The 55,875-nt window shown below is 59.7% G+C and carries 60 protein-coding genes (2 of these 60 cut by a window edge); 12 read left to right on the plus strand and 48 right to left on the minus strand.

Annotated elements, in window-relative coordinates; translation table 11 throughout:
- The 3 genes from ngg to ACYZUD_RS15000 form a co-directional block, all read left to right on the plus strand.
- Positions 1 to 356, plus strand: the final stretch of a protein-coding gene (gene ngg, locus ACYZUD_RS14990) for an N-acetylglutaminylglutamine synthetase (protein ID WP_462024694.1). 1,393 nt of this gene lie to the left of the window's left edge; 356 of the gene's 1,749 nt are visible here — the last part of the coding sequence; its start codon lies off the left edge, out of view; the stop codon is at positions 354 to 356.
- 161 nt (positions 357 to 517) lie between these two features.
- The gene (locus ACYZUD_RS14995; protein ID WP_462024695.1) at positions 518 to 1,708 is read left to right on the plus strand and encodes an osmoprotectant NAGGN system M42 family peptidase; all 1,191 of its coding nucleotides are present in this window, start codon (positions 518 to 520) and stop codon (positions 1,706 to 1,708) included.
- Between the two features lie 187 nt (positions 1,709 to 1,895).
- Positions 1,896 to 2,123, plus strand: a complete 228-nt coding sequence (locus ACYZUD_RS15000) for a YheU family protein (RefSeq protein ID WP_093421735.1) — start codon at positions 1,896 to 1,898, stop codon at positions 2,121 to 2,123.
- A 5-nt stretch (positions 2,124 to 2,128) separates the two neighbouring features.
- On the opposite strand, the gene csrA is transcribed toward ACYZUD_RS15000, so the two are convergent.
- The 3 genes from csrA to ACYZUD_RS15015 form a co-directional block, all read right to left on the minus strand.
- Positions 2,129 to 2,314: a carbon storage regulator CsrA gene (csrA, locus tag ACYZUD_RS15005; RefSeq protein ID WP_462024696.1), complete on the minus strand. Its 186-nt coding sequence runs from the start codon at positions 2,312 to 2,314 to the stop codon at positions 2,129 to 2,131.
- A 154-nt stretch (positions 2,315 to 2,468) separates the two neighbouring features.
- Positions 2,469 to 2,801: a YnfA family protein gene (locus tag ACYZUD_RS15010; RefSeq protein WP_462024697.1), complete on the minus strand. Its 333-nt coding sequence runs from the start codon at positions 2,799 to 2,801 to the stop codon at positions 2,469 to 2,471.
- A 64-nt stretch (positions 2,802 to 2,865) separates the two neighbouring features.
- Positions 2,866 to 3,681, minus strand: a complete 816-nt coding sequence (locus ACYZUD_RS15015; RefSeq protein WP_462024698.1) for an SDR family oxidoreductase — start codon at positions 3,679 to 3,681, stop codon at positions 2,866 to 2,868.
- A 281-nt stretch (positions 3,682 to 3,962) separates the two neighbouring features.
- Here ACYZUD_RS15015 and ACYZUD_RS15020 point away from each other — a divergent pair, with 281 nt between their 5' ends.
- A complete protein-coding gene (locus ACYZUD_RS15020; RefSeq protein ID WP_169858239.1) occupies positions 3,963 to 4,121 on the plus strand; it encodes a DUF3309 family protein in 159 nt (52 codons plus the stop codon).
- Between the two features lie 120 nt (positions 4,122 to 4,241).
- Positions 4,242 to 5,570 (plus strand): IS4 family transposase, encoded by a 1,329-nt coding sequence (locus ACYZUD_RS15025; RefSeq protein ID WP_462024699.1) that lies wholly within the window; start codon positions 4,242 to 4,244, stop codon positions 5,568 to 5,570.
- 48 nt (positions 5,571 to 5,618) lie between these two features.
- On the opposite strand, the gene ACYZUD_RS15030 is transcribed toward ACYZUD_RS15025, so the two are convergent.
- From ACYZUD_RS15030 to ACYZUD_RS15075, 10 genes are all read right to left on the minus strand, one after another.
- A complete protein-coding gene (locus tag ACYZUD_RS15030) occupies positions 5,619 to 7,712 on the minus strand; it encodes an LTA synthase family protein (RefSeq protein ID WP_462024700.1) in 2,094 nt (697 codons plus the stop codon).
- A 649-nt stretch (positions 7,713 to 8,361) separates the two neighbouring features.
- The gene (locus ACYZUD_RS15035; protein WP_462024701.1) at positions 8,362 to 8,967 is read right to left on the minus strand and encodes an START domain-containing protein; all 606 of its coding nucleotides are present in this window, start codon (positions 8,965 to 8,967) and stop codon (positions 8,362 to 8,364) included.
- 40 nt (positions 8,968 to 9,007) lie between these two features.
- Complete coding sequence (locus ACYZUD_RS15040; RefSeq protein ID WP_462024702.1) at positions 9,008 to 9,262, minus strand: YkgJ family cysteine cluster protein; 255 nt, start codon at positions 9,260 to 9,262, stop codon at positions 9,008 to 9,010.
- Between the two features lie 165 nt (positions 9,263 to 9,427).
- Positions 9,428 to 9,913, minus strand: coding sequence for a translation initiation factor 2 (locus tag ACYZUD_RS15045; protein WP_462024703.1), 486 nt, complete (start codon positions 9,911 to 9,913; stop codon positions 9,428 to 9,430).
- Between the two features lie 98 nt (positions 9,914 to 10,011).
- Positions 10,012 to 11,451 carry an aminotransferase-like domain-containing protein gene (locus ACYZUD_RS15050; RefSeq protein ID WP_214377616.1) on the minus strand — a complete coding sequence of 480 codons (1,440 nt, stop codon included), beginning with the start codon at positions 11,449 to 11,451 and terminating at the stop codon, positions 10,012 to 10,014.
- A 237-nt stretch (positions 11,452 to 11,688) separates the two neighbouring features.
- The gene (locus ACYZUD_RS15055) at positions 11,689 to 12,501 is read right to left on the minus strand and encodes an OmpA family protein (RefSeq protein ID WP_462024704.1); all 813 of its coding nucleotides are present in this window, start codon (positions 12,499 to 12,501) and stop codon (positions 11,689 to 11,691) included.
- Entirely contained in the window at positions 12,498 to 12,854 is a 357-nt protein-coding gene (locus ACYZUD_RS15060; protein ID WP_462024705.1) for a DUF4398 domain-containing protein, read from the minus strand. The genes ACYZUD_RS15055 and ACYZUD_RS15060 overlap by 4 nt, the downstream gene beginning before the upstream one ends.
- A 9-nt stretch (positions 12,855 to 12,863) precedes the next feature.
- Positions 12,864 to 13,688: a substrate-binding periplasmic protein gene (locus ACYZUD_RS15065; protein ID WP_462024706.1), complete on the minus strand. Its 825-nt coding sequence runs from the start codon at positions 13,686 to 13,688 to the stop codon at positions 12,864 to 12,866.
- A gap of 196 nt (positions 13,689 to 13,884) precedes the next feature.
- Positions 13,885 to 14,814 carry an electron transfer flavoprotein subunit alpha/FixB family protein gene (locus ACYZUD_RS15070; RefSeq protein WP_462024707.1) on the minus strand — a complete coding sequence of 310 codons (930 nt, stop codon included), beginning with the start codon at positions 14,812 to 14,814 and terminating at the stop codon, positions 13,885 to 13,887.
- Complete coding sequence (locus tag ACYZUD_RS15075) at positions 14,815 to 15,564, minus strand: electron transfer flavoprotein subunit beta/FixA family protein (protein ID WP_007942046.1); 750 nt, start codon at positions 15,562 to 15,564, stop codon at positions 14,815 to 14,817.
- A 546-nt stretch (positions 15,565 to 16,110) separates the two neighbouring features.
- On the opposite strand from ACYZUD_RS15075, the gene ACYZUD_RS15080 reads away from it, so the two are divergent.
- Positions 16,111 to 17,775 carry an electron transfer flavoprotein-ubiquinone oxidoreductase gene (locus ACYZUD_RS15080; RefSeq protein ID WP_462024708.1) on the plus strand — a complete coding sequence of 555 codons (1,665 nt, stop codon included), beginning with the start codon at positions 16,111 to 16,113 and terminating at the stop codon, positions 17,773 to 17,775.
- A gap of 172 nt (positions 17,776 to 17,947) precedes the next feature.
- On the opposite strand, the gene ACYZUD_RS15085 is transcribed toward ACYZUD_RS15080, so the two are convergent.
- On the minus strand, positions 17,948 to 18,838 hold the full coding sequence (locus ACYZUD_RS15085; protein WP_462024709.1) for an AraC family transcriptional regulator: 891 nt from the start codon (positions 18,836 to 18,838) through the stop codon (positions 17,948 to 17,950).
- Positions 18,839 to 19,030: 192 nt separating this feature from the next.
- On the opposite strand from ACYZUD_RS15085, the gene ACYZUD_RS15090 reads away from it, so the two are divergent.
- On the plus strand, positions 19,031 to 20,083 hold the full coding sequence (locus ACYZUD_RS15090; RefSeq protein ID WP_462024710.1) for an NAD(P)-dependent alcohol dehydrogenase: 1,053 nt from the start codon (positions 19,031 to 19,033) through the stop codon (positions 20,081 to 20,083).
- Here the strand turns inward: ACYZUD_RS15090 and ACYZUD_RS15095 are convergent.
- The 5 genes from ACYZUD_RS15095 to ACYZUD_RS15115 form a co-directional block, all read right to left on the minus strand.
- Complete coding sequence (locus ACYZUD_RS15095; protein WP_462024711.1) at positions 20,080 to 20,883, minus strand: IclR family transcriptional regulator; 804 nt, start codon at positions 20,881 to 20,883, stop codon at positions 20,080 to 20,082. The two genes, ACYZUD_RS15090 and ACYZUD_RS15095, sit on opposite strands and share 4 nt — an antisense overlap.
- Before the next feature lie 60 nt (positions 20,884 to 20,943).
- The gene (locus ACYZUD_RS15100) at positions 20,944 to 22,254 is read right to left on the minus strand and encodes an MFS transporter (RefSeq protein WP_462024712.1); all 1,311 of its coding nucleotides are present in this window, start codon (positions 22,252 to 22,254) and stop codon (positions 20,944 to 20,946) included.
- A gap of 187 nt (positions 22,255 to 22,441) precedes the next feature.
- The gene (dgoD, locus tag ACYZUD_RS15105) at positions 22,442 to 23,590 is read right to left on the minus strand and encodes a galactonate dehydratase (RefSeq protein ID WP_045061702.1); all 1,149 of its coding nucleotides are present in this window, start codon (positions 23,588 to 23,590) and stop codon (positions 22,442 to 22,444) included.
- 46 nt (positions 23,591 to 23,636) lie between these two features.
- Complete coding sequence (locus ACYZUD_RS15110; RefSeq protein ID WP_046049101.1) at positions 23,637 to 24,257, minus strand: 2-dehydro-3-deoxy-6-phosphogalactonate aldolase; 621 nt, start codon at positions 24,255 to 24,257, stop codon at positions 23,637 to 23,639.
- A gap of 19 nt (positions 24,258 to 24,276) precedes the next feature.
- A complete protein-coding gene (locus ACYZUD_RS15115; RefSeq protein ID WP_462024713.1) occupies positions 24,277 to 25,269 on the minus strand; it encodes a 2-dehydro-3-deoxygalactonokinase in 993 nt (330 codons plus the stop codon).
- A 371-nt stretch (positions 25,270 to 25,640) separates the two neighbouring features.
- On the opposite strand from ACYZUD_RS15115, the gene ACYZUD_RS15120 reads away from it, so the two are divergent.
- Positions 25,641 to 26,612, plus strand: coding sequence for an IS110 family RNA-guided transposase (locus ACYZUD_RS15120; protein WP_462019512.1), 972 nt, complete (start codon positions 25,641 to 25,643; stop codon positions 26,610 to 26,612).
- A 100-nt stretch (positions 26,613 to 26,712) separates the two neighbouring features.
- On the opposite strand, the gene ACYZUD_RS15125 is transcribed toward ACYZUD_RS15120, so the two are convergent.
- On the minus strand, positions 26,713 to 27,195 hold the full coding sequence (locus ACYZUD_RS15125; protein WP_462024714.1) for a GNAT family N-acetyltransferase: 483 nt from the start codon (positions 27,193 to 27,195) through the stop codon (positions 26,713 to 26,715).
- A gap of 315 nt (positions 27,196 to 27,510) precedes the next feature.
- Here ACYZUD_RS15125 and ACYZUD_RS15130 point away from each other — a divergent pair, with 315 nt between their 5' ends.
- From ACYZUD_RS15130 to ACYZUD_RS15140, 3 genes are all read left to right on the plus strand, one after another.
- Positions 27,511 to 27,849 (plus strand): hypothetical protein, encoded by a 339-nt coding sequence (locus tag ACYZUD_RS15130; protein ID WP_462024715.1) that lies wholly within the window; start codon positions 27,511 to 27,513, stop codon positions 27,847 to 27,849.
- Between the two features lie 46 nt (positions 27,850 to 27,895).
- Complete coding sequence (locus ACYZUD_RS15135) at positions 27,896 to 28,150, plus strand: hypothetical protein (RefSeq protein ID WP_462024716.1); 255 nt, start codon at positions 27,896 to 27,898, stop codon at positions 28,148 to 28,150.
- Between the two features lie 100 nt (positions 28,151 to 28,250).
- Positions 28,251 to 28,631: a Rho termination factor N-terminal domain-containing protein gene (locus tag ACYZUD_RS15140; RefSeq protein WP_462024717.1), complete on the plus strand. Its 381-nt coding sequence runs from the start codon at positions 28,251 to 28,253 to the stop codon at positions 28,629 to 28,631.
- A gap of 115 nt (positions 28,632 to 28,746) precedes the next feature.
- Here the strand turns inward: ACYZUD_RS15140 and ACYZUD_RS15145 are convergent, their stop codons facing one another.
- The 26 genes from ACYZUD_RS15145 to ACYZUD_RS15270 all read right to left on the minus strand — a co-directional run bounded on the left by ACYZUD_RS15145 (position 28,747) and on the right by ACYZUD_RS15270 (position 53,421).
- Positions 28,747 to 29,676 carry a PfkB family carbohydrate kinase gene (locus ACYZUD_RS15145; RefSeq protein WP_462024718.1) on the minus strand — a complete coding sequence of 310 codons (930 nt, stop codon included), beginning with the start codon at positions 29,674 to 29,676 and terminating at the stop codon, positions 28,747 to 28,749.
- The gene (locus tag ACYZUD_RS15150) at positions 29,669 to 31,135 is read right to left on the minus strand and encodes a purine-cytosine permease family protein (protein ID WP_462024719.1); all 1,467 of its coding nucleotides are present in this window, start codon (positions 31,133 to 31,135) and stop codon (positions 29,669 to 29,671) included. Before ACYZUD_RS15150 ends, ACYZUD_RS15145 begins: the two co-directional genes overlap by 8 nt.
- A 221-nt stretch (positions 31,136 to 31,356) precedes the next feature.
- Positions 31,357 to 32,355: an ADP-ribosylglycohydrolase family protein gene (locus tag ACYZUD_RS15155; RefSeq protein WP_462024720.1), complete on the minus strand. Its 999-nt coding sequence runs from the start codon at positions 32,353 to 32,355 to the stop codon at positions 31,357 to 31,359.
- Complete coding sequence (locus ACYZUD_RS15160; RefSeq protein WP_462024721.1) at positions 32,352 to 33,065, minus strand: GntR family transcriptional regulator; 714 nt, start codon at positions 33,063 to 33,065, stop codon at positions 32,352 to 32,354. Before ACYZUD_RS15160 ends, ACYZUD_RS15155 begins: the two co-directional genes overlap by 4 nt.
- 248 nt (positions 33,066 to 33,313) lie before the next feature.
- Positions 33,314 to 34,282: an L-arabinose ABC transporter permease AraH gene (gene araH, locus ACYZUD_RS15165; protein WP_462024722.1), complete on the minus strand. Its 969-nt coding sequence runs from the start codon at positions 34,280 to 34,282 to the stop codon at positions 33,314 to 33,316.
- Positions 34,283 to 34,291: 9 nt separating this feature from the next.
- Complete coding sequence (gene araG / locus ACYZUD_RS15170; RefSeq protein WP_462024723.1) at positions 34,292 to 35,848, minus strand: L-arabinose ABC transporter ATP-binding protein AraG; 1,557 nt, start codon at positions 35,846 to 35,848, stop codon at positions 34,292 to 34,294.
- Positions 35,849 to 35,913: 65 nt separating this feature from the next.
- Positions 35,914 to 36,918, minus strand: coding sequence for a substrate-binding domain-containing protein (locus ACYZUD_RS15175; RefSeq protein WP_462024724.1), 1,005 nt, complete (start codon positions 36,916 to 36,918; stop codon positions 35,914 to 35,916).
- Between the two features lie 128 nt (positions 36,919 to 37,046).
- A complete protein-coding gene (locus tag ACYZUD_RS15180; protein WP_462024725.1) occupies positions 37,047 to 37,865 on the minus strand; it encodes an SDR family oxidoreductase in 819 nt (272 codons plus the stop codon).
- A gap of 273 nt (positions 37,866 to 38,138) precedes the next feature.
- Positions 38,139 to 39,014, minus strand: coding sequence for an SMP-30/gluconolactonase/LRE family protein (locus ACYZUD_RS15185; protein WP_462024726.1), 876 nt, complete (start codon positions 39,012 to 39,014; stop codon positions 38,139 to 38,141).
- A gap of 124 nt (positions 39,015 to 39,138) precedes the next feature.
- Positions 39,139 to 39,855, minus strand: coding sequence for a FadR/GntR family transcriptional regulator (locus ACYZUD_RS15190; RefSeq protein WP_462024727.1), 717 nt, complete (start codon positions 39,853 to 39,855; stop codon positions 39,139 to 39,141).
- Between the two features lie 207 nt (positions 39,856 to 40,062).
- On the minus strand, positions 40,063 to 40,623 hold the full coding sequence (locus ACYZUD_RS15195) for a DUF1285 domain-containing protein (RefSeq protein ID WP_462024728.1): 561 nt from the start codon (positions 40,621 to 40,623) through the stop codon (positions 40,063 to 40,065).
- Between the two features lie 16 nt (positions 40,624 to 40,639).
- Entirely contained in the window at positions 40,640 to 41,248 is a 609-nt protein-coding gene (locus ACYZUD_RS15200) for a DUF4823 domain-containing protein (protein ID WP_462024729.1), read from the minus strand.
- A 168-nt stretch (positions 41,249 to 41,416) separates the two neighbouring features.
- On the minus strand, positions 41,417 to 42,385 hold the full coding sequence (locus tag ACYZUD_RS15205; protein WP_462024730.1) for a GTP 3',8-cyclase MoaA: 969 nt from the start codon (positions 42,383 to 42,385) through the stop codon (positions 41,417 to 41,419).
- A 138-nt stretch (positions 42,386 to 42,523) separates the two neighbouring features.
- A complete protein-coding gene (locus tag ACYZUD_RS15210) occupies positions 42,524 to 43,162 on the minus strand; it encodes a TetR/AcrR family transcriptional regulator (protein WP_008031613.1) in 639 nt (212 codons plus the stop codon).
- Between the two features lie 342 nt (positions 43,163 to 43,504).
- Complete coding sequence (locus tag ACYZUD_RS15215) at positions 43,505 to 44,290, minus strand: TatD family hydrolase (protein WP_462024731.1); 786 nt, start codon at positions 44,288 to 44,290, stop codon at positions 43,505 to 43,507.
- A gap of 106 nt (positions 44,291 to 44,396) precedes the next feature.
- The gene (locus ACYZUD_RS15220; protein WP_462024732.1) at positions 44,397 to 45,383 is read right to left on the minus strand and encodes a DNA polymerase III subunit delta'; all 987 of its coding nucleotides are present in this window, start codon (positions 45,381 to 45,383) and stop codon (positions 44,397 to 44,399) included.
- Positions 45,376 to 46,008, minus strand: a complete 633-nt coding sequence (gene tmk, locus ACYZUD_RS15225) for a dTMP kinase (RefSeq protein ID WP_462024733.1) — start codon at positions 46,006 to 46,008, stop codon at positions 45,376 to 45,378. Before tmk ends, ACYZUD_RS15220 begins: the two co-directional genes overlap by 8 nt.
- 19 nt (positions 46,009 to 46,027) lie before the next feature.
- Positions 46,028 to 47,260 (minus strand): endolytic transglycosylase MltG, encoded by a 1,233-nt coding sequence (gene mltG / locus ACYZUD_RS15230; RefSeq protein ID WP_462024734.1) that lies wholly within the window; start codon positions 47,258 to 47,260, stop codon positions 46,028 to 46,030.
- Between the two features lie 3 nt (positions 47,261 to 47,263).
- Positions 47,264 to 48,079 (minus strand): aminodeoxychorismate lyase, encoded by an 816-nt coding sequence (gene pabC, locus ACYZUD_RS15235; RefSeq protein ID WP_462024735.1) that lies wholly within the window; start codon positions 48,077 to 48,079, stop codon positions 47,264 to 47,266.
- Positions 48,079 to 49,323 (minus strand): beta-ketoacyl-ACP synthase II, encoded by a 1,245-nt coding sequence (gene fabF, locus ACYZUD_RS15240; RefSeq protein ID WP_462024736.1) that lies wholly within the window; start codon positions 49,321 to 49,323, stop codon positions 48,079 to 48,081. The genes pabC and fabF overlap by 1 nt, the downstream gene beginning before the upstream one ends.
- A gap of 108 nt (positions 49,324 to 49,431) precedes the next feature.
- The gene (gene acpP, locus ACYZUD_RS15245; RefSeq protein ID WP_003175607.1) at positions 49,432 to 49,668 is read right to left on the minus strand and encodes an acyl carrier protein; all 237 of its coding nucleotides are present in this window, start codon (positions 49,666 to 49,668) and stop codon (positions 49,432 to 49,434) included.
- Between the two features lie 191 nt (positions 49,669 to 49,859).
- The gene (gene fabG, locus ACYZUD_RS15250; RefSeq protein ID WP_007942004.1) at positions 49,860 to 50,603 is read right to left on the minus strand and encodes a 3-oxoacyl-ACP reductase FabG; all 744 of its coding nucleotides are present in this window, start codon (positions 50,601 to 50,603) and stop codon (positions 49,860 to 49,862) included.
- A gap of 16 nt (positions 50,604 to 50,619) precedes the next feature.
- A complete protein-coding gene (fabD, locus tag ACYZUD_RS15255; protein ID WP_462024737.1) occupies positions 50,620 to 51,558 on the minus strand; it encodes an ACP S-malonyltransferase in 939 nt (312 codons plus the stop codon).
- A 125-nt stretch (positions 51,559 to 51,683) separates the two neighbouring features.
- Complete coding sequence (gene plsX, locus ACYZUD_RS15260) at positions 51,684 to 52,694, minus strand: phosphate acyltransferase PlsX (RefSeq protein ID WP_462024738.1); 1,011 nt, start codon at positions 52,692 to 52,694, stop codon at positions 51,684 to 51,686.
- Between the two features lie 3 nt (positions 52,695 to 52,697).
- On the minus strand, positions 52,698 to 52,880 hold the full coding sequence (rpmF, locus tag ACYZUD_RS15265) for a 50S ribosomal protein L32 (RefSeq protein WP_003179396.1): 183 nt from the start codon (positions 52,878 to 52,880) through the stop codon (positions 52,698 to 52,700).
- 13 nt (positions 52,881 to 52,893) lie between these two features.
- Complete coding sequence (locus ACYZUD_RS15270) at positions 52,894 to 53,421, minus strand: YceD family protein (protein ID WP_462024739.1); 528 nt, start codon at positions 53,419 to 53,421, stop codon at positions 52,894 to 52,896.
- A gap of 106 nt (positions 53,422 to 53,527) precedes the next feature.
- On the opposite strand from ACYZUD_RS15270, the gene ACYZUD_RS15275 reads away from it, so the two are divergent.
- A complete protein-coding gene (locus ACYZUD_RS15275) occupies positions 53,528 to 54,106 on the plus strand; it encodes a Maf family protein (protein ID WP_462024740.1) in 579 nt (192 codons plus the stop codon).
- 141 nt (positions 54,107 to 54,247) lie between these two features.
- Here the strand turns inward: ACYZUD_RS15275 and sppA are convergent, their stop codons facing one another.
- Both sppA and ACYZUD_RS15285 read right to left on the minus strand, forming a co-directional pair.
- Positions 54,248 to 55,237, minus strand: a complete 990-nt coding sequence (gene sppA / locus ACYZUD_RS15280) for a signal peptide peptidase SppA (RefSeq protein ID WP_462024741.1) — start codon at positions 55,235 to 55,237, stop codon at positions 54,248 to 54,250.
- A 24-nt stretch (positions 55,238 to 55,261) separates the two neighbouring features.
- Positions 55,262 to 55,875 carry the 3' portion of an HAD-IA family hydrolase gene (locus ACYZUD_RS15285; protein ID WP_462024742.1) on the minus strand. Its footprint extends 49 nt past the window's final position, so the window shows 614 of its 663 coding nt (coding positions 50-663); the start codon falls outside the window, past its right edge; it ends in the stop codon at positions 55,262 to 55,264.

A 55,875-nucleotide genomic window follows, 5' to 3' on the forward strand; every position in this document is an offset into this window, starting at 1 on the left:
CGCTGGACCATGAGACCCAGCGCACCCTGCATGCCGCGGGTTACGACTACAGCAGCATTCTGCCGGCCGGCGAGCATCTGTTCGTACGGCGTACGGCGAATCTTCATACCGGCGGCATTCTGGAGGACGTGACGGCGATCCTGCATCCGACCTTGGTGGATGCAGCGGTGCGCGCGGCGCGGGCGCTGGATATTCCGATGGTCGGATTCGACCTGATGGTGCCGGCCGCCGATCAACCGGAATACGTGTTTATCGAAGCCAATGAGCGCGCAGGCCTTGCCAACCATGAACCGCAGCCGACGGCTGAGCGGTTTGTGGATTTGTTGTTTCCCCACAGTCAACCGGCGGCCTCTTAAATGTGTGTTGCCTGAACTGGCGCCATCGCGGGCAAGCCCGCTCCCACAGTTAACCGCGTCCCCCTGAGGGAGCGAACCTGCTCGCGAAGGCGCCAGTCCAGGCACCAAGATTTTCTCCCCTCATCGAAACCATCGATGTTCGTTACTCATCAGGAGTTTCCATGACCCGCAAAATTCCCGAACCGGACCTGAACTACCTGCAAAAAGTCCTGCTGGAAATGCTCGCCATTCCCAGCCCGACCGGGTTCACCGACACCATCGTGCGCTACGTGGCCGAACGGCTTGAAGAGCTGGGCATTCCGTTTGAAATGACCCGGCGCGGGACCATTCGCGCCACGCTCAAGGGCAAGAAAAACAGCCCGGACCGGGCGGTCTCTGCGCACCTGGACACCATTGGCGCGGCGGTTCGCGCGATCAAGGACAACGGCCGCTTGACCCTGGCCCCTGTCGGTTGCTGGTCCAGCCGTTTTGCCGAAGGCAGCCGGGTCAGCCTGTTTACCGATAACGGTGTGATCCGTGGCAGCGTGTTGCCGCTGATGGCTTCCGGGCACGCCTTCAACAGCGCTGTGGATGAGATGCCGATCAGTTGGGATCACATCGAGTTGCGCCTGGACGCCTATTGCGCCACCCGCGCCGATTGCGACTCCCTGGGAATCAGCGTCGGCGATTTCGTCGCCTTCGACCCGTTGCCGGAGTTCACTGAAAGCGGCCACATCAGCGCTCGTCATCTCGACGACAAGGCTGGGGTTGCGGCGCTGCTGGCGGCACTGAAAGCGATCGTCGACAGCAGTGAAGAGCTGATGATCGACTGTCATCCGCTGTTCACCATCACCGAGGAAACCGGCAGCGGCGCGGCGGCGGCATTACCGTGGGATGTCAGCGAATTCGTCGGCATCGACATCGCGCCGGTCGCACCGGGCCAGCATTCCAGCGAACACGCGGTCAGCGTGGCGATGCAGGATTCCGGCGGGCCTTATGACTATCACCTGTCGCGGCATCTGCTGCGCCTGGCCAGCGACAACGAGCTGCCGGTGCGTCGCGATCTGTTCCGCTACTACTTCAGCGATGCTCACTCGGCGGTCACCGCCGGCCATGACATTCGCACTGCCCTGCTCGCCTTCGGCTGCGATGCCACTCACGGCTACGAGCGCACCCACATCGACAGCCTCGCCGCGCTCAGCCGTTTGCTCGGTGCCTATATCCTCAGCCCACCGGTGTTCGCCAGCGATGCGCAGCCGGCCAAGGGTTCGCTGGACCGGTTCAGTCATCAGATCGAACACGACACCCAGATGGAAAGCGATACGCGTGTGCCGTCGGTGGATAGCCTGGTGGGGCAGCGCTCGGATAACTGAGTCTTGCTTGAGATGTGCTGCGATTGAAAGATTGCCATCGCGAGCAGGCTCGCTCCCACAGGTGACCGCGTACTCCTGTGGGAGCGAGCCTGCTCGCGATAGCGGTAGATCAGACAACACAGAACCCCAAGCTAGCCGCCGTCGGTCATTCGCCGTAGCATCGCGCCATTGTTTAGCCGAGGTGCCTATGCTGATTCCCTACGACCAACTTGAAGTCGACACCCTGACCCGCCTGATCGAGGATTTCGTGACCCGTGACGGCACGGACAACGGCGATGAGACGCCGCTGGAAACCCGTGTACTGCGCGTGCGCCAGGCGTTGACCAAAGGCCAGGCACTGATTGTCTTCGATCCGGAAAGCGAGCAATGCCAGTTGATGCTCAAACACGATGTGCCCAAGCACCTGTTCGACTGAGGCCTTCAGCGTCCTTTGTTTTTTGCCAGTTTGACCTGGATGCGATCGTAGACCTCGGAGCGGTGCACGTTGACGTTCTGCGGCGCTTCGACGCCGAAGCGCACCGTGTTGCCATTGACGGCCACAATGCGCACCGAAATGTCGTCACCGATGGAAATTAGTTCGCCCACAACGCGACTGAGTACAAGCATGGCATTTGTCCTTCAGGGTTTATCGAACCCCGAAGATGCCCGGCGCGCAGCAAGCCTTCAATGCGATGGCAGCAAAACAGTCCCGCCCTACAGCGCAGGACGAATCCCGCTTACGGAAACGTCTGACAAACCCTTTGAATGAAGGACTAATCCTTCAGGCAGCGGAAAAGCGCGGGCCGAACAGGATGACACTGGCCCCGATCACACACAGGGCCACGCCGATCCAGTCCGAGCCCAACGGGCGAATCCGCTCAACCACCGCCAGCCATCCGATCGACGCAATGATGTAGATACCACCGTAAGCCGCGTAGGCGCGACCGGCGTAGGTTGATTCGATCCGGGTCAACAGCAACGCGAACAAGGTCAGGCTCAGCAGCGCCGGAATGACCCACCAGGCGCTTTTGCCCTGGCGCAGCCACATCCAGAAAGCGAAGCAGCCGGCGATTTCGAACAGCGCGGCGAGGAAAAACCACAGGTAATTGAGCATGTAAATGTCCCGCGAGGATGACCGGTTGCGGCCACCCTAACGACGACGTTGCGTGCGGGCAAGTTCAGCCTGCGGTTTGTTTGGCCTTGGCGCGCATTTTGTCGGCCATCACGGTCATTTCGTTGTAGAGCAGTTGCGGGTTCTTCTGCTTGAGCGCCCAGGCCATGCGGCCCTGTTCGTGGGGCAGAATCATGAACTCCCCGGCGGCAACATGTTCATAGATGTAGTCGGCAATGTCGGCAGCGCTGATCGGCGAGCTTTCCAGCAACTTGCCGACCTGGGCCTTCATGGCCGGCGTCGGGCCGCGGAAAGAGTCCAGCAGGTTGGTCTGGAAGAACGACGGGCAGACCACGTGTACACCGACTTCCTGCTGCGCCAGTTCGATCAGCAGGCTTTCGGACAATGCCACCACGCCCGCCTTGGCCACGTTGTAGTTGCTCATGGCCGGGCCTTGCATCAACGCGGCCATCGAAGCGATGTTGATGATCTTGCCCTTGCTTCTTTCCAGCAGGGGCAGGAACGCCTTGCAGCCCTTGACCACGCCCATCAGGTTGATCGCGATCTGCCAGTCCCAGTCCTCCAGGGACAGCTCACTGAAGAACCCGCCCGAGGCAACACCGGCGTTGTTGACGATGACATCGATGCCACCGAGTTTTACTTCACAGGCCTGGGCGAAGGCCGTCAGTTGACTGTAATCGCGCACATCGCAACGCTGGATAAAACCGTCTCCGCCGGCTTCGCGAACCAGTTTCAGGGTTTCCTGCAGGCCGGGCTCGCTGACATCCGACAAGGCCAGCTGCCAGCCTTCTCGCGCCCAGCGCAGCGCGATTTCGCGACCCAGGCCAGAGCCCGCGCCAGTGATCATCATGCGATTTTGCATAGCAAACAGCCTTGTTGTTCCGGGGAAGATACGTCGAGTGTAGCGAAGGACAATGCCCGACCCACGCTCCATCAGATTGCTGAATGGCCCGAGCAAACCGTGGGAGTGACTGAATGAACTAGTGGAACAAAAAACGAAATAAGCCTTTCTTCGAAAAACATTAAAAAAACTTGGAATTTTCTTTCCCGCGCAGCAGTCCGATTTTGTAAGCAGCTCGGGTTTATTACATTCCAGCTGATTGTTAAAAGGCTAGGTCATTCCAGAACACTTCCAACAAGGAAATAGACATGGGCACAATTCTTATCGTTATTCTGATCCTCCTGCTGGTAGGTGGTTTGCCGGTCTTCCCACACTCCAGAAGTTGGGGTTATGGCCCGTCGGGTATCATCGGCGTGGTGTTGGTGGTGCTGTTGATCCTGTTGCTGCTCGGCAAGATATAAAGATTCAACAGACAAAAAAAGAGGCCCTTGAAGGGTAATGCCGATCAGTTAAGCCCTCCCGCTTGACCTTTGGCCGCAAGAAATCAAAATCCGATGCCTGTACTGGCATCGGATTTTTTTATGCGTCTCGCTCGGGCACTGGAACTGACCCACAACATCGCGTCCACTCCCAACTCCATTGAGGGATTGGATTCCTTACTCGACCCTTCTTTGGTTGAGCAAGCCCTTGAACAGGCAGGCGTCGCGACCCTGCGCAAGCGGCGCCTGCCGTTGGAAATGATGCTCTGGTGCGTGATTTCCATGGCGTTTTTTCGGCGCATGTCAGCCTGGGATGTGGTCAGCCGCATGAACATCATGCTGCCGGGCCAACGTCCGTTGGTGGCACCCAGCGCCGTAGTCCAAGCCCGTCAGCGATTGGGCAGCGAAGCTGTACGACAGGTCTTCGATCTGACTCAGAAAAGTTGGCATGAGGCGGCCGGTCATCCGACTTGGGCCGGTTTGCGCTTGCTGGGCGTCGACGGCGTCGTCTGGCGAACGCCCGATACACCGGAAAACCGGGCGCGCTACGACTCCGCCAGCAACCAGCATGGCGACACTGGTTTTCCTCAGGTGCGCATGGTCTGCCAAATGGAGTTGACCAGCCATTTGCTGATCGGCTGTGCGTTTGACGGCTATCGCAGCAACGAAATGAAACTGGCGGAACAACTGATCGAAACCACGCCCGATCACTCGTTGACGCTGTTCGACCGCGGCTTTTATTCCCTGGGTTTGCTGCACCAGTGGCAGCAAGCAGGCACCGAGCGCCATTGGCTGATGCCACTGCGTAAAGGTGCGCAGTACGAAGTTATTCAGCGTTTGGGGCGTCAGGATGCGGTGGTCTCGTTAAGCACTTCGCCGCAGGCCCGCAAGCAATGGCCGGGGCTACCGGAGCGCCTGAGCGCGCGACTGCTGAGTAAAACCGTCAAGGGCAAGGTGTGTCAGATCCTGACGTCGATGGCCGACCCGCTGCGCTTCCCGTCCGACGAAATCGTCGATCTGTACAGCCAGCGCTGGGAGATCGAATTAGGGTTTCGGGAGATGAAGCAGACGCTGCTCAACAGCAGTTATACGCTGCGCAGCAAAACGCCCGAGATGATCGAACAAGAGTTGTGGGGCGTGTTGTTGGGCTACAACTTGTTGCGCTATCAGATGGTGGAAATGAGCCGCCATTGTCCCGGTATTTACCCATGCGAAATGAGCTTTACCGCGTGCACCTGGGCGATCCTCGGTTTTATCAACAGCGTCTCGGCTGATCGCTCCGGGAACATCCCCAAATACCTGGCCGAGCTGCATGCTTCAGCCACGCATTACGTCCTGCCTCATCGACGGGAGGAGCGCGTTTACCCCCGGGCCATCAGGCTTAAATCCCCGAAGTATCCGATCAAAAATAAAAAATGCCAGTCAGCTTAACTGACTGGCATTAGCCCTTGAAGGGCCTCTTTTTTATTGCGTCAAAACTTAGTCCGGCTTGCCGTCAACCACACCGGCAGTGTTGTCGATCAAGCTCTTGGTGGCCGTCTGGATGAACGACTCAAGTTTCTGCTTGAGGGCCGCTTCGTCAGCCGACGCCGGAATCACCTCGCCTTTTGGCGTGGCGCCCAGTTCGTACTGATACAGCTTGGGCGGCATTTCTTTCGGCAGTACCAGCACGCGGTCCGCGGTCAGCAATGCGACGGTCTGATCGCTGCCCGACGGTTTGATCACGCCGAAACCCTTGTCGCCTTCCGGCAGATTCAGCAAGTCACGCCCCCAGCATTGATGCACCACATCGCCACCGATGCGCCCCATGATGGTCGGTACGATGTCGATCTGGGTGCCGACGGTGTGGTCCACCTGGCCGAATTTTTCCTGCACGCCCGGCCCGATCAACAGCATCGGGACGTTAAAGCGGCCCAGGTCCATTTCGGTAATCTGCTGCTCGTTGCCAAAGCCGTGGTCGCCGACGACCACGAACAGGGTTTCGTTGAAGTATGGCTCTTTACGCGCCTTCTCGAAGAACTGACCCAGCGCCCAATCGGAGTAACGCATGGCGGTCAAGTGTTCGTTGAGGCTGCCACGGTCGGTCACGCGCTCAACCGGCAATGGCGTCGGCAAGGCATAAGGCGTGTGGTTGGACAGGGTTTGCAGCAAGGCATAGAACGGTTTCTTGTCCTTGCCATCGCGCGCTTTCAACTCTTCCAGACCACGGTTGAACATGTCCTGGTCAGACACGCCCCAGGTCGGGTCGGAGAACACCGGGTTAACGAAGTCGTTACGCCCGATGAAGTTGGTCATGCCCTGGTTGCTGAAGAAGCCCGACTGGTTGTCCCAGGCAAAATCGCCGTTGTAGACGTACACATCGTCGTAGTCACGGGTGCTGAGCAATTGCGGTAGGCCAGACAGTTTGTGGCTGCCTTCCGGGGTCTGCATCAGGTACTCGAAACCCGGCAGGTTCGGGAAGCAGGCCATGGTGGCGAACATGCCCTGGTGGGTATGGGTGCCATTGGAGAAGAAGCGGTCGAACAACAGGCCTTCTTTCGACAGTTTGTCGAAGTACGGTGTCACCCCGCCCGGACGACCCAGCGCGCCCACCGAGTGACCGGCGAAGCTTTCCATCAGGATCACGACGACGTTCTTGATCGGCAGGGTTTTGTCGGCGGCAGGCGTGTAGTTGCGACGCACGGCGGCCGTTTCCGGATCGACCAGTTTGTCACTGGGTGTCAGCAGCATGTCGCGCACGGTCTGCTGAGCCAATGGCTGTGGCAGCGTGGCTTTCCAGATGTTGTCGCGTTCTTCGGACATCCGGCTCTTGGCCGCCGCGATCAGCGACAGCGTGCCATTGAGGCCCAACTGGTTGGCGAAGTTCGAATCGGTGGTGTAGACGTCACCCCAACGCAGCGGCGGGCCTTGACGCAGGGTGCCACGCGCAGCGACCACGCAAACCAGCAGGCAGACCACAAACACCACGCCTCGCGCATACCACGGGGCGATCTGGCGAGTGCCGATACTGCCGCCGCTGAACGGGCCGCGAGGACGGGTGGCGCGGTCGGCGCCCTTGAACGCCAGGGTCAGGATCAAGGTGCCCACGGCCCAGGCCAGCAGGTAGCGAACCACCGGGAAACCGTACCAGAGCATGCTCATCACGGTTTTCGGGTCTTCCTTCACGTACTGGAAGACCAGGCCGTTGAGGCGCTGGTGGAACTCACGGTAGAAGTCCATCTCCATCAGGCCGAGGAACAGCGCGATGCTCGAAGCGATGGTCAGCCAGAAACGGAAGAACCCGCGAGCGGCCATGGCCCGGGCACTGAACAGGGCCAGCAGCAGCGGAATGCTGAGGTAGACCACCAGGCGCAAGTCGAAACGCAGGCCGTTGGCGAACGCTTCGAGAAAGGTCGAGGCCGGGGTGTCGAGGATCATCTCGCGGTTGTAGACCAGCAGCGCAACGCGCAGCAGGCTGAACATGACCATCATGACCAAGGCACACAGCAGCGTGTAGGCCAGATGCGATTTGACGGTCGGTTGCAGCAGGCGACTAGATGCTCGCTGCTGACTCAGGGCGTCCGGAATTGCCATGTCGTTTTAGGACCCATTGGAAGTTGAAGTTTCAAAAATACAGCTGCGCCCTGCCCTCTGTTGGCCACTTCTCGACCCCGGGGTTTGCGCGGTGCGCAAATGTTGCACGATCAACCGCGGCATTGCCATTGATTACTGCCCAGCGATGCTGGCGCGGGCGAATTGTCTTGGAGGCTTTGTGAAAATTTCGTGCAACGCATATCCGGAAACAAAATAAAGTCCCCAGACCTTGAAGCCAGTTGGTCAAGAGGCCTATCGAGGGATTTGTAGTTTGGCGCCAGGGGGCTTGCTCTCGTTGGTAGCGATCGTCGATTGGGTTCTTGATTGTGTGCGTATCCGTTTTTGCGGTAACGGCGGCTTAGGGTTCCGCCCTTACAGCGGGTCACTTGGAAAAGCCCCAAGTAACCAAGGGCTCTTGCCCCTTTCGTTCGGTGCCTCGCCCAGGCTCGGCACCAAACGAAAGGGGCAAAGCGCTTTGGTTACTTTCGCCTGGGCCGGCATTCCGGATTTTCGAAAGTGACCCGCTGTAAGGGCGGAACCCTAAGCCGCCGTTACCGCAAAAACGGATATGTACCCAATCAAGTAAGCAGTCAACCAAATAACAAACGCCCCGAACAAGTCGAGGCGTTTTATCAAAAGAGCGCCGCTGTTACCTCTCAGCGCGTTCTTTCAAGGCTTTCAGGGTATTGAACGGTGCATCGACCACGAACTTGTTGGCCACCATCGACGGAATGCTACCGCCCGGCTCCGTGTGCACCTGATAAGTCACTTCGATCTGGTCGCCCTTCGGCACGAACGTCCAGAAACCGTCAACCTTGGTCACCCGCACAAAGCCTTTTTCTTCAGGAATGTACTTTGGCACGCCTTCGAGCTTACGGGTCAGGCTGCCATCAGCACCCTCGACGGTGGTCACATGCAACACCGAATCACGCGCGGTCACCGGCCAAGGGGTATTGAACTGAGTGTAGGTCCAGCTCTGATCGCCTTCGTGCTTGAGCAACTTCTGGCTCTTGCATTCGTGAATCCAGGCGCAGGCCCCTGGTACGTCTTCCTGCAAGGCGCGCAGTTTAGCCATGGTGGTCTTCATCAGCGTGACCCCACGGTAGGCCTTGTAATCGGAGCCGGCCACTTCGCTCAAGGAGACCTTGATGCCGTCCTGTTCCTTGGCGACTTTCCAGTCTTCGGCGTGGGCGGCCGTGGTGGCGAGCATTACCGTCAAACCACACAACACAGCCATACGATGCAGCGAACCCATAGTCTTTTCCTTATTGTTGAAGTTCCGTTCGTTGAATACATCACGCAGCCGTCATTTGCTCCCACCACCCCAGCAATTTGATCGCTTCGTCACTGCTGCTTCCGCAGACTTCGACGTCGGCTTCAAACGCCGAGCAAACTGCCGGACGTTCCGGTTTGCCGAAAATGCTGCACAGGTTTTCGACAGAGAGTTGTATGCAACGTTCTCCGGCGGCTTTGCCATTGGGCATACCGGGAATCGGTGAACTGATGGAAGGGGCAATGCAACAGGCGCCACAGCCTTCACGGCATTTCATGACGACAAGCTCCTCGCGACGGGCGATGTATTAAAGGACGGGGCACAGAGTAACCGCTAAAACAGTTGTTTAAAATTACCTGTGGCCGGGTTTTTACGCTCAAACGAACGTGACTGACCAGTCTCCGACAAAGCGTCTGGTTGGCGGGTCACGGATGAGAAGGAATTACCGCTTGAATTCGAATTCCAGCGCTGCACCTTCGACTTCACGGCGCTCTTCGTTGCGCAGTTGCAATTGCATTTCGTTGCTGATCAGCCGTCCGTTGAGCTGAAACGGCGTGCTGCCGGCCTTGTCACCGAACATTTGCGGCAACACGGCGTCGTGCCGGGGCAACGGGACCGTACCGACCGGTTTCAGCTCCTCGGCCATGTGTTCGGGCAGGCTCAAATCCAGGTTGACCGCTGGAAGTTCAGTTTTCACGACCTCACTGGCGGATTTCGACTTGGAGGCAATCGGCGGACGTTTTTTTACCACAGCGGCCTTCTTTTTGGTCGGCTTTTTGGTCGGTGCGGTTTTCTTGGCGGGCGCCGTTTTTTTCACGGTGGCGCTGGCTGCCGGTTTTTCCTGGACGGAAGCCGCCATGACGCCTTCGGCGTGAAAGGTCATCAACAGGCAGATCGACAGCCAGATGGCAGGAAAAATCGGTTTCATGGACCCAACGGAGCTAGCGGCGCTAACGGCAGAGGGCCATATGCTCGCCTGTTAGAGGCAACATGACAAGCTCGGGCAGGAAGAACCCGCCCGCACCGTCAAATGCCGCCGGCCATCTCCTGGCAGAGCTGGGTGGCCAGCATGCCCAGGGTCATCAAGGCCCGCTCGGCTTCACGGTTCCAGGGGGTGCCGCAGTTCAGCCGGATGCAGTGATTGAACTGCTCGGTATTACTGAAAATCAGCCCTGGCGCGATACTGATGCCTTGCTGCAACGCGCGTACGTGCAGTTCTTGAGTATTGACCCGTCCCGGCAGACTGACCCACAGAATGAAGCCACCGGTCGGGCGGGTCATCTGTGTGCCTTCCGGAAAATACTGCTGCACCGCCAGCTGGAAGGCACTGAGGTTCTTGCGGTACTCCTGACGGATGTAGCGCAAATGCCGGTCGTAGCCGCCGTTCTCCAGGTACGCCGCGATGCCCATCTGCGTGACGCTGCAGGCCGAATGGGTACTGAAGGTCTGCAAGCGCTGGATTTCCTGCTGGTACTTGCCGGCAATCATCCAGCCGATCCGCACGCCCGGTGACAGGGTTTTGGAGAAGCTCGAGCAATAGATCACCCGATCCAGCCGGTCGTAGGCCTTGAGCGCTTTCGTGCGACCCTGCTCGAACATCAGTTCGCCGTAGATATCGTCCTCGACCACCTGGATATCGAAATCCGAGGCCAGGCGCAGCAGTTGTTTCTGCCGCTCTTCGGGCATGGTGCCGCCCAGCGGATTGCTCAGGCGCGTGGTCAGCACCAGCGCCTTGATCGACCACTGGTTGGCCGCCAGTTGCAAGGCTTCGAGGCTCATGCCGGTGGCCGGATCGCTGGGGATCTCGATAACCTTGAGGCCCAGCAGGTCGGCCAGTTGCAGCAAACCGTAGTAGGTCGGCGACTCGGCCGCGATCAGGTCACCCGGCCGGGTCAGTACTCGCAAAGACATTTGCAGGGCGTCGACGCAGCCGTGGGTAATCACCACTTCGGATGGATCGACCACCACGCCGGCATCGCGCATGCGAATCGCCACCTGGCGACGCAACGGTTCGAAACCGGGGCTGAACATGTAGCTGAACGCCCGCGGGCTATGGAAACGGGTGACTTTGGCCAGTTGCTGATGCAGCGCCCGCACCGGCAGGTAATCGACGCTCGGCACCGCCGCACCCAAGGGAAAAACACCTTCGCGGCGGGATTCGACCAACACTTGTTGAATGATGCTGCTGCGGGTGACCAGGCCAGGACGCTCGACCCGCGCGATGTCCGGCGTCGGCGCGGTGAGGGCCGGTGTCTGGTGCACGTAATAACCCGACTGCGGCCGGGCACGGATCAGGCCCTGATCTTCGAGGTTGGCGTAAGCCTGCAGCACCGTCGCATGGCTGACGTTGAGCTGCGAGCTCATCTTGCGCACCGAAGGCACGCGCTCCCCCGGTTGATAGACACCGCGGCGGATGTCTTCGGCCAGTTGTTGAGCAATACGTTGGTAGAGCAAGAGATTGGTCATGACGCTGCACTCGATTTCACGGGCATTTTATTCTTGTGTGAAACAATACCGGAACAGTTTAGAAGTGTACGGGGACAGTTGCCACAATAGTCGACCGTACAGTGCAGTGTCAGCAAAAACTGTACTGTTTTGAGCGGTAATTGGCAGGCAAAAAAAAACCGGCACTGCCGAGCAGGCCGGGTATTAGGAGCTGGTAGGAGCTGTGCCTACAGGACTTCTGGCGTCATGATGCAGCCCTTAGCGGGCGGCGCCGAGCTGGCCTTTTTCATCGGAGAACACAATTTCCACCCGACGGTTCTGTGCACGCCCCCGTTCGGAAGCGTTCACGTCCACCGGGTATTCATCGCCGTAACCTTCGACCTGAATGCGTTTGTCCTCGATGCCCAGGTCCATCAGCACGTTCGCCACCGATTGCGCCCGGTCGCGGGACAGCTTGAGGTTTTCCTGCTTACCGCCGGTACTGTCGGCGTAACCTTCGATGCGCACCACGCGCTTGGGATTGAGCTGCAGGAACTGCACGATCTTGAGCACCACGCGGTTCGCCGAGTTTTTCAACTCCGCTTCGCCGGTGTCGAACAACATGTCACCCAGGGTCATCACCAGGCCACGGTCGGTCTGGGTGGTTGCCAGCGCGACAATCTGTTCTTCGAGCCACTTGCCCTGCTGCTGCACGCTGAGCAATTTGGATTCGCGCAAGGCCAATTGCAGGCGCTGACGCTCCAGATCGAGCTTCGCCGCGCGCTCTTCGTTGAGCACCTGATTGGTGTGTTCCCGGGCGATTTCGCTGTAGCGCTGGCTCAGGTAAGCGTAATGCACCACATCCGAACCGCTGCCCCAGTAGCTGGACAGACGATCGGCGCGGGCCAGGGACTCACCGGCGCGAATCACATCCTTGGGCGCGATACGCAGCACGTTGGAGTCTTCCTTTACTTTCTGGAAGTCGGCACCGGCCTGCTGTAACGCGGCCTCGCTGTGCTGACCCGCACAGCCATAGAGGCTTGCGCAGCCTGCCAGGATCAAACCGCCGAGCGCTTGGGTCTTGAGGCTCATTGGGCATCTCCCAGTTGCTTGCGCAGACGAGTGATGCGGGTATTGAGCACGTTCAACTGCTCCTCGCTCTTGAGGGTCAGAACCCGGGCTTCGGCCAGACGCGCGTCCAGCTCGGCCTGCTCGGCGCGCATGCGTGCATGCTTATAGGACTGGTCGGCCATATCGCCTTGGGCGCGTGAGAACTTGCCTTCAGCCAGCTTCAGTTCAGGCACCTCGTCGGCGGTGGCGCCGACGGCTTTGGCTTGTTCGAGTGCCTGCTCGGTCAGGCGTATTTGTTCATTCGGCGCCGGATCGGCTGCACAACCCGCCAAAGCCAGAACGGCCAGGGCAGCGAAAAGAGGTCGAATACTCACTAAAAATCCCTACTGTTTTGGGGTACTGACGGGTTGTTGCTGTTGCGCTTTCCAGCGCTCGATGTTGCGCTGCAGCACGGCCTCCGTCAGTCCGGACGCGGGCAATTCTGTCATCTTTTTGGCCAGCTGTCCGCGCAACCACGGATCGTTGCAGGCGGAGTTATGGGAAACCGCGAGGAACAGGCCGGGTTTGTCGACCGGTTGTGCACGCGCGATCAGGTCGTTGGCCATGCTCAACGTCTGCGTGGCGGCCATGCCTGAATAGCGTCCTGCCAAGACGAATTCCACCTCGCCCAGCAGCAATTTCTGAAAGGCCTGAGTCAGGTTCGGTGTACGGACGAGGGTCAATTGCTGCTCTGCAAAAGCTCCGAATGTCTGGCTCATTCGAGACTTTTCCGACAAAGCGCCGGGATGACCGTGAAGATCCGACGCCTGGTTGTAGACCAGTGCCGAGTCTTTTCGAGTCCAGACCAGGTAATCGTTTTCCAGCAACGGTGGATGAATGTAATCCAGGTTTTCGAGTTCATCGACCGTCAACGGCGCATCGGCCAGCATGTCCATGCGCCCACTGCGCACTTCGTCCAGGGCCTGGGAGCGTTTGCCGGCGTACAGCAACTCGACTTTGATGCCCAACTCCCCCGCCACTTGCTGCAACAAGTCGGCACTGGCGCCGATCAGGTGCCGGGGGTTTTGCGGGTCTTGCCACAGGTACGGCGGCGCATCCGGACTGCCGGTCACCACCAGACGTTCGCACTTGCCCGCCGCATTGGACAACGTCGGCAATATCGTTAGCCCCAGCAGCAATGACCAACCGAACACTCGGCGCAGATCCATGGCAATACACTCCACTCAAATCCGGTTATATCGCCTGTAGGAGCTGTCGAGTGAAACGAGGCTGCGATCTTTTCAGGCTTTTGAATCCCAAGCGAAGATCAAAAGATCGCAGCCTCGTTTCACTCGACAGCTCCTACAGAAGAACAAAAAAAAGCCCGACCAAAAGGTCGGGCTCTTTATAAGTCAGGCCGCTGGATTAGACCAGCTTCTCGAACTCAGGGATGGCTTCGAACAGGTCCGCCACCAGGCCGTAATCGGCCACCTGGAAGATCGGCGCTTCTTCGTCCTTGTTGATCGCAACGATCACTTTGGAGTCTTTCATGCCGGCCAGGTGCTGGATCGCGCCGGAGATACCGACGGCGATGTACAGCTGTGGAGCAACGATCTTACCGGTCTGACCGACCTGCATGTCGTTAGGTACAAAACCGGCGTCGACCGCGGCGCGGGAAGCACCGACGGCAGCGCCCAGCTTGTCGGCCAGGGCGTACAGGTGTTTGAAGTTGTCGCCGTTCTGCATGCCGCGACCGCCGGAAACGACGATCTTGGCAGCGGTCAGTTCCGGACGATCGGACTTGGCCAGTTCTTCGCCGACGAAGCTGGAAGTGCCGGCGTCGTGGGCAGCGGCAACTGCTTCAACGGCAGCGGAACCACCTTCAGCAGCCACCGGGTCGAAACCGGTAGCCCGCACGGTGATCACTTTGACCGCAGCGTTCGACTGAACGGTAGCGATGGCGTTACCGGCGTAGATCGGGCGCTTGAAGGTGTCAGCGCTTTCGACCGAGATGATCTCGGAGATCTGGTCAACGTCCAGCAAAGCGGCAACGCGCGGCAGGATGTTTTTACCGTTGGAGGTTGCGGCAGCCAGGATGTGGCTGTAGCTCTTACCCAGTTCGGCAACCAGCGGCGCGACGTTTTCCGGCAACTGGTGAGCGTAGGCGGCGTTGTCGGCCGCCAGCACTTTAGCCACGCCAGCGATTTTCGCAGCGGCTTCAGCCACGGCGCCAGCGCCCTGACCGGCAACCAGTACGTGGATGTCACCACCGATTTTGGCGGCGGCAGCGACGGTGTTCAGCGTGGCCGGGGCCAGCACTTTGTTGTCGTGTTCAGCAATAACCAAGATAGTCATTTAGATTACCTTCGCTTCGTTTTTCAGTTTCTCGACCAGTTCAGCCACCGACTTGACCTTGATACCCGCGCTGCGTGCAGCCGGCGCTTCGACTTTCACGGTCTTGTTGGTGGAGGCGGTGGAAACGCCCAAAGCGTCCGGAGTCAGCACTTCGAGAGGCTTCTTCTTGGCTTTCATGATGTTTGGCAGGGACGCATAGCGCGGCTCGTTCAAACGCAGATCGGTGGTGACGATGGCCGGCAGTTTCAGGGAAACCGTTTGCGCACCGCCGTCGATTTCGCGAGTCACGGCAACGCTGTCGCCACTGACTTCGACTTTCGACGCGAACGTACCCTGACCGTAGCCGCTCAATGCCGCGAGCATCTGGCCAGTCTGGTTGTTGTCGCTGTCGATGGCCTGTTTGCCGAGGATCACCAGTTGAGGCTGCTCCTTGTCGACAACGGCTTTGAGCAGCTTGGCAACGGCCAGGGAAGTCAGATCTTCAGCGGATTCGACGAGGATGGCGCGGTCGGCACCCAGAGCCAGCGCGGTGCGCAGTTGCTCTTGAGCGGTGGACGGGCCGATGGAGACGACGACGATTTCAGTCGCAACGCCTTTCTCTTTCAGGCGTACGGCTTCTTCCACTGCGATTTCGCAGAACGGGTTCATCGACATCTTGACGTTGGCGAGGTCGACGCCGGAATTGTCCGCCTTGACGCGAACCTTGACGTTGTAATCCACAACGCGTTTGACAGCTACAAGAACCTTCATGGATTCCTCGTTACTCTCCGGTGAAAAGAAAGTCGCCTAGGCGAACCTGGCGGTTTGATGCTCATCGGCGCAAGGGCACCTCTAAAAACGCTGGCAGGTATATCCGGTGACCTTGCTCACGAGGTTGATGACCGTTCGTCAGTGGTGACCGACGAGTCATTCTTTATCGCGGCGTGTAAACTGCGCGCCCGTGAGTGGCTACGCATCACCTTTTACTGCCATCGCCCTGTCTTTAGAGGTGCTCTTGAAACCAACAGTCAGCCTACGGCGAGCGCAAAACCGACCGTATCTTGACCGGAACGCCTATTCCGGTCAATACGGAAAAATGGCCAGTCATAAGCCGCGTGACTTTGATTTCTCTGGCTTTGAGCCGATTCAAACAAACGTTTGTATTGGACGCTAGGAGTGGTGTAGATATAATGCGCCACCCAGAGAGAAAGGTGGTTCATCGATTGTCCTCTTCCTGCGTTGTACAGGAATTCATGGATGCGACACCAAACCTCCAATTAGAAAAAAAACTGTTGAGCCTTGAGTAGGAGATAACCTGTGGAACGCGAATACATGGAATTCGACGTGGTCATCGTCGGTGCCGGCCCCGCTGGTCTTTCCGCCGCCTGCCGCTTGAAGCAGAAGGCCGCCGAAGCCGGTAAGGAAATCAGCGTCTGCGTGGTCGAAAAAGGCTCCGAAGTCGGCGCACATATTCTCTCCGGCGCGATTTTCGAACCCCGCGCCCTGAACGAATTGTTCCCGGACTGGAAAGAACTCGGCGCGCCGCTGAACACGCCGGTGACTCGCGATGACATTTTCGTCCTCAAGAACGCCGACAGCGCGCAAAAGATTCCCGACTTCTTTGTGCCCAAGACCATGCACAACGAAGGCAACTACATCATCTCCCTGGGCAACCTGTGCCGCTGGCTGGCCCAGCAGGCCGAAAACCTGGGCGTGGAAATCTACCCGGGCTTCGCCGCGCAGGAAGCATTGTTCGACGAGAACGGCGTGGTTCGCGGGATCATCACCGGTGATCTGGGCGTTGACCGCGAAGGTAACCCGAAAGAAGGCCTGTACACCCCGGGCATGGAACTGCGTGGCAAGTACACGCTGTTCGCCGAAGGTTGCCGTGGTCACATCGGCAAGCAGCTGATCAAGCGCTTCAACCTCGACAGCGAGGTCGACGCCCAGCACTACGGCATCGGCCTGAAAGAAATCTGGGAAATCGACCCGGCCAAGCATCAGCCAGGCCTGGTGGTCCACACTGCCGGTTGGCCGCTGGACATCATGGGCACCGAGAACACCGGCGGCTCGTTCCTCTATCACCTGGAAAACAACCAGGTGGTCGTCGGTCTGATCGTCGATCTTTCCTACAGCAACACGTACCTGTCGCCGTTCGACGAGTTCCAGCGCCTCAAGCATCATCCGGTGCTCAAGCAGTACCTGGAAGGCGGCAAGCGCATCAGCTACGGCGCTCGCGCCATCTGCAAAGGCGGCCTGAACTCGCTGCCGAAAATGGTCTTCAAGGGCGGTGCGCTGATCGGTTGCGACCTCGGCACCCTGAACTTCGCCAAGATCAAAGGCAGCCACACCGCGATGAAGTCCGGCATGCTCGCCGCAGAATCCGTGGCCGACGCGCTGTTTGCTGAAAAAGACGGCACCGAAGAGCTGACCTCTTACGTCGACGCCTTCAAGAAGAGCTGGCTCTACGAGGAACTGTTCGCCAGCCGCAACTTCGGCCCGGCGATCCACAAGTTCGGTGCGATCGTCGGCGGTGGTTTCAACTGGCTCGACCAGAACATCTTCGGCGGCAAACTGCCGTTCACCCTGCACGACACCAAGCCGGATTACGCTTGCCTCAAACTCGCGGCTGACTGCAAGAAGATCGACTACCCGAAACCGGACGGCAAGATCAGCTTCGATAAACTCAGCTCGGTGTTCATCTCCGGTACCAACCATGAAGAAGAACAACCGTGCCACCTGAAGCTCACCGACCCGAGCATTCCGATCGCCAAGAACCTGCCGATGTACGATGAGCCCGCCCAGCGTTACTGCCCGGCCGGCGTGTACGAAGTGGTGACCAAGGAAGACGGCGAGAAGCGCTTCCAGATCAACGCCCAGAACTGCGTTCACTGCAAGACCTGCGACATCAAGGACCCTGCACAGAACATCACCTGGGTGGCGCCGGAAGGCGCTGGCGGCCCGACTTACCCGAACATGTAAGTCGAACGCCTGAACATCAAGGCTCCCGAACGGGGGCCTTTTTGTTGCCCGCAATTTAGCCACACCACAAAACCAATGTGGGAGCGAGCCTGCTCGCGATGGCGGCTTACTATTCGACATTGATGTCGACTGATACACCGCAATCGCGAGCAGGCTCGCTCCCACAGGGGGATCAAGCAGCGCGCTCGTCGCCGGGACTACGCTCGAAGTACCGCTTGTACTCGCGGCTGAACTGCGATGTGCTCTGATACCCCACCCGATGCGCCACCTGCGCCACGCCCAACCCTTGCGACATCAACAATTGCTGAGCCTTGAGCAAACGCAACCGCTTCAAATACTGCACCGGCGACAACAACGTGCTGCGTTTGAAATGCTCGTGAAAGGTCGACGCGCTCATGTTCGCGCAACTGGCCAGCGTCTCCACATTCAAGGGTTCGGTGAAATGCCCGTGTAGATGGTTGAGCGAGGCTGCAATCCGGGCGAACTGCCCCTGCTGTTCCACCAGCGCCCGCAACACGTCGGCCTGCGGACCGCGCAAGGCGACGAACAACAACTCACGCAAACGCGCCTGGCCCATGATCTGACATTCCAGCGGATCGTGCAGGCAGCGCAACAATCGCTCCACGCAACCACGCATCGCATCGTCGAGCACCGCCGAGGTCATGGACTCCGGCGTCTGCGCTGGAATACCGCGCCCCGCCACCAGTCCCATGGCCAACACCAACTCGCCAAGCAACACCCGGTCGATGGCGATGGAAACCCCCAACATTGGCCCATCCGGTGCCGAAAAGGTCTCGCACTCAAACGGCACCGGCAATGCCTGAATCAGATAATGCCCGGCGCCATATTCCAGGGTACGCGGCCCCAGATACGCCAGTTTGCTGCCCTGGGCGATGATGACCAGGCTCGGCTCATAGATCTGCGGACCACGGGCCACGTCGCAACTGGCGCGCAAAACCTGCACGCCCGGCAACGCCGTGGGGGCGAAACCGTCGCGCGTGGTCAGCGGCTGAATCAGTGAAACCAGGGTGGCATTGGCATCGAGATGACGGGTCAACAGCATGGGGAGCTCTTCACAGAAAAAGTCGCAGAATTCGGGATGAAATCATCATCGCAGGTCTGATGGCCAATGCGACCCATCCGGGCCGCATGCCGGAGGATTAGGCATGACACCCGGAGGAATCGCCATGGCCGGTGACCGGTGCGGCGCCCAAAATGCGCCATCTCACCTGTCACTGCTTTTGCGAGGTTCACCATGTACACCGCTATCGGATACGCCGCCCAGTCGGCCACCACTCCCCTCGCCCCCGTGAAATTCGAACGCCGCAGCCCTCGGGCCGACGATGTTGCCATCGACATTCTCTACTGCGGCGTCTGCCATTCCGACATCCACCAGGCACGCAACGAGTGGGGCATTGCCGTTTACCCGCTGATGCCCGGCCACGAGATCGTAGGCAAAGTTACCGCCGTCGGTGCGAACGTCACCAAGCACAAAGTCGGTGATCTGGTCGGCGTCGGCTGCATGGTCGATTCGTGCCGCAGCTGCGAAGCCTGCCAGTCCAACCTCGAGCAATACTGCCTCGAAGGTCCGACCATGACCTACGCCACGCCGGACCGGGTCGATGGCAGCAACACCATGGGCGGCTACTCCAACAGCATCGTGGTCAGCGAGCACTTCGTGGTGCGCATCCCGGAAAAACTCGCCTTGGCCAGCGCCGCACCGATCCTCTGCGCCGGCATCACCACCTACTCGCCGCTCAAGCACTACGGCGTGAAGGCTGGCGACAAGGTCGGGATTCTCGGCATGGGCGGTCTTGGGCACATGGGCATCAAGTTTGCCAAGGCCATGGGCGCGGAAGTGACGCTGTTCACCCGCTCGGCGAGCAAGGCCGAAGAAGCGCGTCGCCAGGGCGCGGACCACGTGATCGTGTCCACCGATGCCGAGCAGATGAAGGCCGCTGCGGGACATTTCGACTTCCTGCTGGACACCATTCCGGTACAGCACGACCTCAATCCCTACCTCGATACGCTGCGTTTCGACGGCGTGCACATTCTGGTGGGCTTGATCGAACCGGTCGATCCACCGGTGCATGCCGGCAAACTGGTGATGAGTCGCCGCGTGCTGGCCGGCTCCCTGATCGGCGGCATTGCCGAAACCCAGGAAGTGCTGGATTTCTGCGCCGAGCACAACATCACCTGCGACATCGAAATGCTCGACATCCGCCAGATCAACGAGGCTTACACCCGCATGATTGCGGGTGACGTGAAATACCGCTTCGTGATCGACATGGCGACGCTGAAGGTCTAAACCTTAGCGCCGAGCTCTGCCGAAAGCCGGGCCGTGACCCCTTTGATCAGGGGAATCAGCTCGGCCATTTTTTCCAGCGGCATGTAGGGCACGGTGCTGGCGATACTGATGCCGGCGACAATGCGCTTGCTGGCATCACGGATCGGCGCCGCCACGCAACGGATCGACGGTTCGTTGTCTTCCAGATCGAAGGCGTAACCACCCGCCACGTACTCGATCATGCGCTGCTGAAACTGCTCCCAGGATTGCTCCGGGTGCTGCGGCCAGAACTGATTTTTCCCACCTGCCGGCAAGCTGACTTCGTACAGTCGCCGCCATTCTTCCTGCGTGTCATCGAGCATCAACGCCTTGCCGATCCCGGTGCGCGCCAACGGCATGCGATGGCCGACCCGCGAACGCATTTCCGGGCCATTGCGCCCCGGATTCTTGTGCAGGTACAGCACCTCGTCGCCCTCACGAATCGCCAGGTGAATGGTGTCGCCGGTCAGCGCCGACAGTTCATCCAGATACGGCCCGGCCAAGGTCACCAGCGGCAGCTCTTCGCGCGCCTGGAAACCCAGCTCAATCAACTTCGGCCCCAGCAAATAACCGACTTGCGGCACGACCCGCAGGTAACGCTCATCCACGAGGCAACTGGCCAGTCGATGGGTGGTACTGCGCGTCGTGCCGATCAGCCGGGCGATTTCCTTGAGATCGCGAGCGCCACTGGCCACGGCCTGAACCACACCCAAACCGCGAAGCAGTGTCTGGGTGCCGGTCGGCGCGGCGTCCTTGGCGATTTTTGGGGCGTCTTCCTGCATATCGAGCCTTTACCGTTGAGCGAGTGAACGGGCGGCATTATGGTCGCCCGACGGCTGCGACTACAACTTGATACGCTCGACCTTGCCTACCAGCAACACGTAGGAAAGCGCACCAATCAGTGCAAGCACCGAGATATAGGTGATCGCCGGGGCGAACGAATCACCGGTGGCCAGGAAACCGATGACGATCGGCGTAGTAATCGCCGACAGATTGCCGATGAAGTTGAACACCCCGCCGGTCAGTCCCAACAAACGTGCCGGTGCCAGTGTTGAAACCAGCGACCAGGTGATCGAGGCCAGTCCGTTACCGAAAAATGCCAAGGCAAGGAAGGCAATCACCAGCGGCGTCGACTCGACGAAGTTGGCGCCGATGATCGAGGTGGAAATCAGCAAGCCGCCAATGATCGGCAACTTGCGGGCAAAACCCACCGTGTAACCGCGACGGATCAAAAAGTCGGAGAAGAACCCCGAACACAGCACGCCGACGAAGGCCGCAAGAAACGGCAGCGATGCCAACAGGCCGGACTTGATGAAGTCCATGCCGCGATATTTCACCAGGTAGGTCGGGAACCACGTCAGGAAAAACCACAGCGTCGAGTTGAGGCAGAACTGGCCGAGGTAGATGCCCCACAACTTGCGTTTGGTCAGAACGATGCCGAGGTCGGTCCAGCTGAATTTCGCCTTGACCTTGGCTTGCTCGGCCTGGATATCCACCAGCCCGCCGCCCTCGCGGATCAGCTCGATTTCAGCGTCATTGGCGCCTTTGAAGTCCCGTGGCTCGCGATACACCGCGTACCAGATCACTGCCCAAATGATGCCCACCGCACCGGTGCTGACGAACACCATGTGCCAGCCATATTGGTGCTGCAGCCAGGCCAATACCGGCGTGAGGAACGCCAGGCCGACGAACTGCCCGGAGGTATAGAAACCAATGGCCGTGGCGCGCTCGCGCTCAGGGAACCAGGTGGTGACCACGCGACTGTTGATCGGATACGCCGGCGCTTCCAGGGCGCCAACCGCCATGCGCAAAACGAACAGCGCGATGAAGCTGGCAGCAAAACCAAGCATCACCGTGGCGATCGACCACAACAGCAGTGCAACGCTATAGAGAATGCGCGGCGGAACCCGATCCACCAGCCAGCCGCCGGGGATTTGCATGGCGGCGTAGGTCCAGCCGAACGCCGAGAAAATCAGCCCGACGTGGATCGGATCGATGCCCAGTTCGCTGGTCAGCGCCGGGGCGGCGATGGAAAGGTTGCTGCGGTCCAGGTAGTTGATCACCACGGTGATAAACAGCAGGACCATGATGAAAAAACGCTTGCGGCTGGGCGTCACCAACGACGCCTGCCCGGTGAGGGTTTGCGGTTGCATGGGGAGTGCCTCTTCTTATGTTTATTGAGGTCGTAGACAAGAGTGAACGCCGATCTCCTATCCCTGGAGATCCAACTGTGGGAGCGAGCCTGCTCGCGATGGCGTCGTGTCAGTCACATCAATGTTGGATGTACCACCGTCATCGCGAGCAGGCTCGCTCCCACAGGGTCAGTGGTGTATCGATGACTCACCACTCAGCAAAACTGCCATCGGCATGGCGCCAGATCGGGTTGCGCCAGCGGTGGCCGACCGCCGCACGTTCGATCACGTATTCCTCGTTGATCTCGATCCCCAGGCCAGGGCCATTGGGGATCTTCACGAAGCCTTTGTCGTAGTCGAACACCCGTGGATCCTTGACGTAATCCAGCAGGTCATTGCTCTCGTTGTAATGGATACCCAAGCTCTGTTCCTGAATGAACGCGTTGTAGCAAACCGCGTCCAGTTGCAGGCACGCCGCCAGCGCGATCGGACCCAGCGGGCAATGCAGCGCCAGCGCCACGTCGTAGGCCTCGGCCATGTTGGCGATCTTGCGGGTCTCGGTGATGCCACCCGCGTGGGAAGCATCGGGCTGGATGATGTCGACGTAACCTTCGCTGAGCACACGCTTGAAATCCCAGCGCGAGAACAGCCGTTCACCGAGGGCAATCGGGGTGCTGGTCAGCGGCGCGAGTTCTTTCAGCGCTTCGTAGTTTTCGCTGAGTACCGGCTCCTCGATGAACATCAGTTTGTACGGGTCGAGTTCCTTCATCAGTACCTTGGCCATGGGTTTGTGCACCCGGCCATGGAAGTCCACGCCGATGCCGACGTTCGGCCCCACGGCATCACGCACGGCGGCAACGTTGGCCAGCGCCAGATCAACTTTCTCGAACGAATCGAGGAATTGCAGCTCTTCGGTGCCGTTCATTTTCACCGCGGTAAACCCACGCCCGACCGCCTCCTTCGCGGCGCGAGCGGTGTCCGCCGGGCGGTCGCCACCGATCCACGAATACACACGAATTTTGTCCCGCACCTGGCCGCCCAGCAGGTCACTGACCGACACGCCCAAGGCCTTGCCCTTGATGTCCCACAACGCCTGATCGATACCGGCCAGCGCACTCATGTGGATCGCGCCGCCTCGGTAGAAGCCGCCGCGGTAAAGCACGGTCCAGATGTCTTCGATGTTGCGTGGGTCTTTGCCGATCAGGTAGTCGGACAATTCTTCAACGGCAGCGGCGACCGTGTGGGCGCGGCCTTCGACCACGGGTTCGCCCCAACCGGTCACGCCCTCGTCGGTTTCGACCTTGAGGAAGCACCAGCGCGGCGGAACGATGAAGGTGGTGAGCTTGGTGATTTTCATCTTTTGTCTCTCTTGTTAGATGCAGCGCTCGCAGCGCCAAAAAGTCTTAGCGAAGGGCTTTCCAGGCAGCCACGTAGGCCTTGGCATTCACCGCCACCTCTTCTGCCGTCATGCCCGGTTTGAACAACCCGGAACCGAGGCCGAAGCCTTTGACGCCCGCGTCGATAAACACCTGCATGTTGTCCGGCGTGATGCCGCCGACCGGCGCCAGGATGGTTCCGGCGGGCAATACCGCCAGCCAGGCTTTGACGACTGCGGGTCCCATTTGCTCGGCCGGAAACATTTTCAGTACGTCGGCGCCCTCGGCCAATGCGGCAAAGGCTTCGGTTGGCGTCGCAACACCCGGCGACAGGAACAGCCCTGCCGCCTTCGCCGCGCGCAACACCTTGGCATCGCTGTGGGGCATCACGATCACCTGACCGCCCGCCGCTTTCACTTGCTCGACCTGCTCCGGCGTCAACACCGTGCCCGCGCCGATCAGGCAATCGGCGGGCAAGGTACTGCGCAGGATGCGGATACTTTCGTACGGCTCAGGGGAATTGAGCGGCACCTCGATGACGCGAAATCCGGCCGCATAAAGGACTTCTCCGATAGCGGCCGCTTCTTGCGGGCGCAGGCCGCGCAGGATCGCGATCAGACCGTTTTGCGCCAGTGCTTGCTTGAGCATGTCAGACCTCCAGTCAGGTTTAACGGGATGGGTTCGGTGTGACCAGTCCGGCGGCGAGCGCCAACTGCCACAAGCCACGTTCGGTGGCCTGCTCGGCCAGAATCACCCGGGCAAAGCCACAGGCGTCGAGGGCCCGGCTGTAGCGGGCACAGAGTTGGGCATTACCGATGAGGATGATCGACGGCAGATGCACGCTGTTGCGCCGACGTCGTTGAACGTTGGCCAGCGCCGACAACTCATGGCCGATCAACAGGCCGGACAGATAATCCGGTTGGGCGGTGGCGCTCAGTTCACCGGTCAGCCCCAGGCTGCGAGCACTGAACAGCGTCGACAGCGGACCGATTTCGCCATCCGTCGACAACGCCACTTGCACGCCACGATCAAAGGCATCGCCATCGAAAGACGCACCGCGTTGCTGGGTGCGCCCCAGAATGCTGTGTTCGCTGAGCACGGCGAAGATTTCGCCGGTCATGAAGGTATCGAAATGCACGATGCAGCCGTCGGCCACTTCCACCCATTTCGAATGACTGCCCGGCAGCCCGATCAACAGATCGCTGCCCGCCCCGTCCGGCAGGTTTTGCAGCACGCCCAGCACCTGGGTTTCTTCGCCGCGCATCACGTTCGGCAGGCGCGAACGCTGAATCACGCCCGGCACGATGTGCACGTCAACACCGCGAAGACTGCGAAGGGTTTGTAGGGAAGTTCCGAGATTGGCGACGTTCGCCGGTGTGTCGCGGTAGGCCGCTTCGCGCCAGCCCTGGGCGCTGCCGACCATGCCGCAGGCAATCACCGGCAAGTCGGGCTGCGTGTCGAGCCAGTCACCGCAGGCCTCGTCGAAGGCCAGTTCAAAACCGTCGGTGCATTCCTGGCCAGCGATGATTCGCGGCGTCCGGGGCAGCTGCATGATTCCCGACGACAGCGAACGCTGTTCGAGCACCTGGCCACCCGCGGCAAGTTTGTAAGCACGTAATGAGGTTGTCCCCCAATCGAGCGCGATCAATTGCGCCAGCATCGCTTCACCTGTTTTGTTTATTGGCAGTGAGTGAGCTGGACTATAAACCCGGACGCACAAAAATCTCAATATATAAATATCACTCCCATATATTGGGATATAGATAAAAAAAGATCGCAGCCTTCGGCAGCTCCTTGTATCTCGACTATCGCTCCGTCAGGAGCGATAGTTCTCGACTGATCATCGAGGGAGGGATCTGGAAGACGCGCAGCTCCTTAGGCGTTATGCCTGCAATGTAGATGGTGCTCCAACCCTCCACACTCACTCGTATAGTTCGAACGGTATCTTGGGCCCGTCTTCGGCGAGAGCCCGCATTTGCAAGGTTGGACAGAGTGCAGTGATGATCGCAATTGATCTGATTGGAGGTATTCATGTCCAGTTTCGTTGGCGTCGATGTCGCAAAAAATACTTTTGATATCGCCACTCATCTGCCTAATGGCAAACACAAAACCAAGGCCAAACTCGCTAACGATGCCAAGGGCTTCAAGGAACTTGAGGCTTGGTTGCACAAGCAGGCCGAGCCTTCGGCCCTGATCGTGATGGAAGCCACCAGCGTCTACCACCTGGCGCTCGCCGAGTTTGTTTACAACAAGGGTTATCGGGTCTGTGTGGTCAACCCGGCTACGACCCATGCCTATGCCAACAGCGAACTGCGTCGAGTCAAAACCGATAAAAGCGACGCCAAGCTGATCGCTGACTTCGCCAGAGAAAAACATGAAAAACTGTCGCTCTGGGCCCCGGAACCGCTGAAGTTTCGCCAACTGAAGGCGATGGTTCGCCGCCTCGATGATCTTCAGGAAATGCAGCAAATGGAGCGTAATCGTCTGGACGTGTCCGACGAAAGCGTCAAAGACTCGATCCAGTCGGTACTGCGCCACGTCGAAAAAGAGATCGCTGAGACGCACAAGGTAATCAAGCAACACATCGATGACGACCCCGACATGCGTCAGATGCGCGACTTGATCGTGACCATCGATGGCATCGGCGAAAAAACACTTGAGAGACTACTGGCCGAACTGGGCGACCTGCGCAAATACGACGATCCGCGCAAACTGGTGGCTGCTGCGGGACTCAACCCGAAGCTGCATGACTCGGGCATGCTCAAGGGCCGCACCCCGATCTCGAAAATCGGCTCGGTACGACTGCGCGCCAGCCTCTACATGCCAGGAATCGTGGCGCTGAAACACAACGAAGCAATCATCGCCCTCAAAGACCGCCTGAAGGCCAACGGCAAGGCTCCCAAGCAAATCATCTGTGCCGCGATGCGCAAGCTGCTGCACTTCGTCTATGGCGTGCTCAAGTCGGGTCAACCCTTCGACCCGAAACTTGCGCTTGCTCGGTGAGAGTCAAGACGGTATCTACACGTGATCGTGTGCAACCGCGATATTGCGGCGTACACCGAATCTGTAGGAGCTGCCGAAGGCTGCGATCTTTCAGGATTGATCAGCGACCGTCGGCAAACTCGCGCAGCACTTTCCCATCCATCCGATACCGCACCCACTCTTCCTGTGGCTGCGCGCCAAGGGATTTGTAGAACTCGATCGCCGGTTTGTTCCAGTCCAGCACGCTCCACTCAAAACGCCCGCAATCATTGGCGCAGGCTATTTTTGCCAGGTGTCGCAGCAGGGTTTTACCCGCGCCGCCGCCGCGCTGTTCGGGGGTGATGTAGAGGTCTTCCAGGTACAGGCAGTTGCTGCCCAGCCACGTGGAATAGCTGAAAAAGAACACCGCGAAGCCGATCGGCGAGCCATCGCGCAGGCAGATCAGGCCATGGGCGGTGGCGCCTTCGCTGAACAGGCTGCGCTCGATGTCGGCAACGCTGGCGATGACTTCATGGCGGGCACGTTCGTAGTCGGCCAGTTCAGTGATGAACGCGAGAATTTGCGGTGCATCACTGGGGGTTGCCGGGCGGATCTCGATCGTCATGGACGTGCCTTCGTCAAAGTTGAAAACGCCATACTAAGTCGGCGCTCGTCACATGGGAAATCCTGTGCCAAGCGGCTTTTTGTGGCGAGGGGGCTTGCCCCCGTTGGGTTGCGCAGCAGCCCCAATCAAGACGCCGAAATTTTTCAGGTAGAACGAAACACCGGATTCAGGACTGCTTCGCAGTCCAACGGGGGCAAGCCCCCTCGCCACAAAGGCTCTTTTGCCGGCCTGGACCGCTCGTCGTTCATCAGGCACCAATCCGTATCGGGGGCGGACCAATATCAGGTAAGGACTCTAATAAATGGAGACGACACCATGATCATGTCCAGGTTGACCGCCCTCGCTCTCGCCACCTTGCTGTCCTCTGCCGCTTTCGCCGCGAACACTGCTTCCGGTACCGGCCCGACCCATCCGGTCGAAGGCCCCAAATCCCCAACCACCCAAGGCACGCCCGGTATGAATACCAATGGCACGGGCGTCGACAGCAGCCTGCCTCCGTCCACGGGCACCGACCCACGGATCCAGGGCAACGACGCGGGGCGTCAAGGTGGCATGAACCTGCCGGACACCCGGACACCCGATAACGCCGACACCGGCCTCGGCTCGAAAACCACCACCGGTGGCTCGGGTTCCGAAGGTGGTGCCAGCCAATAGTTCGCCCATGCGAGTGACGCCTATCCATCCCAATGAAGAGGTAACCATGAACGTCGATAAAAACCTGGAAAAAGAAGTCCTGACCCGCCTGCTGCACGCCCACCCGAGTGGCCTGGGCAAGGAGGTCCTGGACAATTACCGGGGGGAGAAAGTCGTGGCCAGCACCCTCGCCACGCTGCAGGAACGCGGGTTGATCCAGCATGGTCATGTGATCTGCAACGAGGCCGGCGAGCACTCGTTAAACCTGCCGATCAAACTCAGTGCCGCCGGGGTTGAGGCGGCGCGCAAGCTGAATATCTAAACGATGCAGAAGCTGGCGAAGCCTGCGATCTTTTGATCTTCAAGCATTCAACGGCAAAATATCGCAGTCTGCGACAGCTCCTGCGAGCAGGAGAAATCCCATGCCTCGTGGAAGCAAAGACAAATACACCGCCGAGCAGAAGCGCAAGGCCGAGCACATCGAAGACAGCTACGAGAAAAAAGGTGTCTCCAAAGATGAGGCAGAAGGCCGCGCCTGGGCGACGGTGAACAAACAGTCGGGTGGCGGTGAACGCAGCGGTGGTTCGGGGCGCAAGAAACCGGCGAGTGCCAAGTCCGACGATCGCAAGGAATCGGCCCGACGCGCGGTGGCCAGCCGTGAAGGTCATTCGCGCAACAGCAAGGCTTCGCGTGATACGCAGACCGTGGACAGTTTGAGGAAGGAGGCCCGGGCGAAGAAGATTCCGGGACGCTCGGGCATGCGTAAGCAGGAATTGATCGAGGCGTTGCGCAAGGCGGGGTAAAGCGAGGATTTGCGCTGAATTTGAAGGCCCCATCGCGAGCAGGCTCGCTCCCACATTGGACGTATGAGCGACACAAATCCCCTGTGGGAGCGAGCCTGCTCGCGATGGCGATCGATCAGGCGCCGGAGGTTTTACTGATCAACGCATCAACCTCAGCAGCCCCCGGCGAAGTCGCCGGCCCCCAGCGGGTCACCGCCAACGCCGCCGCAGCATTCGCCCGCCGCGCCGCTTCAACCGCCGTCAACCCCTGCGCCAACCCGGCCACAAACACCCCGGCATGGGCATCCCCCGCGCCATTGCTGTCCACCGCATCGACCTTGAAGCCCCGCACAGGCTGGCAGTCGCCACGCTGGCTGATCCAGCACCCTTGCGGCCCGTCGCGAACCACCATCAACACCTTCGCCGGCAGATGATCGGCCAGGCGATCCAGCGCCTGGGCAATGTCCGGCGCCCCGGTAAACCGCAGCGCCTCGACACTGTTGCTGGTCCACACATCGATGCGCGGCAGCAAGGTCTGCATCAACGGCTCATCCGGTGAATCCACCAACGGGCCCGGATCGAACACCACGTTGATTGCGCCCGGCAACTCCACGATCCAATCCACCAACGCCTGAGCCTTGCCTTCATGCAGCAAGCTGTAGCCGCTGACATAGACATAGTCGCCCGCCTCGACCGGCACGCTCGCCAGGTCTTCGGCGGTCAACTCACCTTCCGCACCGATATAGGAAATGAAGGTGCGCTCGGCCGACGCGTCGGTCACTGCGACGCACAATCCGGTATCCCGCTTCGCGCGGTGAGCAATGCCGATGCGAATGCCTTCAGCCTTCATCGCCTCACGGGCCAGGTCGCCGAAACGACCGGTGCCGTGGCGACCGAGGTAAACCACCGGCAAGCCATTACGCTGAGCCGCAGCCATCACATTGAAGCCGCCGCCGGCCTCGAAACTGGCGGATTGCGCCAGCACGTCGCCGCCCGACTGAGGCAGTTTATCCACGGCCATGACCAGGTCGATGATGACCTGGCCGGTATGCAACAACCTAGGCATGAGCATTCTCGACCAGCGCGGCGCGACGATCCTTCGCCCCACCGAGTACCCAATAAATCCCGCCAGCCACCAGGAACGTCACGATCCACCCAAGACCGTTATGACCCAGCCAGGAGTCGGACAGGAAGCCGCGGAACCAGACCGTTTGTTCGGTAGTGCCGATGGTGGTGAAGCTGAACCCCAGCACGATCGCCAGCGCCCACGCACCGAACGCACGCCACTCGACGCCGCCGCGATACCAGTAGGCGCTGCTCGGGCTGACGTCCAGCAGGTCCTTGGGGCTGTAGTAATGACGGTGAATCAGGTCAACGACGAAGATCCCGACCCACGCCGTGATCGGCACCGCCAGCAACGAAATGAAGGTAATGAACGGACCGTAGAAACTGTCGGCGATCAGCATGAAGTAGATCGAACCGGCGAAGATCGCCACGATGTCGACCACCACGGCGTAGACACGCTTGACCTTCAAACCGAGGGTCAACGTGGTCAAACCGGCGGAGTACACCGACAGGTTATTCGACAGCAACAGCCCGCCGAACGCGGTGATCAGGTACGGCACGGCCATCCAGGTCGGCAGCATGTCGCGGATCGCGATGATCGGGTCAGTGGCCGAGGCCAGGTCGTTGTTGCCCACCGACAACAGGCCGCCGAGGGTGATCAGCAACACCAGCGGAATCCCCGCACCGAACGCCGCCGAGGCCACCAGGCGCACGGCTTTGACGCTGCGATGCTGATAGCGCGACATGTCGGCACCGGCGTTGGCCCAACCGATCCCGGTGCCGGCGGCCATGGTGCCGATGCCGATGATCATCGCGCTCAGCGGTGCAGGCGTGGCGTTGAACACCGCGCTCCAGTCGATGGTCGCGCAGAGGAAACCGCCCACCAGGATGTTCAGCGCGCCGAACACGTAAGTCGCCCACTTCTGGATCACCAGCAATGTCGCGTGGCCGAGGCCGGACACCGACAGCGTCAGCAGCACGAAAATCGCAATGAAGACCAGGGTCAGCAGCGGCGCGCTTTTGGCTTCCACCGGCGAGCCGAACAGGATCGAGCACAGCGACAGCAACACGAAAGCCGCCGTGGTAGTGTTGACGGTTTCCCAGCCCAGGCGCGACATCAGCGAGACCAGCGTCGGGCCGATATTGCCGCGTACGCCGAAGATGGCTCGCGACAGCGTCAGGCTCGGTGCGCGACCACGGCGACCGGCGATGGAGATGATCCCGACCACCGCGAAGGAACCCGCAGCGCCGAGGATTGCGACGATGACCGCTTGCCAGATTGCCAACCCGCGAAAGGCGACAAGCGTCGCCCCCAGTGGCAGGCCGAGGATGGAAATGTTGGCGGCGAACCAGACCCAGAACAGTTGCAGCGGATGACCGTTGCACTCCGCTTCCGGCACCGGTTCGATGCCTCGGGTTTCCAGTTGCCCGGCGCTTTGCCCGGCGTTCGATGAACTCATGTGAATGCTCCTGTTGCCTTTGTTGTGGTTGTGGGCAGTTTCGGAAATCGACATAACATCCCGGCAATCCTGGCCGTATTCGTGCTTTCCGTTGCGGGTGAAAAATTCAAGTATGCGGCGCGCCTATCGCGAGCAGGCTCGCTCCCACAGGGTATGGTGCAATTCTCAAGGCACTCGCCGTACCTGTGGGAGCGAGCCTGCTCGCGATGGCGTCAGTCCCGTCAGCGCAAAGCCAACAGCCCCTGCACCAACGGTTCCAGCTCCAGATCATTGACGGTTTTGACTTGCTCGATCATCCCGGCCGGCCAACTCTCAAGCCCCAGACAGGCCCCAAGCATCGCCCCGAGAATCGCCGCGATTGTGTCCGTGTCCCCCCCCAGGCTCGCCGCCATGCACAGTGCTTCGAAGGCGTTCATTTCGCCAATGGCCACTTGCTGGGCCAGGGCAAACGAGACCACCACCGATTCCTGCGAAGCTACCGACGTGCCGATCACGTCGTACATCAAATCCGCCAGCATGGCCTTGTCGCTGTCGACGCTGATGGTCCGCGCCCAACTGATGCGCGAAGCGATGCGTCCGCCAGCGACCCAGTGACCATGACCTTCAGCTTGCTGAGCGATTTGCTGGCCCAGGTTCAAGGCTTCGCCCAGGTCCATGCCGTTGATCCCGGCCGAGACTACCGCCGCCACCGCCGCCGCACTGGAAATGCCCAGCGTAGTGTTGTGAGTGACCTGGCAGGCCTGCACCACAGTGCTGATAAAACGTTCCGGATCGGCGACATCCGCTGCGATCCCGATCGGGGTGATGCGCATCGCCGCGCCATTGGTGGTGCCGTAGCGCCCCGCTTCTTCCGCTGAATGGCCAGCGAGGATCATCTCGATCGCGCGTTTGGTCGAAGGGCCGAGCAAGTCTTGCGAGCCCTTGGCCTGCATTTCGGCCTCCCATTTGATCAGCCGTTGGGCCAGCAGCGCCGGTTCGATCCGGCCCTCGCCGTCGATCAACAACTGCGCGACCAGAATCGCCTGTTCGGTGTCGTCGGTGATCGAGCCTTTGGGCATGTTGGCGGCGATCGGTTGATCCGGGCCAGCGTCTTGCAGGTCGGTAATCTCGCCGAAACGCGCCTTGATCTCGGCGCGGCTCAGGGATTGGGTCGGCATGCCCAGCGCATCGCCCAAGGCCAGTCCGTAGAACGCGCCCAGGGCACGATTGAGCACGGTCATTGTGAAGTTCCAAATTGCAGGTGCAGGCGAAAGTGCACGGGGTCGAGCAGGCTTTCGACTTGTTCCATGAAGCGGTTTTGCCGGTCGTACGTGGTGCGCAAGGCCTTGAGGAATACCGTGCCGACCGGACGGCCGAGCAATTTGGCGTCTTCGGCGTTCAAAGGTTCGGCGCCGATCCATTGATCGCCGCGCTCGCCGATATAGCCGTAGGCGGCCAGGGTGATGGTCAGGGAGTTATCGATCAGGCCGACGCGCGGCAGGCTTTCCAGGCCTCCGGTGGCGGGCATCAATGAGCGTTCGAGGGAGACCAGCGTGCCGTCGTTGGAACGGCGGCGTCGGTCGAGGGTAATGAATTGGTCGGTGCCAAAGCGCGACAGCAGGTCAGGACGGGTCACCGCCTCCAGCCGCAGCACTTCGGTATTGATCAGCGCCCCGCTGTCGGCCAGGGCCTGGGCCCAGCCGCTGCGTTGATCGAGCACCACACCGTCGAAGGTGACGATGGAGCCGACACCGCTTTGCGTCGCGATGTAGTTGCGCCGTTTCAATTCAGCCAGGGCTTCGCGCAGCGTGCCTCGGCTGACCTTGAATTCTTGAGCCAACTGATGCTCGCCCGGCAACAGAAAACCGTCCTCCATGAGGCCGCTTTCGATGCGCCGGATGAGTTCGTCGACCACCCGTTGTTTCTTGTCAAATCGTACCTGTCTAATCATGTACAAAGTGATAACCGAAACGGACTGTGGCGAGCAAGGAATATTTTTGGGAAGTGACAAAAGGAGAAGCGACCGCTGTGCGGTCAATCGCGAGCAGGCTCGCTCCCACAGGGGTTTTGCGGCGGACAGTGCACGACACAAATCAACTGTGGGAGCGAGCCTGCTCGCGATGGTGCTGGCATATCCAACATCCATGCGTCAGACCCACCGCTATCGCGAGCAGGCTCGCTCCCACAAGTAATGTGGTGTCAGCGTTGTTTGAGGCGGTCGATCACGACGGCCAACAATAAGATCGAACCGCGAATGACGTACTGATAGAAGGTGTCGATGTTCTTCAGGTTCATCGCATTCTCGATGATCGCCAGTATCAGCACCCCGGCAATCACATGCCGGATCATGCCGATCCCGCCACTCAGCGACACCCCGCCCAACACACAAGCAGAAATCACCGTCAGTTCAAAACCCTGCCCGATCATCGGCTGACCCGAGGTCATGCGCGACGCCAGAATCACCCCGGCCAACGCTCCGATCACCCCATGCACGGCGAAGATGATGATCTTGGTCCGGTCAACGTTCACCCCGGCCAGCAGCGCCGCTTCCTGATTACCGCCAATGGCCATGGTGTTGCGCCCGTAGGTGGTGTAATTCAGCAGCCAGCCGAAAAACAGGAAGCAAACGATAGTGATCAGAATCGGCACCGGCACACCGAACAACTGGCCGTTGCCAAAGACGAAGAACGACTCCTGGGACACGCCCACCGCTTTGCCATTGGCAAAAATGTAAGCCAGGCCGCGAACAATCTGCATGGTCGCCAGCGTGGTAATCAACGCATTGACCCGCAGCTTGGCGATCACGATCCCATTGATCAACCCGACAATCAGCCCCATCACCAGCGCCGCGCTGACACCGAGGAACACGCTGTCGGTGTCGCGCATCACCACTGCCGCGACCACGCCGGCACAGGCAATCACCGACCCCACCGACAGGTCGAAGTGCCCGGACGCCAGGCAATACAACATGGTGCACGCGGCAATCCCGGTGGTGGAAATCGCCAGGCCCAGACCGCGCATGTTCAGCGGCGAAAGGAAGTTGTCGATCAGCAAGGTGCAGAGCACGAAGATCCCGACGGCCGCCAGCAGCATCACCCAGTCATCGAGAAAGCGCCGCAGGTCCAGAGGTTTGCGCTGGGTTGGCAAAGCGTTGTTTTGGATTGTCATAGTCACCTCTCAGTTCGCCACGCCGTCAGCGCGTTGGCGTGGCAAAGCCAGTTGCAGCAGGTTGGATTCATTGGCCTGGGCGCGAGACAGTTCGCCGCGCATCGCGCCTTCGCAGAGCACCAGGATGCGGTCGGAAATACCCATGACTTCCATCAGGTCGCTGGACACCACAATCACCGCGATGCCGCTGGCGGCCAGGTTATGGATGATCTGGTAGATCTCGGCTTTAGCACCGATGTCGATGCCGCGAGTCGGTTCGTCGAGCAGCAGGACTTTCATCGGCATCGACAGCCAGCGACCGAGAATGGCCTTCTGCTGATTGCCACCGGACAGGTACATGATTTTCTGCGCCGCACTGGGCGTCTTCACTTTCAGTGCCTTGATCTGCTTGTCGGCGTTGCCCTTTTCCCACAGGCCGCGCAGCAGGCAGCCGAAGGTGGAATGAGCGCCGCGAGCGCTGATGTTGATGTTCTCGGCGACGCTGGAGAGCGGCATGATGCCCTCCCTCTTGCGGTCCTCCGGGCACAGCAGAATCCCCGCGGCAATCGCATCCCGGGGTGAACGCAGCTTCAGTTCATGACCGCGCAATTCCAGGCGTCCGGCCGTGTTGCGCGTCAGTCCACTGAGCATCCGGAACAGCTCCGTACGCCCCGCGCCGACCAGGCCGAACAGCCCCAGAATCTCGCCTTTGTGCACCTCGAAACTCACCGGCTCGCGCAAGCCTGGCCCCAGCAAGCCGTCGACCTTGAGCGCCACCGCGCCACGTTTGCGGTGGCGGTAATCGTAAATATCCTGAATATCGCGACCGACCATGCACGTGACCAGTTGATCGTGAGTCAGCTCGCTCATGTCCTCGAAAGTGCGCACGAAGCGACCGTCCTTGAACACCGTCACCGCATTGCAGATACGGAACACTTCTTCCATGCGATGGGAAACGTACAGCACCACTTTGCCTTCGTCCCGCAGGCGACCGATGATCGCCATCAAGCGATCGATTTCACGCGCCGAGAGGCTGCTGGTCGGTTCGTCGAAGGCAATCACATGCGCGCCTCGGGACAACGCCTTGGCGATTTCCACCAGTTGCCGCTGGCCGAGGGACAGCCGCCCGACTTTCTCTTGCGGATCGACTTCATCGGCCAGGCCTTTGAGGCAGGCCAGCGCTTGCTGACGCAGTGCGCCGCGATTGATCAGGCCGAAACTGGCTGGCAAGTGACCGAGGAACAGGTTTTCCGCCACGGTCATTTCCGGCACCAGGTGCAACTCCTGATGGATCACCGCGACGCCGCTGCCGATGCTGTCAGCCGTGGACTTGAAGACCATCGTCTGCTCGCCGATCTGCAGGTCACCGCTGCTCGGCGTGTAGGCACCGCCGAGGATTTTCAGCAGCGTCGACTTGCCGGCGCCGTTCTCGCCCATCAAGGCGTGAACCTGCCCTGGGTGGGCGAGGAAGCTGATGCCGTCCAGCGCTTTAACCCCTGGAAAGGTCTTGCCGATCCCGTTGAAGCGCAAGCTGCCACTGCCACTAAAAGAACAGCCGCTGTGTTGTTGTGTTTTTGTTTGCGCCATAACCCACCTCTTCACACAGATCAGGCAGCACCGTCGCCAGGGCCGCCGGTGAAATCAACCGGCCCTCAGTTCCACAGGCCGATCTTTTCCAGTTCCTGCTTGAAGTTCTCGCGCGTGATCAGCGTCACGTCGTCCATCGCGGTGTATTTCGGCGGTTCTTTGCCGGTGGTGACCCACTCGTACATCATGCTCGCGGTGTTGTAGCCCTCGATGTGCGGGCTCGGCAGCATTGAGCCGAAGAAGCCGCTGTTGGGTTTCTTCAATTCGCCGATGGCGTCGGTGCCGTTGATGCCGATGCCGATCACGTTGGTGGCGGCAAAACCGGCGCTCTCGGTGGCACGCACGCCGCCCAGCACGGTGTTGTCGTTCATCCCGCCGATGATCAGGTTTTTCGCCGCGCTCGGCAGTTTCACCAACGCCGAGTTGGTGGCGTCCATGCTGCCCGGCACGTCGAGGGTTTTCAGCGCCGAGAACAGGATGTGGTCTTTAGGCATCCCGGCGTCTTCCAGCGCTTTGACCGAGCCGTCGGTGCGCTTCTTGCCGGTGTCGAGTTCGTTGAAGGTATTGATCACCGCGTACGTGTCTTTCCAGTCCCAGCCGCGTTTTTTCGCTTCGGTGGCCATGGCGTTGCCTTGTTTCTGGCCGACTTCAAACGCGGCCATGCCCAGGTACGGAACATCTTCCATGAATTTGCCGCTGGCATCGACGAAGCGGTCATCGACAGCGATCACTTTCAAGCCGTTGAGCTTGGCCTTGGCCATGATGGCCGGGCCGAGGGACACGTCCGGCGGGCAGATCACGAAGCCCTTGGCGCCGTTGGCGGCCAGGCTGTCGATGGCCGAGAGGGTTTTCTCGCCGTCCGGCACGGCGATTTTGATCACCGTGAAGCCTTTCTCTTTGCCGGCCTTTTCGGCAAACGCCCATTCGGTCTGGAACCAGGGCTCTTCCGCCTGCTTGACCAGAAAACCGATCTTCACTTCTTCGGCCGCCAGCAAGGTGCTGCTCAGGCTGACCGCAGTGACCGCCAAAGCGGCACAGCACAGGGAACGGATCCCACGACGACGATTCATAAGCTGACTCCTTGTTATTTTTTTTGAGAGTTCTGAAAACCGATGCAGCGTTCAAACCATGCAGCCAATAGTCATATCGTATGATGATTGGATTTAAGACGTAATTCCGTGCCTCAAACTCGGGTTATTCAGTCGTGGTACATGACCGAGCGACCACCATCGATGGTGATGCACGAAGCATTGATGAACGGCGCCTCATCGCTGGCCAGGAACACTGCCGTCATGGCCACTTCAATCGGCTGGCCGATGCGCCGTGGCGGGTGCAGATCGAAAGCCCGCTGACGCTCGGCGTGGGGGTCGGCAAAACCGTTCCAGTAATCGACGTTCAGTTGGGTTTCGATGTAGCCCGGTGCGATGGCGTTGACGCGAATGCCCTTCGGCGCATATTCGATGCCCAAGGCACGGGTCAGACCGAGCAAACCGTGCTTGGCCACCGGGTACGGGAAGCAGCCCGGAATGATGTGAGTGGAATGGGTCGAGGCGATGTTGATGATGCTGCCGATGCCCTGCTCGATCATGTGCGGCAACACAGCCTTGCAGCCGTACCAGGCGCCGTCGAGGTCGATGGCGAAGCAGCGGCGCCAGTCTTCTTCAGTCATTTCCAATGGATCGCGAAACACGTTGATCCCGGCGCAGTTGACCAGTACGTCAATGCGTCCGTGCAGCTCGATGGCCAGTTTGGCCATGGCGTGCAGGTCTTGCTGGCTGGACACGTCAGCCTTGATCGCCTGAACATCAAAGCCTTTGTCACGCCAGTGCGCCGCGACTTTTTCGACTTTCTCGCCCTGGATATCACTGATGATCAACCTGGCCTGCTGGGAAGCGAAGGTCGCGACGATGGCTTCGCCGATGCCCTGAGCGGCGCCGGTCAGCAGCACGACCTTGTTTTTCAGGCGCTCACCCTTGGGCGGCTCGGGCACCGGTGGCAAGGAAAGAGGTTCAGCCATGGATCAAGACTCCTGTTCGAAGGCACGACGAAAGCCGGGCATCTGTCGATGTCCGGTCGGAAAGCATTTGGGAATAGGAAGGCAGGCGCGAAAACGCCCGGGCGCCAAGACGGCCTGAAGCACTGGCTCCGCACGGGAGTGCGGTGGGATATCGCTGCATCACTTCACCTGTTTTGTTTTTTTAAGTGTGAGTGCGTGTCACTGATGGAGCCGACTATAAACCCGACCGCCGAATAATCTCAATATATAATTTTACATCCCATATTTTGGGATTTACCCGGCGAATCGAGTGCAAGGTTTTCCGACCACATCGACTCGAACCGATAGCAACGCGCCGTCCAACGGATGGTTGCGCGGGCTTGCGGCACTGGTGATGTAGAGGGTTTTGAAGTCTTCGCCGCCGAATACACAACTGGTGGGGCGGCTGACCGGGAGTTCGATCACGCGATCGACATGACCGTCCGGCGTCAGTCTGAGCAGGCAACTGCCATCCCAGCGCGCGTTCCAGATGAAACCTTCGGCATCCATCGCCGAGCCATCCGGGCCGCCGCGATCATGGGGACCGAACCACACGTACGCGGTGTCGAGGTTGCCATCGGTGTGGATGAAGTGCCGGTACAGCGTGCTGTCCAGGCTGTCGCCGAAGTAGAGCGTGGTGGCGTCATCGCTCCACAACAAGGTGTTGGGAATGCCCAGCCCTCGAAGCAACGGCGTGACCCGCGCATCGCGATCGATGCGGAACAGGCCGCCGGAGCGACGCAGGATGGGCAGGTCTTCACCCTGCTCGCCAATGTTGTTCTGCATGGTGCCCAGCCAGAGTCGGCCCAAGGCATCGCAGCGGGCCTCGTTGGCGCGATTGCCGGGTTGCGGATCGGCGACGCAGAGCAAGGTCAGTCGCGGTTCAAGGCCGGGGGAATCCAGGTCCAGCCGATAGACGCCACTGCTCAACGTCACCAGCGCATCACCGCTATCGCAGGGTATGAAGGCGGACACATGCTCCGGCATCTGCCAGATCTGTACGTTGGCGCCGATCAACCGCAGCGCTTGCTTGCCGGCAATATCAACCCAGTACAGCGCCTGGGTCGGCGCATCCCAGAACGGGCCTTCGCCGAGTTGCGCACGGTGTTGAGTGACCGCAGTCCACTCCATGAAACCTCCTGCCTTCGTTTCGCTTTTATGTGGGAGCCTGCTCGCGATTGCGGTGGGTCAGGCGACATCTATGCCGGATGTGACGCCATCGCGAGCAGGCTCGCTCCCACAGGGGTCTTTATTTTCAGCTGGCTTTTCTGTCGGCCATGACTTGCGGGTAGAAACGTTTGATTGCCAGGTCAGCGTTGTCGATCAGCGTCATGCAGGCCCAGACACCGCGCGCGGCATCACGGGCGGCGATGGCGTCGGCCATGTCTTTGTGAATCGGTAGCGTGCGGCGCAGTTCATCCGGGTCGGCGGCAGACACCTCGAACGACACCGCCAGCAGTGCGCCGAGGGCCGGGACCATTTGTTCGATGAATTGATTGTGGCTGGCGGCGAGGATGCATTCGTGGAAGAACTGGTCGGCGCGGTTGTAATCGAGGCCGCTGTCGACGGCCCTCTCCAGTGCGTTGTAAGCCTGAAGGATGGCTTGAACCTGTTCGACGGTAGCGCGCTCGCAGGCCCAGCGCACGGCCATCGGTTCAATGGTGCGGCGCAGGTCGAGCAAGTCGTCGACGAAGTTTTCCGGCAGGCCACTGCGCGAAAGCCAGCCTACGACTTGCGGATCGAAGAGGTTCCAGCGCCGCACCGGCAATACCCGTGTACCGACCTTCGGCCCGACTTCAAGCATGCCTTTGGCGACCAGCGTCTTGATGGCTTCGCGGATGACGGTCCGGCTCACACCCAGTTGCTGACCGAGGTCGGCTTCGACCTTGATGGTTTCACCCGGCTTCACCTGGCCGGTGGCGATCCAGCAACCCAGCCAATCGACCGTCGACGCGTGAAAACTGCTGGACATGGGCACCTCGATACAGGGACGGCACAAAGCCGTTCGCGATGGATACCCACGCTAATCATCATATGATTGGGTGTCAATTTGATTTTCAGAGTAGGGGGTACGCAAATGTGGGAGCGAGCCTGCTCGCGATGGCGGAGTAACAGGCAACAGTGATGTTGAATGTCATGCCCTCATCGCGAGCAGGCTCGCTCCCACATTTTTTACCGGTTACGGCTCCAGGCCGATGGGGAAGAACTCGCCACCGCTCCACACGCCTAACCAGCGCTGCCCGTCGATCTCGCGAGTCACCGCCAGCTCCACCAGTTGGTAGAACACATTCCGGTGGATCAGGGCTTCGAGGTTGGTGCGTATATGCACGTACGGTGCCGGCTCTTGTGTCACCGGATCGATCACCACGCGCATGGCATGTTCGGCGCCGGCTTCGGCGGTTTCATCGACGTTGGTGGTGAAGCGCAGGATCTGGGACTCACCTTCGCCTTCAACCTCCACGGCAATCGCCACGAAAGGCGCATCGTCGACTTTGATGCCGACCTTCTCGACCGGGGTGATGAGGAAGTAATCATCGCCGTCGCGGCGAATGATGGTGGAGAACAGCTTGACCATCGGCTTGCGCCCGATCGGGGTGCCCAGGTAATACCAGGTGCCGTCGCGGGCGATGCGCATGTCGATGTCGCCGCAGAAGTCGGGGTTCCACAGGTGGACCGGTGGCAAGCCTTTGGTTTTGGGGATTTGCCCCAACAGATCGTTGGCTTTTTGCGGGCCACTCATGGCGTTCTCCTTTGGGTTACTGGTCGCTGAGCCCCAGCAGGCTACGAGCGTATTGCTCCAGCGGCGGGCCCATCAGGTCTTCCGGCTTTTTGTCGTGGAACGTCAGTAAACCGCCACGACTCTTGATACGTGCAGTATCAATCAAATACTGGGTGCTGGTCTCGATCAACATGACCTGAATGACGCCGGTGTCGATGCCGAGGCGATCCACGGCCTCCTGATCCAGCCACTCATCCGAGTTGCCGATGCGGTCGTCGGACTTGGCGAAACGGGTATAGAGCAGGTAATGCGCCCCGGCAGCACGGGCCTCGCCCATGGCCTGGTCAAGACCTGCCGGCGCCCGGGCGCGGCGGACCATCGGGAAGTATTCGATAAAGCCATCGAAGGCGACTTCGGCGATCACGTTAGGTCGTGGGTAAACAGCGCTGCCTGCCGGCACAAAGGCGCCCTGGGCGATGTAGACGAACGAGTCCGGCTGAATGCGGATGTTGTTCACACGGCGACTGTCGCTATGGTCGAGTAGCCCCGCGTCGCTCATGTGGTAGCGAGTCCCTTCGGCCAAATCGCTGACATTCATGCAGCCACCAAGCGCCAAAACGGCCAGCAGCAAAACCAGGCTACGCATCCTACCCTCCAGAGGCCGGTGACGGAAAACCGGCGAATGGCCATGGGATGCAGCTTCCGCGCCAGCTCATGTTCATCGTCGCCTGATAGATCGCAATCGCGAGCAGGCTCGCTCCCACCATGGTTGCGCAGAACCTGTGGGAGCGAGCCTGCTCGCGATGAAGGAAGTTCAGCCGCCGATAATCTTCATGATGGTCGCGCCACCGGAGAACGCCACTTCCTGCTTGTCGCCCAACGCTTTCACCAGGAGTCGCTGCAACGCCGGCAGCGCCTGATGGCGAGGCTTGTCCAGCAGATCGCCGACATAGTGGCGGTTGCTCGACGACAGGCAGCCATGCAACCAGCCAGTGGACGACAGACGCAGCCGTGAGCAGGTGCGACAGAACGGAACGCTTTCGTTGGCGATCACGCCGAAATGGCCTAGCCCCGGAATCTCATAGCGCACCGCCGTCGCGTCGACTGGCGCATCGGCCTGAAGATACTCGTAGCGCTCGCCGATCAGGCTCAGCAACTGCTGAAGGCTGACGAACTGCTGCAAGAAGGCGTTGGAATCGGCGGCCAGGTGGCCCATGCGCATCAGCTCGATGAAACGCAACTCATAGCCGCGCTCCAGGCAGTAATCGAGCAACGGCATCACCTGATCCAGGTTCTGCCCGCGCAATGGCACCATGTTGACCTTGATCTTCAGGCCGGCGGCGCTTGCCTGATCCATGCCGTCGAGCACAGTCGCCAGATCGCCGCCTCGGGCAATGCTGCGGAACGCACTGGCATCCAGGGTATCGAGGGAAACGTTGATGCGCCGGATTCCGGCGTCCACCAGCAGCGGCAGCTTCTTCGCCAGCAACTGACCGTTGGTGGTCAGGCTGATGTCATCCAGGCCCATCTGCCCGACGGCGGTCATGAAGGTTTCGAGTTTTGGACTGACCAGCGGCTCACCGCCGGTAATGCGCAAACGCTCGATGCCTGCGGCTTCGATCAGGTAGGCAACGCCGCGTGCCATCGCTTCGGCCGACAATTCATCCTGCGCAGCGACCAGCCGCTTGCCATTAGGCACGCAGTAGGTACACGCGTAATTGCAGGCTGAGGTCAGACTGATTCGCAGATTACGAAAACGCCTGCCTTGACGGTCAACGATCATGGATCACTCCGGCGAAAGGAAATCGGACGCGTAAAACTTGACCCAGAAATCAAGTTTTAGCAAGTCCTATGCCTGAGTATATTCCTGCGGTACTCGCCATGGTGTGAATATCATGGCGCAATCAGGCAGCCGAATGGTTCAGCTGCTCGGGGTGTCGGTATCGCGCTTGCGCTTGTTGCCCATGCGCACACCGATGTCCATCAGGAACTGGAAGAAACCTTCCTGATCTTCCAGCACATTGCTCCAGAACGGCGAGTGATACAGCGCCACTGCGCCATGCACCAGCGCCCAGGATGCGCAGTAATGGAAATAAGGCGGCACGTCTTCGAGCTTGCCTTCGCTGATCCGGCCCTTGATCAGCAGGGTCAGGCGTTCGAAGTTCGACGCGCGGATCTTGTGCAGTTCCTCGATCATCTCCGGCACCTGGTTGCCCTTGACCACCTTTTCTTCCAGGCGGTCGAACAACCGATAGCGCTGCGGGTCGCGCATGCGGAATTCGAAGTAGGCCCGGGACAGCGCTTCCTTGTCCTTGTCGACATCGGCCGAATGCAACAGCTCGTTCAAATCACGCTCGTAATCGAGCATCAGGCGCAGATAGATTTCCGCCTTGGACTTGAAGTGCTTGTAGATCGTGCCTTTGCCGATACCTACAGCATCAGCAATCATCTCGACGGTGACACTGTCTTCACCTTGGTCGAGGAACAGCTTGAGCGCGGTATCGAGAATTTCTTGCTCGCGGCGACGAAACTCACGGACCTTACGAGGTTCTTTATGCATAAGAAAAGGTCTGTAGGGGTCAAAATTCGAAGCCGCGTATTATGCCTAACTTGCGCAAAAATGCACGGATCATCCGACCATATCTGTGTTTCTTGATGATTTCACGCAGGGTCGCCCGTTGATGAGAACTCTTCCGAAGCGCCCGTATTCCAAAATTGTTTAAAAACCGGGTCCGGTAAACTGGACTCGGCGCAATACTGATCAATACTTCAACTGTCGGCGAGGCATCTCCCCCAAGTGTCGCGCCGATATTGGTACCAACGGACCGCGTACCATTGTTTTACTCCTAATGGTCTTAACCCGGATTCACCCCCCAGAACCCGGGTTTTTTTTGCCTGCGATTTAACCTTTCACATGTGCCAACGGAAACAGCCGCTTGAAATTCCCGGTCGTCTGTTCGGCAAACCGCTCGTAGGATTCTCCCCGCAACATCGCCAGAAACTCTGCCACTTCCCGCACATACTGCGGCAGGTTCGGCTTGCCCCGATGCGGGATCGGCGCCAGGTACGGTGAGTCGGTTTCCACCAGCAAACGATCAGCGGGCACTTTACTGGCCACGTCGCGCAAAGCGTCGGCATTGCGGAAAGTGACAATCCCGGAGAGGGAAATGTAATAGCCCATGTCCAGCGCCGCTTTAGCCATGTCCCAATCTTCGGTGAAGCAATGCAGGACGCCCGCCTGGGGCAGCGCCGCTTCGCGCAGCAGATTCAAGGTGTCGGCGCGGGCGCCACGGGTGTGGATGATCACCGGTTTACCGGTTTGCTGCGCCGCTTGCAGGTGCAGACGAAACGACGCCTGCTGCAACTCTGCCGCTTCCGGTTCGTAGTGATAATCCAGGCCGGTTTCACCGATCGCCACCACACGCGGGTGATTGAGCTCCTGCAGCAGCCAATCCAGCGCTGGCGCAGCGCCTGGCTGCACATCCAGCGGATGCACGCCGACCGAACAGTCGACATCGTCGTAACGCTCGGCCAGGGCTTTGACATCGGCGGCGTTGTCGACGCTGACGCCGATGCACAGAAAGTGCCCTACCCCGCGCTGACGGGCCGCGTCGAGCGCGGCATCCAGGGAGCCGTCATGAGCGGCGAGGTCAAGGCGATCAAGGTGACAATGGGAATCTACGAGCATAAAAGGGCTGCAACTTACATCGTATGGGTGGGACGGTCGGACTTGAGGGCTCCGGCCAGATGGGTTTCGATTCGACTGCTGATGCTCAGAGTCTAGGCTCAACCGGTCACTTCTGGGTAGGCAAAGACGCCCATTGCACCAGCAACGCTTCAAGCAACAGCGCCGGGTTCAGGTTGGCTTTGCTCATGACTTTCTGACGCTGAGCAAGGATCCAGTCCTGAATACTGAGTACTTTGTCCTGCGCAGACTTCTGCGCCAGGTATTGAATAACTTTACGCATGTCCGTCAGGCCCAGCCCTTCTTCATCCTGCGTCAACTGATAACGCAGGATCAGGCTCGACCAGTCGCAGAACCAGTCGAACAACAGCAATTGAGGTACGGTTTTCCACTCTTCGGCAAGTTGGGTCGGCGATTGCTGTTGCTTGAGCAACTTCTTCACGCCATCGACCACCAGCGCCCGCTGTTCGCGTACGCCCTGGGCCTGCAATTTGATCGCGGCCAACGGCGAACCGGCGGCCAGGGTCAGCAATTCGATGCGCTCTTCCGGCGAGCAGTCCGGCAAGGCCTTTGCCAACCACGCCAGACTCATCGCCTCGCTCGGCAGCGGACAGGCCTGCTGTTGGCAGCGGCTCTTGATGGTCGGCAACAGGCGACTGGTCTGGTGACTGACCAGCAGCAATACAGTATCGCCGGACGGCTCTTCAAGACTCTTGAGCAAGGCGTTGGCGGCGTTGACGTTCATTGACTCCGCCGGCTCGATCAACACCACTTTGCGCCCGCCCATTTGCGCGGTCTGGACCACGAAGCTGACGAGATCGCGAACCTGATCGACCTTGATCGCCTTGTCGGCTTCTTCCGGTTCCAGGATGTAGTTGTCGGGGTGACTGCCGGCCTTGAGCAGCAGGCAGGATTTGCACTCACCGCAGGCGTCCTGCACGGTCGGGCGCTGACACAGCAAACTGGCCATGAGGCGCTCGGCCAGCGCACGCTTGCCGATTCCGGCCGGGCCATGCAGCAGATAGGCGTGAGCATGTTGCTTGCGCCCGGCCAACTGCTGCCAGAGGTCGTCCTGCCACGGATAGGCTTCAGCCACGGGTCAACTCCAGCAGACGCGGCACCAGGGCGTCCAGAGACTGCTGAACCTGCGCCAGCGGCTGGGCGGCATCGACCAGCACATAACGCGCCGGATCGGCTTCAGCGCGCTTGAGGAACGCACTGCGCACCGCATCAAAAAAGGTTCGGCCTTCGAGTTCGAAACGATCCAGGCGACCACGAGCGCTGGCGCGGGCCAGGCCCACTTCCACCGGTAGATCGAAGATCAGCGTCAGGTCCGGACGCAGGTCGCCCTGGACAAAGGTTTCCAGCGTCGCAATGCGCTCCAGCGACAAACCGCGACCACCGCCCTGATAGGCGTAGGTCGAATCGGTAAAGCGATCACACAACACCACGGCGCCACGGTCCAGCGCCGGGCGAATGACCTCGGCCAGATGCTGGGCCCGCGCAGCGAAGACCAGCAGCAACTCGGTGTCGGGGTTCATGGCTTCGTCGACCGGTGCCAACAGCACCTCGCGAATTCGCTCGGCCAAAGGCGTACCACCCGGCTCACGGGTCAGCACCACCTCGATACCTGCGGCGCGCAGGCGCTCGGCCAGGTATTCGCGGTTGGTGCTCTTGCCGGCGCCTTCCGGGCCTTCCAGGGTAATAAACAAGCCAGTCACAGGCAGTCCTTAGTCAGAGTCATTGCGGCGTGGTTGCATCCGGCTCGGGCGCAGGTGCAGCAGCGGGTTCTTGTGCCGGCTCCTCGGCAGGCGCTTGCGGCTCTGCTGGCGACACCTGCGCAGGTTCTTGCACCGGCACTTGCGGCAAAGCCTCAGGGGCGATGTTGGGCGAAGCAGCCGGAATCGGCGCCTGCTCATCCGTGGCCTCCGGCGCGGTGGCCGGTACCGGGCTGGATCGGTAATCGGCGCGGCGCTTGAGCTGGAATTCACGCACCGCGTTGTTGTGCGCGTCCAGGTCATCGGAGAACACATGGCTGCCATCGCCACGAGCAACGAAATAGAGGCTGTTACCAGCCACAGGGTTCAGCGCTGCATGGATCGCTTCGCGGCCGACCATGGCAATCGGAGTTGGAGGCAGGCCCGAGATTACATAGGTGTTGTACGGGGTCGCTTCTTTCAGATGGGCGCGGGTCAACTTGCCGTTATAACGATCACCGAGGCCATAGATGACAGTCGGATCGGTCTGCAACAGCATGCCCATTTCCATACGCCGCACGAAGACGCCAGCGATCTGCCCGCGCTCCTGTGGCACACCGGTTTCCTTTTCCACCAACGAGGCCATGATCAGCGCCTGATAGGGTTCGGTATACGGCACATCAGCGGAGCGCTGACTCCACTCTTTGGCGAGGACTTCGTCGAGACGCTCGTAGGCTTTCTTCAGCAGCTCGACATCGGTCATGCCACGCACGAAGCGGTACGTGTCGGGGAAGAAACGGCCTTCCGGAAAAACCCCGCCGTGACCGATTTTCTCCATCACCTGGGTATCGCTCAAACCGTCGATGGTTTGCTCAAGTTTTTCGTCCTTGGCCAAGGCCGCGCGAACCTGATGGAAAGTCCAGCCCTCGACCAGGGTCAGGCTGTACTGAACCATTTCCCCACGCTTCCACAGATCAATCAGCCCTTCGACAGTCATGCCGGGCTGCATGCGGTATTCGCCCTTGTGCAATGGTTGTCGGGCGAGATTGAAGCGCCAGTAAACGCGCAGCCAGAAGGCGTCCTTGATGACGCCATCGGCTTCGAGTCGATAGAAGGTGCGGGTCGGCGTAGTGCCTTTGGGCACTTCCAGCAGTTCTTCCTGGGTGATATTCAGCGGCTGTTCCAGCGCCGAATGGATTTTCCAGGCCGAAGCGCCCAAACACAGCCCCGCCAGAACCAATCCGGTTTCCAGCAGCAGCAAGAATTTACGTCTCACGTATCAAGCATCCAGTAGCGCGCGGGCAATGGTTTGGAGTTTACGGGTGAGCGGCCCAACCGGCCAGCTCAGTGCTGCATAGGCGCGCACCGGCCAAACGCCATACACGCTGTTGCAGACGAAGACTTCATCAGCCCATTGCAGCTGATCGAGGGTGATGTCGGTAATTTGTGCAGGGATCCCCAATGACGCGGCTTGAAACAATAATTCGGCACGCATCACGCCGGCAACGCCGCAGCGCTTGAGATCGGCGGTGATCAACACGCCATTGCGGATCAGAAACAGATTGCTGAACACGCCTTCAATGACGCGTCCGGCCTGATCGAGCATCAAGCCTTCGGCGTGCTCGGTGTCTTGCCATTCGGACCGCGCAATCACTTGCTCAAGCCGGTTGAGGTGCTTGAGGCCGGCGAGTAGTGGTTGTCTGGAAAGTCGTGTTGCACAGGGGAACAGACGAACGCCCTGCTCCGCATTCGCAGCAGGGTAAACCGCGGGAGGATTACCCAGCAGGATACGTCGAGCCTCAGCCGAGGGATCAGGTGCGTAACCGCGCAGACCGTCACCACGGGTGACGATCAGCTTGAGCACGCCTTCGCCCAACGCTTGGGCATAGGCCAAAAGCTCATCGCACGTCGCACTGTGATCAAGGTTGATTGCCAGCTGCTGACAACCCTTGACCAGGCGCACCAAATGCCGATCCAGCAGCACCGGCGTGCCGTTATGCACGGCAATGGTCTCAAACAGACCATCGCCGTAAGCCAGGCCGCGATCCTTCAGCGACAAAGCGTCAGCCGGCTGACCGTCGACCCAGCAGTCCATCAGTCAGCGAACCGGCGGAACACCAGCGAACCGTTGGTGCCGCCAAAACCGAAGGAGTTGGACAGCACCACATCGATGTCCATGTTGCGCGCAGTGTGCGGCACGAAATCGAGGTCGCAGCCTTCGTCCGGCTCATCGAGGTTGATGGTCGGCGGCGCCACCTGACTGTTGATCGCCAGCACACTGAAGATCGCTTCGACCGCGCCCGCCGCACCCAGCAGGTGACCGGTCATGGACTTGGTCGAACTGATGGCCAGCTTGTAGGCGTGATCGCCGAACACCGACTTGATCGCACAGGCTTCGGCAAGGTCGCCGGCCGAAGTCGAGGTGCCGTGGGCGTTGATGTACTGGACCTGATCGCCATTGATCTTCGCATCGCGCAAGGCATTGGTGATGCAACGCGCAGCCCCCGCGCCGTCAGCCGGTGGCGAAGTCATGTGGTAGGCGTCGCCACTGGTACCGAAACCGATCAGCTCGGCGTAGATGGTCGCGCCGCGAGCCTTGGCGTGCTCCAGCTCTTCCAGAACCAGCGCACCGGCACCATCAGACAGTACGAAGCCATCACGGCCCTTGTCCCATGGACGGCTAGCGCGGGTCGGTTCGTCGTTGCGGGTCGACAGCGCGCGGGAAGCACCGAAGCCACCCATGCCCAGACCGCAAGCAGCCATCTCGGCGCCGCCGGCAATCATCACGTCGGCTTCGTCGTACATGATGTTGCGGGCTGCCATGCCGATGCAGTGCGTACCGGTGGTGCATGCCGTAGCGATGGCGTAGTTAGGCCCCTGTGCACCCAAGTGGATGGACAGGAAACCGGAAATCATATTGATGATCGAGCCAGGCACGAAAAACGGAGAAATCCGCCTTGGGCCGGAATCATGCAGCGTTCGGCTGGTTTCTTCGATATTGGTCAGACCGCCAATACCCGACCCCATGGCCACGCCAATGCGCTCACGGTTGGCGTCGGTGACTTCAAGGCCTGCGTTGCGCACAGCCTGAAAACCTGCGGCCAGACCGTACTGAATGAACAGGTCGAGCTTGCGAGCTTCCTTGACCGACAGGTATTCCTCGACATTGAAGCCCTTTACCGAGCCGCCAAAACGGGTGGAATAGGCAGAAAGGTCGGTGTGTTCGATCAGACCAATGCCACTGCGGCCAGCCAGAATGCCCTGCCAACTGCTCGGCACATCCGTGCCCAGTGGCGACAACATACCCATACCGGTGACTACGACGCGTCTACGCGACACAGCACTCTCCTTTTTCAAATGACGACTTTGCATCAGGCCTAAAGAAAAAACCGCACGCCATGATGGCAGTGCGGTTTTTCCATGACAGCGAGCAACGATTACAAACTATTACGCCTGGTGGCTAGTAACGTAGTCGATTGCAGCTTGTACAGTAGTGATCTTCTCAGCTTCTTCGTCAGGGATTTCGGTCTCGAATTCCTCTTCCAGAGCCATCACCAGCTCAACGGTGTCAAGGGAGTCGGCACCCAGGTCTTCAACGAAGGAAGCAGTGTTGACCACTTCTTCTTCTTTAACGCCCAGTTGCTCAGCAACGATTTTCTTGACGCGCTCTTCGATGGTGCTCATACCTTGTTTTCACTCCTAATGGACAAATTCAGGCAGCTGGCCAGTGGGTAAGTGTATAGAAAGACTTTTCAGTTTTTCAACTGAAAGCTTCACTCCTCAAACCCTGCAGCCCTCTGCCTATAAATAGATTGCAGCTTTATAACGGATTTTAGACAGCTCGTATGACATTTTTTTGAAGCAATCCGTCACATTTAACTCATGTACATCCCGCCGTTCACCGGGATTGTAGCCCCAGTAACGTAAGCCGCACCGTCGGATGCAAGAAAAGCGACCACAGACGCGATCTCTTGAGCTTGCCCCAGACGGCCCAGCGGAATTTGCGTCTGCAAGGCTTCACGCTGTGCCTCGGGCAGTTCGCGGGTCATGTCGGTGTCGATGAACCCTGGGGCCACCGAGTTTACCGTAATCGAACGCGAACCGACTTCACGTGCCAGTGCACGGCTGAAACCTTCCAGACCGGCCTTGGCCGCAGCGTAGTTTACTTGGCCTGCGTTGCCCATGGCACCCACAACCGAGCCAATACTGATAATTCGTCCCCAACGGGCTTTGGTCATGCCGCGCAAAACGCCCTTGGACAGGCGGAACAGACTGTTCAGATTGGTATCGACAACGTCATGCCACTCGTCGTCTTTCATGCGCATCATCAGATTATCGCGGGTGATACCGGCATTGTTGACCAGGATCGCCGGCGCACCGAACTGCTCCTGGATGCTCGCCAGCACGGCCGCGACGGATTCGTCGCTGGTGACATTGAGCTCCAGGCCAGTGCCTTGAATACCGTTTTCCTTCAGGGTAGCGGCAATACGCTCGGCACCCGAGGCGGACGTCGCGGTGCCCACAACAATGGCGCCCTGACGACCCAGTTCCAGGGCGATGGCCTGGCCGATACCACGGCTCGCACCGGTAACCAGTGCAACTTTACCTTGCAGACTCATGCAAGTTTCTCCTGATTCAGGCCAGCGCTGCACGGGCGGCAGCGAAAGCGTCTGGGGTATTGAGGTTGGAGGTCGATACGCCTTCGGCGCAGCGTTTGTTCAGACCGGCCAGCACTTTGCCAGGGCCGCACTCGACCAGTTGGGTCGCGCCTTTTGCAGCCAGCGCCTGGACCGATTCGACCCAACGCACAGGCTTGTAGAGCTGTTCAAGCAGATCGCGCTTGAGAGTTTCCAGATCGGCCGGCACCGCGGCACTGACGTTCTGCACCACAGGAATCTGCGGTGCCTGCCAGTCGATCGCAGCGATCGACTCGGCGAAACGTTCGGCCGCCGGACGCATCAGCTCGCAGTGGGACGGCACGCTGACCGGCAACGGCATGGCGCGCTTGGCACCACGGGCCTTGCAGCCTTCGATGGCGCGCTCGACCGCTGCCTTGGCACCGGCGATGACCACCTGGCCAGGGGAGTTGAAGTTGACCGCGCTGACCACTTCACCTTGCGCCGCTTCGGCGCAGGCTGCCAGCACATCGGCATCGTCCAGACCGAGGATCGCGGCCATGCCGCCCTGCCCGGCCGGAACGGCTTCCTGCATCAACTGACCGCGACGCTCAACCAGCTTGACCGCATCGCCCAGGCCCAGACTGCCTGCAGCCACCAGGGCGCTGTATTCGCCCAGGCTGTGACCGGCAACATAAGCCGGGCGCGCCCCGCCCTCAGCCAGCCACAGGCGCCACAAGGCGATCGAGGCAGTCAGAATGGCCGGCTGGGTTTTATCGGTCTGATTGAGTTGCTCTTCCGGCCCCTGCTGGGTCAGTGCCCACAGGTCGTAACCCAGAGCATCGGAAGCTTCTTTGAATGTTTCGAGGACTACCGGATGTTGCGCGCCCAACTCGGCCAGCATGCCGAGGGACTGCGAACCCTGTCCTGGAAAGACGAATGCGAGGGAAGCAGACATGTAACGAGCCCCTAATGATCTTGTCGTCGGAGAATTGACGTCCCGCCTGGGGGACGCAAGAAACTGACAGTTGGATGGCCAATTGAACTGAGCGGTCACATTTAAGCATTGTCCGACGAAAACGCCTAAAGCAACAAATCCTCCAGACGACCGTGAATGCGTTCTGGCAGGTTTTCCTGAATCTCGATCAGGGCACGGGAAATTGCACTCTGGAAACCCTGAACCCCAGCCGAGCCGTGGCTCTTCACCACAATCCCCTGCAAACCGAGAAAGCTTGCGCCGTTATGCCGCGCAGGCGCCAGATCAGCTTGCAGGCGCTTCATCAGCGGCAACGCCAGCGCGCCAACCATGCGCGAGGTGATACTTTTCTTGAACAAGGCTTCGATGCGCCCGGCAATCATGGTCGCCAGGCCTTCGCTGGACTTGAGCAGGATGTTGCCGACGAAACCGTCACACACCACCACATCCGCCTCGCCACGGTACAAACCGTCACCTTCGACAAAACCGATGTAGTTGATGCCACGGGCGCTCTGCAACAGGGTGGCCGCCAGCTTGACCTGCTGATTGCCCTTGATGTCTTCGGTACCGATGTTCAGCAACGCGACCCGCGGACGAACGATGCCCAGGGTTTCCGCCGCCACCGACCCCATCACCGCAAACTGCAACAGATGCTCGGCGCTGCAATCGACATTGGCACCCAGGTCGAGCAACTGGCAGTAACCCTTCTGCGTCGGAATCGCCGCCACCATGGCCGGCCGGTCAATGCCCGGCAAGGTCTTGAGCACAAACCGCGACAACGCCATCAGCGCACCGGTATTGCCGGCACTGACACAGGCCTGGACCTTGCCGTCTCGCAGCAACTCGAGCGCCACCCGCATCGACGAATCAGGCTTGCCACGCAAGGCCTGGGCCGGCTTTTCGTCCATGGTGATGACTTCGGATGCCGGAGCAATCGACAGGCGCGAGCGATCCACAGCCGATTGGCCTGCGATCAATTCTTCAAGAAGGGAGGGTTGACCGACGAGGGTCAGGTGCAGCGAGGGCGTAGCATTCAGACAAGCAAGGCTGGCCTGAACAATGCTGCGGGGACCGAAGTCCCCGCCCATTGCGTCAATCGCGATGACTTGAGCGGACAAGGATTACTCGTCAGCGCCCTTGTCGATCACTTTACGACCACGGTACACGCCTTCTGGCGATACGTGGTGACGCAGGTGAACTTCACCGGTGGTTTTTTCTACAGACAGGGTGCTAGCCTCGAGAGCGTCGTGCGAACGACGCATGTCACGGGCAGAGCGGGATTTTTTGTTCTGCTGAACAGCCATAATTGATTAACTCCTAAACGTTTGGGTCACGCTTTAACTGCGCCAATACACTGAACGGGTTGGACCGCGTTACCTCGTCCTCGCTCGGTTCGGGCTCATAGAGACCCGCCGGCTGCTGGCATTCTTCCGGATGATGAGCAGGCACAATGGGCAAGGCGAGCAGAAGCTCCTCCTCGATCAGTGACTGCAGATCCAAAGGATCTTCGCCCAGTTCCAGCACGTCATAACCTTTCGGCAACGACTGGGTATTCGCACCCTCCTTCACCACAGCATAACTGCATTCGCTATGGATCGGCAGGGTGACCAGCTCAAGACAACGCTGGCAAACCATTTTGACTTCGGTGTCGATAAAGCTGTGGATTACCACAGACTTACGTTCATCTCGTTCAAAAACGAATTTAGCCTGCACCGTACCGACAGTATCGGAAAGCGGGTCGCAGAGTCTCTCCAAATCGGCCAGCAGCAGTTCACCTTGAAGGGTGGTGCCACGGTCAGCCAATTTGCGCGGGTCAACGTGAGGTGGAATCGGGTCATTCAACATAGGCGCAGCATTATAGGGATGCCCCCGGCCATGTCAAAGGAAATTCAGCCCTGTCCGTCACTTGCAAGCCTCCGCTAGAATTCGCCCCTGCCCTTTGGAGATGCGCATGCTGCCTTTATTACTCGCTTCAAGCTCGCCCTATCGCCGGGAATTGCTGGCCCGCTTGCAGCTGCCGTTCATCTGCAGCTCGCCGGATATCGATGAAAGCCATCGTCCGGGCGAGTCCGCCATCGATCTGGTAAAGCGCCTCGCCGAAGAAAAAGCCCGCGCATTGGCCGGCAGCCACTGCGCTCATCTGATTATCGGCTCCGATCAGGTCGCGATACTCGGCGAGCAGATCATCGGCAAGCCTCACACCTTCGAAAAGGCCCGCGGGCAGTTGCTGGCGGCAAGCGGTGCCAGCGTGACCTTCCTCACCGGCCTGGCCTTGCTCAACAGCCAGACTGGCGACTGCCAGGTCGATTGCGTGCCATTCACCGTGAACATGCGCACACTCGACACCGCACGCATTGAACGCTACCTGCACGCCGAACAGCCCTACGACTGCGCTGGCAGCTTCAAGGCCGAAGGTTTGGGGGTGAGCCTGTTTCAAAGCACCGAAGGCCCTGACGCCACCAGCCTGATCGGCCTGCCGCTGATTCGCCTGGTGGACATGCTGCTGGCCGAGGCCGTGCAAATCCCCTGAAAAGCAAAAGATCGCAGCCTTCGGCAGCTCCTACGCGGGATCTCGCATACCTGTAGGAGCTGTCGAAGGCTGCGATCTTTTGACTCTAAAAAACCGGCCACTTGGGCGCCACTTGGGCCGGTTTTTTATACCGCAGGAGAATCAGCGCAACGACGGACCGTGAAAACCCATCCACATCGCCAACTGCTCAGCCACGCTGGCACCCAGCTTTTTCGAGAAGCGATCAAATGGCGATTCCTGAACGGTAAAGTCCACCAGCTCTTTCTCGCCGATCACATCACGCGCCACCGAACTGGCGTTACCCAGACCATCGATCAAGCCCAGCGGCAGTGCCTGCTCGCCAGACCAGACCAGCCCGGAGAACAGCTCCGGATGCTCTTTGTCCTTGAGGCGATCGCCACGACCCTTTTTCACGCTACTGATGAACTGCTGATGCGTGGTATCGAGCACACCCTGCCAGAACCTGGTTTCTTCAGGCTTCTGCGGCTGGAACGGATCAAGGAACGATTTGTGCTCGCCGGAGGTGTAAGTACGACGTTCCACACCCAGTTTCTCCATGGTGCCGACGAAACCATAGCCGGCCGCCGTCACACCAATGGAGCCCACCAGGCTCGCCTTGTCGGCGTAGATCTGATCCGCAGCACTGGCGATGTAGTACGCACCGGAAGCACCCAGGTCCGAGATCACCGCGTAAACCTTGGTGTCCGGATGCAGGCCGCGCAAACGGCGGATTTCGTCATAGACGTAACCCGACTGCACCGGACTGCCACCCGGGCTGTTGATCCGCAGGATCACACCCTTGACCTTTTCATCCTCGAAAGCCGCACGCAGGCTGCCGACAATGTTGTCAGCGCTGGCCGGCTCCTTGTCGGCGATCATGCCGGTCACGTCGATCAGTGCGGTGTAGTTGGCACTGCGCGTGGCGGCTTTTTCCATGTCCATCAGCGGCGTAAACAGGATCAACGCCCCAATCAGGTACACAAAGGTCAGCGACTTGAAGAAAATCCCCCAGCGACGGGACCGGCGCTGCTCCTGCACACTGGCCAGCAGGGTCTTTTCCAGCAGCTTCCAGCTTTTCTCGTCACCGCTCTCCGCACTCGCCTTGGCGGGTGCTTTCCATTCGTCGGCCATGCCATCTACCCCAGCAAAAATCTATTAAGCCCGCTGACTCAGCCAGGCATGCAATTCTGAAAAACGATCAATCGCCAAGCACGGCTCAAACAGCTTCAGCGCGTCGATCGATTGAGCGCCGTAGCTGACGGCCACCGAATCCATGCCGGCGTTACGCGCCATCAGCAGGTCAAAGGACGAATCGCCAACCATCAACGCCTGCTCTGGACGAACGTCGCAATGAGCGAGGATCTGTTCCAGCATCAGCGGATGGGGCTTGCTGGCCGTTTCGTCGGCGGCACGGGTGATATCGAAATATCCTTCCCAGCCGTGCGCCTTCAGCACCCGATCCAGCCCGCGACGGGCTTTTCCGGTCGCGACAGCCAAATGATAACCCTCGGCGCGAAAGGCCTCCATCGACTCGACAACCCCTTCGAACAACGGCGAAGGCACAGCTTCTGACGCAATGTAGTGATCGGCATAGTGCTGACGAAAATCTACCAGCTCGTCGTCGCCGATTTCCGGATACAGCGTACGAATCGCTTCCGGCAGGCCCAGACCGATGATGCCCTTGACGGCAAAATCATCGCGCAACTGAAATCCGGAGCGCTCGGACGCGACATGCATCGCTTCGACAATCCGACCAATGGAGTCAGCGA

Source organism: Pseudomonas sp. XS1P51, from assembly GCF_054897845.1.

Coding starts and splice junctions, on each gene's coding strand:
- ACYZUD_RS14995 (WP_462024695.1), top strand. CDS start 518: ATGACCCGCAAAATTCCCGAACCGGACCTGAACTACCTGCAAAAAGTC.
- ACYZUD_RS15000 (WP_093421735.1), top strand. CDS start 1,896: ATGCTGATTCCCTACGACCAACTTGAAGTCGACACCCTGACCCGCCTG.
- csrA (WP_462024696.1), bottom strand. CDS start 2,314: ATGCTTGTACTCAGTCGCGTTGTGGGCGAACTAATTTCCATCGGTGAC.
- ACYZUD_RS15010 (WP_462024697.1), bottom strand. CDS start 2,801: ATGCTCAATTACCTGTGGTTTTTCCTCGCCGCGCTGTTCGAAATCGCC.
- ACYZUD_RS15015 (WP_462024698.1), bottom strand. CDS start 3,681: ATGCAAAATCGCATGATGATCACTGGCGCGGGCTCTGGCCTGGGTCGC.
- ACYZUD_RS15025 (WP_462024699.1), top strand. CDS start 4,242: ATGCGTCTCGCTCGGGCACTGGAACTGACCCACAACATCGCGTCCACT.
- ACYZUD_RS15030 (WP_462024700.1), bottom strand. CDS start 7,712: ATGGCAATTCCGGACGCCCTGAGTCAGCAGCGAGCATCTAGTCGCCTG.
- ACYZUD_RS15035 (WP_462024701.1), bottom strand. CDS start 8,967: ATGGGTTCGCTGCATCGTATGGCTGTGTTGTGTGGTTTGACGGTAATG.
- ACYZUD_RS15040 (WP_462024702.1), bottom strand. CDS start 9,262: ATGAAATGCCGTGAAGGCTGTGGCGCCTGTTGCATTGCCCCTTCCATC.
- ACYZUD_RS15045 (WP_462024703.1), bottom strand. CDS start 9,913: ATGAAACCGATTTTTCCTGCCATCTGGCTGTCGATCTGCCTGTTGATG.
- ACYZUD_RS15050 (WP_214377616.1), bottom strand. CDS start 11,451: ATGACCAATCTCTTGCTCTACCAACGTATTGCTCAACAACTGGCCGAA.
- ACYZUD_RS15055 (WP_462024704.1), bottom strand. CDS start 12,501: ATGAGCCTCAAGACCCAAGCGCTCGGCGGTTTGATCCTGGCAGGCTGC.
- ACYZUD_RS15065 (WP_462024706.1), bottom strand. CDS start 13,688: ATGGATCTGCGCCGAGTGTTCGGTTGGTCATTGCTGCTGGGGCTAACG.
- ACYZUD_RS15070 (WP_462024707.1), bottom strand. CDS start 14,814: ATGACTATCTTGGTTATTGCTGAACACGACAACAAAGTGCTGGCCCCG.
- ACYZUD_RS15075 (WP_007942046.1), bottom strand. CDS start 15,564: ATGAAGGTTCTTGTAGCTGTCAAACGCGTTGTGGATTACAACGTCAAG.
- ACYZUD_RS15085 (WP_462024709.1), bottom strand. CDS start 18,838: ATGCTGTTGACCCGTCATCTCGATGCCAATGCCACCCTGGTTTCACTG.
- ACYZUD_RS15090 (WP_462024710.1), top strand. CDS start 19,031: ATGTACACCGCTATCGGATACGCCGCCCAGTCGGCCACCACTCCCCTC.
- ACYZUD_RS15095 (WP_462024711.1), bottom strand. CDS start 20,883: ATGCAGGAAGACGCCCCAAAAATCGCCAAGGACGCCGCGCCGACCGGC.
- ACYZUD_RS15100 (WP_462024712.1), bottom strand. CDS start 22,254: ATGCAACCGCAAACCCTCACCGGGCAGGCGTCGTTGGTGACGCCCAGC.
- dgoD (WP_045061702.1), bottom strand. CDS start 23,590: ATGAAAATCACCAAGCTCACCACCTTCATCGTTCCGCCGCGCTGGTGC.
- ACYZUD_RS15110 (WP_046049101.1), bottom strand. CDS start 24,257: ATGCTCAAGCAAGCACTGGCGCAAAACGGTCTGATCGCGATCCTGCGC.
- ACYZUD_RS15115 (WP_462024713.1), bottom strand. CDS start 25,269: ATGCTGGCGCAATTGATCGCGCTCGATTGGGGGACAACCTCATTACGT.
- ACYZUD_RS15120 (WP_462019512.1), top strand. CDS start 25,641: ATGTCCAGTTTCGTTGGCGTCGATGTCGCAAAAAATACTTTTGATATC.
- ACYZUD_RS15125 (WP_462024714.1), bottom strand. CDS start 27,195: ATGACGATCGAGATCCGCCCGGCAACCCCCAGTGATGCACCGCAAATT.
- ACYZUD_RS15130 (WP_462024715.1), top strand. CDS start 27,511: ATGATCATGTCCAGGTTGACCGCCCTCGCTCTCGCCACCTTGCTGTCC.
- ACYZUD_RS15135 (WP_462024716.1), top strand. CDS start 27,896: ATGAACGTCGATAAAAACCTGGAAAAAGAAGTCCTGACCCGCCTGCTG.
- ACYZUD_RS15140 (WP_462024717.1), top strand. CDS start 28,251: ATGCCTCGTGGAAGCAAAGACAAATACACCGCCGAGCAGAAGCGCAAG.
- ACYZUD_RS15145 (WP_462024718.1), bottom strand. CDS start 29,676: ATGCCTAGGTTGTTGCATACCGGCCAGGTCATCATCGACCTGGTCATG.
- ACYZUD_RS15150 (WP_462024719.1), bottom strand. CDS start 31,135: ATGAGTTCATCGAACGCCGGGCAAAGCGCCGGGCAACTGGAAACCCGA.
- ACYZUD_RS15155 (WP_462024720.1), bottom strand. CDS start 32,355: ATGACCGTGCTCAATCGTGCCCTGGGCGCGTTCTACGGACTGGCCTTG.
- ACYZUD_RS15160 (WP_462024721.1), bottom strand. CDS start 33,065: ATGATTAGACAGGTACGATTTGACAAGAAACAACGGGTGGTCGACGAA.
- araH (WP_462024722.1), bottom strand. CDS start 34,282: ATGACAATCCAAAACAACGCTTTGCCAACCCAGCGCAAACCTCTGGAC.
- araG (WP_462024723.1), bottom strand. CDS start 35,848: ATGGCGCAAACAAAAACACAACAACACAGCGGCTGTTCTTTTAGTGGC.
- ACYZUD_RS15175 (WP_462024724.1), bottom strand. CDS start 36,918: ATGAATCGTCGTCGTGGGATCCGTTCCCTGTGCTGTGCCGCTTTGGCG.
- ACYZUD_RS15180 (WP_462024725.1), bottom strand. CDS start 37,865: ATGGCTGAACCTCTTTCCTTGCCACCGGTGCCCGAGCCGCCCAAGGGT.
- ACYZUD_RS15185 (WP_462024726.1), bottom strand. CDS start 39,014: ATGGAGTGGACTGCGGTCACTCAACACCGTGCGCAACTCGGCGAAGGC.
- ACYZUD_RS15190 (WP_462024727.1), bottom strand. CDS start 39,855: ATGTCCAGCAGTTTTCACGCGTCGACGGTCGATTGGCTGGGTTGCTGG.
- ACYZUD_RS15195 (WP_462024728.1), bottom strand. CDS start 40,623: ATGAGTGGCCCGCAAAAAGCCAACGATCTGTTGGGGCAAATCCCCAAA.
- ACYZUD_RS15200 (WP_462024729.1), bottom strand. CDS start 41,248: ATGCGTAGCCTGGTTTTGCTGCTGGCCGTTTTGGCGCTTGGTGGCTGC.
- ACYZUD_RS15205 (WP_462024730.1), bottom strand. CDS start 42,385: ATGATCGTTGACCGTCAAGGCAGGCGTTTTCGTAATCTGCGAATCAGT.
- ACYZUD_RS15210 (WP_008031613.1), bottom strand. CDS start 43,162: ATGCATAAAGAACCTCGTAAGGTCCGTGAGTTTCGTCGCCGCGAGCAA.
- ACYZUD_RS15215 (WP_462024731.1), bottom strand. CDS start 44,290: ATGCTCGTAGATTCCCATTGTCACCTTGATCGCCTTGACCTCGCCGCT.
- pabC (WP_462024735.1), bottom strand. CDS start 48,079: ATGGACTGCTGGGTCGACGGTCAGCCGGCTGACGCTTTGTCGCTGAAG.
- acpP (WP_003175607.1), bottom strand. CDS start 49,668: ATGAGCACCATCGAAGAGCGCGTCAAGAAAATCGTTGCTGAGCAACTG.
- fabG (WP_007942004.1), bottom strand. CDS start 50,603: ATGAGTCTGCAAGGTAAAGTTGCACTGGTTACCGGTGCGAGCCGTGGT.
- fabD (WP_462024737.1), bottom strand. CDS start 51,558: ATGTCTGCTTCCCTCGCATTCGTCTTTCCAGGACAGGGTTCGCAGTCC.
- rpmF (WP_003179396.1), bottom strand. CDS start 52,880: ATGGCTGTTCAGCAGAACAAAAAATCCCGCTCTGCCCGTGACATGCGT.
- ACYZUD_RS15270 (WP_462024739.1), bottom strand. CDS start 53,421: ATGTTGAATGACCCGATTCCACCTCACGTTGACCCGCGCAAATTGGCT.
- ACYZUD_RS15275 (WP_462024740.1), top strand. CDS start 53,528: ATGCTGCCTTTATTACTCGCTTCAAGCTCGCCCTATCGCCGGGAATTG.
- sppA (WP_462024741.1), bottom strand. CDS start 55,237: ATGGCCGACGAATGGAAAGCACCCGCCAAGGCGAGTGCGGAGAGCGGT.